Raw genomic sequence first — 57,671 nt, 5'->3', positions numbered from 1 at the left:
TTTGCCGCCCAATCCAATGCGGTGCCTGCGGAAGCGTGGTTACTCTTTCTCGCCAATGTTTTTTGGACAGTGGCCTATGACACTCAGTATGCGATGGTTGATCGTGATGACGATATCAAGATAGGCGTCAAGTCTACCGCATTGTTATTTGGTCGTTGGGATAAACGGATTATCGCTGGGTTGCAGTTGGTGACGTTGGGCATTTTAGTTTGGCTTGGTGAGCAACTTGCGCTGGGGCAGAGCTATTATTGGGGGCTGTTGGCGGCGGCGGCGCTGTTTGTGTATCAGCAACACTTGATCCGGCATCGAGAGCGAGAACGTTGTTTTCAAGCTTTTTTGAACAACAACTACGTTGGTATGCTTATCTGTCTTGGCTTGGTGATAAGTTTGCTGTAAACCGAGTTGGATGAAAAAACAGGGGGAGCAATTTGTGCTCCCCCTGTTTTTTGTGCAGCCTTAAAATAGACGATTGAGACCGTTTAGCGCCGCAACGCGATAGGCTTCAGCCATGGTGGGGTAGTTGAACGTTGTGTTGACAAAATAATCGATGTTATTGCCTTCGCCCTTTTGTTCCATGATGGCTTGACCGATGTGGATAATTTCTGCAGCGCGTTCGCCAAAGCAGTGGATCCCCAAGATCTGTTTGGTGTCACGATGAAAGAGGATCTTTAAACTGCCGACATCCATGCCTGCTATTTGAGCGCGGGCCAGATGTTTAAACTGCGCGCGACCCACTTCGTATGGCACCTTCTCAGCGGTGAGCTCTTGCTCTGTTTTGCCGACTGAACTGATTTCCGGAATGGTATAAATGCCTGTCGGGATATGGTCGATTAACTGGCGGCTTTCACCTTGGCTAATTGCTTGTGCCACATGGCGTCCTTGGTCATAGGCGGCACTTGCCAAACTCGGGTAGCCAATAACGTCACCCACCGCATAAATGTGGTCAACTTCCGTTTGGTAGAGGCCATTTTTTGCCAATTGACCGCGAGAGTCTGGGGTAAGGCCAACGGCTTCGAGGTTGAGGGTATCGGTATTGCCTGTGCGGCCGTTGGCATACAAAATACAATCGGCGCGCATCTTCTTCCCGGATTGTAAGTGAACAATCACTCCATCCTCAGTGCCTTCTATTCGTTCGTAAGCTTCATCATTACGGATCATGACACCGCTGTTCCACAGGTGGTATGACAGTGAGTCGCTGATTTCGTTATCTAAGAATGAGAGCAAGCGATCGCGTGTATTGATGAGATCGACTTTGACACCGAGACCCCGGAAGATGGAGGCATATTCGCTACCAATGACCCCCGCGCCGTAAATGATGATATGGCGAGGGTCATGCTTGAGACGCAAAATGGTGTCTGAGTCATAAATGCGTGAATGAGAGAAATCGACATCTTTCGGGTGATAAGGTCGAGAGCCTGTCGCGATGACAAATTTATCAGCCGTATAGGTTTCTGTAGAGCCGTCAGGTTTGACTACTGCGACGGTATGGCTGTCGGTAAAATGCGCTTCTCCAAAAATGAGTTGGCATTGGTTACGGTCGTAAAACCCTTGGCGCATTTTGGTTTGCTTATCGACGACACCACGGGCGTGATCAAGTATCTGACTGAAGGTACTGTGCAGGCTAGGCTGGTTTTTAGAGAAAAGCGGGTTTTGATTGTATTCAATGATTCGGCTGACGGCGTGGCGAAGCGCTTTAGAAGGTATCGTCCCCCAATGAGTACAGCCGCCACCAACACTTTTTTCTCTTTCAATCACTGCGACACGGTACCCTGCTTTGGTGAGCCCCATGGCTGCCCCCTCACCGCCGGGTCCACTACCGATGACTATCGCATCAAAATGATTGCCTTGCTGTTTATCCATGTCCAGCCCTTTTATCATTATTGCAACATTGCTGATACGATATTGTAAACCTTTCTATGGTCAGGTAAATTCGCTTGCGTGAATTGCTCGCGGGTGATCACGGAGTTTTTCTTTTTCTGGACCAGATTGCCATTGATAGCCCTTTGAACCTGTCGCATCAGCCAAAAAGGGGTATAGTGTGGGCAGTAGTGATTCAGCATGATATGAACCAAAATGGGAATTCGAGCACAGCAAAAAGAAAAAACACGCCGTAGTTTGATAGATGCCGCGTTTAATCAACTGAGTGCAGAACGGAGCTTTTCTAATCTCAGTCTCCGTGAAGTCGCCCGTGAAGCGGGTATTGCCCCCACTTCCTTCTATCGCCACTTTAAAGATATGGACGAACTGGGCCTAACAATGGTCGATGAAGGCGGGTTGTTATTGCGTCAATTGATGCGGCAAGCGCGTCAACGGATCGCGACAGAGGGCAGTGTGATCCGTACCTCGGTAGAGACTTTTATGGAGTTTCTTGAAAACAGTCCGAATGTTTTTCGACTATTGTTACGTGAGCGTTCTGGCACGTCGCCGGCCTTTCGGGCCGCAGTGACGCGAGAAATTCACCACTTTGTCGCTGAGCTAACAGAATATTTAGAGGCGAAAACGGCAATAAGCCGTGAAGAGGCTTACGCGCAAGCAGAAGCTTCGGTCACTCTTGTGTTTAGCTCAGGTGCTGAAGCGTTAGATTTGAATTCAGAGCAACGTACCGCTTTGGCTGAACGCCTAGTGATGCAGTTGCGGATGTTGGCTACCGGTGCGCATTTTTACCGGAAAGAAAAAGAACGGGCATTTTTGAAAAGGAGCCCGGTTAACTGATAACGACAGATGAGGTTAGACATGGAAAAGGCGTCAGTAAAACGTTCTATTTTGCTCTTTGCATTTATTGGTGGTGTAGCTGGCAATGCCAGTGTGGCGGCACTAACAAACAGTTTGGTTCCCTTCTCTATTTTCCCTCTGCTAACCTTTGGGTTTGCGATGTATTCGATTTACCAAACGTATGTTGCCGCACCTTATGCTGAAGGAACCCTCACCCTATCGACAGGGACATTTTTAGTGGGTGCGTTTGGGTATTCTGCATTTTTGCGTGCTTTAAACCCGGAACTGGGCTCCAACTTCTTCTCTTTGATCCTGATGCTGGGTATTCTTTTCTGGATTGCGATTAAAGTCGGAGTGATGTCGCCATCGTCGTCAAAATCGAACAGTACAGCGTAAATAGCGGTAGATGTTGAGATCAAAAAAGGACCGTAGCGGTCCTTTTTTAGTTGTCAGACAACGATAACGTTATTTTCGCTCGAGAAAGACACCCGCCTCCATGTGGTGGGTGTAAGGGAATTGGTCGAAGAGTGCAAAGCGCGTAATGCGATGGGTTTCACTCAGAATGGCCAAGTTCTCTTTGAGTGTCTCTGGGTTGCAAGAGATATACATGATGCGTTCATAGCCTTGCACCATGCGACACGTGCCTTCATCCATCCCTGCTCGAGGTGGGTCAACGAAAATGGTGTTGCAGTTGTAGCTCTGGAGATCGATGTTGTTATCTTTGAGGCGACGGAATTCACGTTTGCCTGCCATTGCATCTGTAAAGTCTTCTGCAGACATTCGGACGATCTGCACATTATCGATGTCGTTTGCGGCAATATTGAATTGCGCTGAATCGACAGATGGCTTCGCCAGTTCTGTGGCGAGGACACGATCAAAGTTTTGTGCCAAAGCAAGCGAGAAGTTACCGTTTCCACAGTAAAGCTCTAACAAGTCGCCCTCACTGTCTCGGGTGCAGTCGATGGCCCACTCCAACATTTTTTGCGCGACTTCACCATTTGGTTGCGTGAAGCTATTTTCAACTTGTTTATACGTCAGAGTCTTGTCGAACGCAGTGAGTTTTTCAATCACGAAGTCTTGATCTAAAACGATTTTCTGTTTGCGCGCGCGGCCGATGAGATTGAGATTGAAGCCTTCATCATTTAAGCGCTGCTTGAGCGCTTTGGCTTCTTTTTCCCACTCACCATCCAACTGACGATGGTAAAGGAGGGAGATCAGCACTTCACCACTTAAAGTCGAGAGAAAATCGACTTGGAAGAGTTTATGGCGCAATGCTGGAATGTGCTTAATTGCATCGATGAGCAATGGCATTAAGTCATTGATCAAACGACTTGCCTGAGGGAACGCATCAACTCGGTACTTTTGCTTCGTTTTTTGGTCAAACATGATGTAGTAAAGGTCGTCACCTTCATGCCATACGCGAAATTCAGCGCGCATACGGTAATGCTGTGATGGTGAAGGGAAGACATCGAGGGTCGGCGTATCAAACTCAGCGAACATCTCGGTTAGCAACTGTGCTTTGTTGTCGAGTTGAGTTTGGTACTGTCGAGTATCGATTGGGGTATTACTCATGCGGTATGACCTATTTCTTCGCAAAAAATGAGGGCAAATTGTAAGAGGCTTACTGGGTTTGTCCAGTCTTTTTGCTGACTTTTTCACCGTTCTGATATTAAGTCTAGGCGCTTTGTGAGTGAGAGGGTAAGGTAGCCTGGCGATTAGGGAAAAAGGAGTGGCGAATGTCGATCCCAAAGAAAAAGAAGATCAAGGAGATATGTTATCCTTTCATCTACGATACCGATCTGAAGTGTGACTTTGAGATTCATGTGGATGAGCTGTGCTGCCAAATAGGCTGGGTACTCGCTTATTTGCCTGATGAGTTCGATGATGTGAAAGCCGATCTTGAGCATTTACACCCGCTGATTTATCACTTGAATGGCTCTGTTCGCGGTAAAAACGGGATTTTTGAGCAAGATATTGAGTGGCTGACGGCGAGGTATGATCACTATAATGCGTTGAGTAAAGGGAGAGTGAATCAGTTTGTTTTACCGCAAGGCCCTATGCCTGTGCCCGCGCTGCATTTGTGCCGTACCCATGCTAAAAAGACGGTGCGTTATCTCGTTCGTTTAAATGAAGCGGGCATCGCCTTTGAAGAGACCCTACCGCGATTCGCCAATTTACTGGCAAATTTCCTCTTTGTGTTAACTGTCTACATCAAGATGAAGCTGAATGTAGAAGAAAAAGAATATATTAGTATTAATTATTAACTTGATTAGATTGTAAATGTGACGAGGTTTTACCTATAATCTCGACGCTTTTTATAATCAGCTGGGAATCTGGTGAGAATCCAGAACTGACGCGCAGCGGTAATAGGAAACGAAGATAGCTAGGTAGTCGCACTACCAGACACTGCACTTTTGTGGGAAGTCGCTATTGTAGGAGGTCCTTAAGTCCGAATATCAGTTGATCCACAATATGGTATCAGGATGTCCTGACATCATTTGATTCACGCGCTTTTGGATCTGATATGTCTAAAAAACTTTGGGTAGCCGGAATGCTGCCAATGGCTGCGTTTGCGCAGCAAACCTCTCCAGTGGTTTCTGAAAATGAAACTGTCGTTGTTACTGCTTCTCGATTTGAGCAATCGGTTGATAATGTTATTGCTCCTGTCAGTGTTGTTACTCGCGAAGAGATAGAACAGTCTCAAGCTAAGACATTGACAGAAATCTTGCGTCGATTACCTGGTGTTGAAACCACAGTAAACGGTGGTATCGGCCAAAACGCTTCTCTTTTCTTACGCGGCACTAATTCGAGTCATACGTTAGTTTTAATTGATGGTGTTCGTATGAACAACACGATTACAGCTGGCACGAACATCAACCGTATACCAGTCAACCAAGTTGAACGAGTTGAGCTCATTCGTGGTGCAGGTGCTGCCGTTTATGGCTCTGATGCTATTGGTGGTGTTTTGAATATTATCACTCGCTCTAAGCGCGGTACTGAACGCCAAAGCATAGCTGTTGGGACTGGTAGTAAAGCATACCGCGAGGGTAATTTTGCCTCTACGGGTGACATCTCTGAAAACAGTCATTTAAAAATAGCCGCGGGTTTCCAGCAGACGGATGGCTTTAATGTTAATCCTCTTCCTGGTTTAAATGATGGGGATACTCACGGCTTTGATGGTAATCAGGCGATGATAAACTATGAGCACATTATCGATGACAATTGGTCGTTGTTTGGCTCACTGCGTTGGTTTGATAATGTCGCAGAGTACAATCGCTGTGATTATGACTATGTAAGCCAATCTTGTTCTTATATGGTTGCGAAAGCATACAATCAATCAACAAGCTATACGGGACGTGCAGAGTATAATGATAGTCAGTATCAGTCGTTTTTCACCGTCAACTACCAAGAAGACCGTAATTATGATGATATTGGTGCGGCACTACCTATATCTCGATTGAATATCGACCAAACAAACCTGCAGTGGGCAAATCAGTATATTTTAAGCGAAGCTTTGTTACTCTCTGGTGGTATTGACTGGCGTCGAGAAAATCTAAAGGATGATGCGCTGAGTTATGGATTTAAGCATAAAGCTGCAGGTGAAAAGCGAGATACGAGAGGTATCTATGCGGGGGCGATATTTGCTCATGATGCGTTAACGCTTCAGGCCTCTGTGCGGACAGATAAGCACGACGAGTACGACGACTATACCACTTGGTCGTTAGGAGCTAGTTATGAGCTCAATCTATCTCATCGGCTGTATGGTTCTATAGGGACGGCGTTCAAAGCACCTTCATTCGCTGATTTAGGAGGCAATCCTAAATTGAAGCCAGAAGAGTCAGAGAATCTTGAGCTAGGCGTTGAGGGTTTTTACTCGTTTGCCGATTGGTCTCTATCTGTTTACCGCAATGAAGTTGACAACCTACAGATTTACTATACCGATATTTATATGGCAAAAAACATTGATGCAGATATCCGTGGCCTGGAACTTGAGGTGAACTTTGACACTGGTATGGTTTCTCATGCAGTAGTGGCTGAATATAAAGATCATGAAGATACGAAAGGTGCGCAATTGGCACGTAGAGCTAAACAGAACTATAAGTGGGTTGGTGAGCTTACTTTAGACGAAGTTGTTGTTTCTTTATCTTATATTTATACGGGTAAACGCTCAGATCTGCCGGCAGTGGATGCAAGTCAAATTAAGAATTTGGAAGCTTATAGCTTGCTCGATCTAGGAGTGAGTTACTTTGCAACTCCAAACCTTGTTTTCCGAGGACGGATTGATAACTTACTTGATGAAGAATACGAAACGACAGGGGGTTACCCTGCACCTGAAAGAGCATACTACTTGTCGCTTGATTATAAGTTCTAAATGAAACCGCCTTCGGGCGGTTTTTTCTTCTCTTCCTTCTTTGTCGTTCAACGTCTATTATTGCGAGCGCATTAATTAGTTGAGTACAGAGCGCGTGAATATCCTAATCTTTGATTCTGGCATGGGTGGATTATCCGTATATCAAGAGATCAAACGGCGTCTACCCCAAGCAACCTATACCTATGTATTCGACAATGGTGCTTTTCCCTATGGGGAGTTGCCGCCGTCGACGCTGGTGGATAGAGTGGTTGCGATTATTAAAGATCGAGTAGCGGCGCGTGATATCGATTTAGTGGTTATTGCATGTAATACGGCAAGTACCGTCGTACTTCCGCCTTTGAGGGAGCAACTCAGTATCCCTGTAGTGGGGGTCGTACCAGCGATAAAACCAGCCGCTTCTGCAAGTAAGGTTGGCGTGATAGGGTTACTTGCGACACCTGCTACCGTGTCTCGCCCGTATACGGATGAGCTCATTTCTCGGTTCGCTGAGCACTGTAAAGTCCTGCGGGTTGGATCAACACGTTTAGTCGAGATAGCCGAAGACAAGTTGCGTGGTATACCTGCACCGCTAGGAGAGTTAGCGCAAATACTCTCGCCCTTTAAAGGAGCAGTTGATCAACTGATACTAGGATGCACACACTTTCCTCTACTACGAGAAGAAATCTGTGCAGTGTTAGAGGAAGCTGTCAGTGTGATTGATTCAGGTGCTGCAATCGCGAATCGAGTGGTATCGCTCTTAGAAGGCAGTACACTTAAGGAGCAAGGAGCTCATCAAGTGTACTGTACGTTGGCAGATAAGAACTGTTTAGCGTTACATTCCTACCTTGAACAGCAAGCGCTTTCTGCACCGCAAGTTATATCACTTACGCTTCCTGATGCTTAGGCTCGTTGGCCTCTCTCACTTTTAGCTTTCGACTTTGGTAGTCAGATTCATTCAGTGCCTCAATGGCGGAATTGGCATCTTGGCTGCGCATGACGACAAAACCAAAGCCGCGTCGCTTACCTGTACGTTTATCTTTCATAAGACGAACAGCAAACACTTCGCCATGAGATTCAAAAAGCGTTTTCACATCGCTCTCATTAGCGCGGTAGGGCAGATTACCGACATAGAGAGTACGACTGCCTGGAGGCTCGCTGCTTGAAGAGGATAGGACTGTAGGGGAGTCAGTGGGGCTGGCAGAAGGTGAACGTAAAGTGATAAAGAAGCCAGTAATAATTGCGCCTAGCGCGAAAGCTAAATTGGCAGGTAAAGAAAAGCTTGTAAAGGTAAGTAGCGAGAACCCAACCACAGCAACAATAAGAGTGGTAATTAATAATGATGATTTCATATTGCTCGATACGTCAGTTAATGAATAGAGAAAGTCTGACCTTAACAAGGTCGTTACATTTATCTTACGTATATTATTGATTAATTTCCAATCGGTGGTGAAATTGTTGCTCGTAAATGCGTTGGAGCGCATTGTTTGGGCTGTGTGGTGTTAAATTGAGCGGTCGTGATCTTTTTCGCAAAAAAGGGGTTGTCAGCCTGAAATTGATCTCTATAATGCCGCCTCACTGACACGGAGCACCGCGCTGAAAAGCAATGTCGCCCACCGAGTTAGCCTCGAAAGAGGGATGTCAAAAAGTGGTTTTGAAAATAACTAAAATTACTTGTTGACATCAAATCAGGAAAGCGTAGTATACGCAGCCCTGACGCGGTAACAGTGTTACCAGTCAACGTTCTTTAACAATATGACCATGCAATCTGTGTGGGCACTCGTTGAATAGATAGTCTAAAGATTTATCAATGATACTAGTGACCAAATTAAGACTTCGGTCTTAGCACAGTCAATTCATTACTTAGCAATAAGTAATATCAGTATTCATTGAGCCGGTCGCAAGACCAACAAAACTTTAATTGAAGAGTTTGATCATGGCTCAGATTGAACGCTGGCGGCAGGCCTAACACATGCAAGTCGAGCGGAAACGACTTAACTAAGCCTTCGGGTGACGTTAAGGGCGTCGAGCGGCGGACGGGTGAGTAATGGCTGGGAACCTGCCCTAACGAGGGGGATAACCATTGGAAACGATGGCTAATACCGCATAATCTCTACGGAGCAAAGAGGAGGACCTTCGGGCTTCTCGCGTTAGGATGGGCCCAGTTGGGATTAGCTAGTAGGTGAGGTAACGGCTCACCTAGGCGACGATCCCTAGCTGGTTTGAGAGGATGATCAGCCACACTGGAACTGAGACACGGTCCAGACTCCTACGGGAGGCAGCAGTGGGGAATATTGCACAATGGGGGAAACCCTGATGCAGCCATGCCGCGTGTATGAAGAAGGCCTTCGGGTTGTAAAGTACTTTCAGCAGTGAGGAAGGTTTAGTAGTTAATACCTGCTAGATTTGACGTTAGCTGCAGAAGAAGCACCGGCTAACTCCGTGCCAGCAGCCGCGGTAATACGGAGGGTGCGAGCGTTAATCGGAATTACTGGGCGTAAAGCGCATGCAGGCGGTCTGTTAAGTCAGATGTGAAAGCCCGGGGCTTAACCTCGGAACCGCATTTGAAACTGGCAGGCTAGAGTCTTGTAGAGGGGGGTAGAATTTCAGGTGTAGCGGTGAAATGCGTAGAGATCTGAAGGAATACCGGTGGCGAAGGCGGCCCCCTGGACAAAGACTGACGCTCAGATGCGAAAGCGTGGGGAGCAAACAGGATTAGATACCCTGGTAGTCCACGCCGTAAACGATGTCTACTTGGAGGTTGGAATCTTGAATTCTGGCTTTCGGAGCTAACGCGTTAAGTAGACCGCCTGGGGAGTACGGTCGCAAGATTAAAACTCAAATGAATTGACGGGGGCCCGCACAAGCGGTGGAGCATGTGGTTTAATTCGATGCAACGCGAAGAACCTTACCTACTCTTGACATCTACAGAAGCTTGAAGAGATTCGAGTGTGCCTTCGGGAACTGTAAGACAGGTGCTGCATGGCTGTCGTCAGCTCGTGTTGTGAAATGTTGGGTTAAGTCCCGCAACGAGCGCAACCCTTATCCTTGTTTGCCAGCACTTCGGGTGGGAACTCCAGGGAGACTGCCGGTGATAAACCGGAGGAAGGTGGGGACGACGTCAAGTCATCATGGCCCTTACGAGTAGGGCTACACACGTGCTACAATGGCGCATACAGAGGGCGGCCAACTTGCGAAAGTGAGCGAATCCCAAAAAGTGCGTCGTAGTCCGGATTGGAGTCTGCAACTCGACTCCATGAAGTCGGAATCGCTAGTAATCGTGGATCAGAATGCCACGGTGAATACGTTCCCGGGCCTTGTACACACCGCCCGTCACACCATGGGAGTGGGCTGCACCAGAAGTAGATAGCTTAACCTTCGGGAGGGCGTTTACCACGGTGTGGTTCATGACTGGGGTGAAGTCGTAACAAGGTAGCCCTAGGGGAACCTGGGGCTGGATCACCTCCTTAACGATAAGACTGCTGTTAGATGCAGTGTCCACACAGATTGCTTGGTCGTAATGTGAAGAGTGTCGGGTAGTGTTTTGCACTATCCCTATTAGTGTGCCCAACACACTAATAAAAAGTGAGATGATGTCGTTCCTCACAGGTTCGTCACTCGCTAACACAAAGTTTGCAAAACATGTTTTGCAGACAAACTCAGTGTCCCATTCGTCTAGAGGCCTAGGACACCGCCCTTTCACGGCGGTAACAGGGGTTCGACTCCCCTATGGGACGCCACTTCTCTTTTGAAGTGACAAGATGGGTCGTTAGCTCAGTTGGTAGAGCAGTTGACTTTTAATCAATTGGTCGCAGGTTCGAATCCTGCACGACCCACCATCTTTTGCCACGAAGATGTAAAACTACTGTGGGCGATTAGCTCAGTTGGGAGAGCACCTCCCTTACAAGGAGGGGGTCACTGGTTCGAGCCCGGTATCGCCCACCACTCTCTAAAGGTTTTTCCTTAAGAATCTTTAGAAAGTGCAAGCTAACAAGCTTCACATGCTCTTTAACAAACTGGAAAGCTGACTAGTAAATTCAATCGAATAGATTGAATCGTTCATTGAAAAATGAACAAGTTCTCAAATGTGTTTACGCAAGTAAATACAACAAACACATTCAAGTGTCTTGTATTGAGTCCGGCGAAAACATGTAAACCTTGGTTGCTGTCATACGCCTATGTGTCTTCACTTTGATAAAGTGAAATAAAGACGCCTTGGGGTTGTATGGTTAAGTGACTAAGCGTACACGGTGGATGCCTTGGCAGTCAGAGGCGATGAAGGACGTGCTAACCTGCGATAAGCCATGAGAAGACGGTAAGAGTCACTATACTCATGGATTTCCGAATGGGGAAACCCGGCCGCATAAGCGGTCATCATAACGTGAATACATAGCGTTATGAGGCGAACTCGGGGAACTGAAACATCTAAGTACCCGAAGGAAAAGACATCAACAGAGATTCCGAAAGTAGCGGCGAGCGAAATCGGAGTAGCCCTTAAGCTGGTTTGGGATTAGGTGAAGGCTCTGGAAAGTGCCGCGATACAGGGTGATAGCCCCGTAACCGACAATCCCTTATCAGTGAAATCGAGTAGGACGGCGCACGTGAAACGTTGTCTGAATAGGGGGGGACCATCCTCCAAGGCTAAATACTCCTGACTGACCGATAGTGAACCAGTACCGTGAGGGAAAGGCGAAAAGAACCCCTGTGAGGGGAGTGAAATAGAACCTGAAACCGTGTACGTACAAGCAGTGGGAGCCCTTCGGGGTGACTGCGTACCTTTTGTATAATGGGTCAGCGACTTACATTCTGTAGCAAGGTTAACCGAATAGGGGAGCCGTAGGGAAACCGAGTCTTAACTGGGCGTACAGTTGCAGGGTGTAGACCCGAAACCAGGTGATCTCAGCCATGGGCAGGTTGAAGGTGAGGTAACACTTACTGGAGGACCGAACCGACTAATGTTGAAAAATTAGCGGATGACTTGTGGCTGGGGTGAAAGGCCAATCAAACCTGGAGATAGCTGGTTCTCCCCGAAAGCTATTTAGGTAGCGCCTCGGACGAATACTACTGGGGTAGAGCACTGTTAAGGCTAGGGGGTCATCCCGACTTACCAACCCTTTGCAAACTCCGAATACCAGTAAGTACTATCCGGGAGACACACGGCGGGTGCTAACGTCCGTCGTGGAGAGGGAAACAACCCAGACCGCCAGCTAAGGTCCCAAATTACTACTAAGTGGGAAACGATGTGGGAAGGCTCAGACAGCCAGGATGTTGGCTTAGAAGCAGCCATCATTTAAAGAAAGCGTAATAGCTCACTGGTCGAGTCGGCCTGCGCGGAAGATGTAACGGGGCTAAGTAGTAAACCGAAGCTGCGGCAATGCGCTTATGCGTATTGGGTAGGGGAGCGTTCTGTAAGCTGTTGAAGGTGTGCTGTAAGGCATGCTGGAGGTATCAGAAGTGCGAATGCTGACATGAGTAACGATAAAGGGGGTGAAAAACCCCCTCGCCGGAAGACCAAGGGTTCCTGTCCAACGTTAATCGGGGCAGGGTAAGTCGACCCCTAAGGCGAGGCTGAAGAGCGTAGTCGATGGGAAACGGGTTAATATTCCCGTACTTCTTACAATTGCGATGGAGGGACGGAGAAGGCTAGGTGGGCCTGGCGACGGTTGTCCAGGTTCAAGCATGTAGGTTGGGTGTTTAGGCAAATCCGGACACCTAAGACTGAGATACGACGTCGAGCTGCTACGGCAGTGAAGTCATTGATGCCATGCTTCCGGGAAAAGCTTCTAAGCTTCAGATTGTAAGGAATCGTACCCCAAACCGACACAGGTGGTCGGGTAGAGAATACCAAGGCGCTTGAGAGAACTCGGGTGAAGGAACTAGGCAAAATGGTACCGTAACTTCGGGAGAAGGTACGCTCCTGTCGGTGAAGTCCCTCGCGGATGGAGCTAACGGGAGTCGCAGATACCAGGTGGCTGCAACTGTTTATTAAAAACACAGCACTGTGCAAAATCGAAAGATGACGTATACGGTGTGACGCCTGCCCGGTGCCGGAAGGTTAATTGATGGGGTTAGACTTCGGTCGAAGCTCTTGATCGAAGCCCCGGTAAACGGCGGCCGTAACTATAACGGTCCTAAGGTAGCGAAATTCCTTGTCGGGTAAGTTCCGACCTGCACGAATGGCGTAATGATGGCCACGCTGTCTCCACCCGAGACTCAGTGAAATTGAAATCGCAGTGAAGATGCTGTGTACCCGCGGCTAGACGGAAAGACCCCGTGAACCTTTACTACAGCTTGGCACTGAACATTGAGCCTACATGTGTAGGATAGGTGGGAGACTTTGAAGCGTTGTCGCCAGATAGCGTGGAGTCATCCTTGAAATACCACCCTTGTATGTTTGATGTTCTAACTTGGCCCCATTATCTGGGGTGAGGACAGTGCCTGGTGGGTAGTTTGACTGGGGCGGTCTCCTCCCAAAGCGTAACGGAGGAGCACGAAGGTGGGCTAATCACGGTCGGACATCGTGAGGTTAGTGCAATGGCATAAGCCCGCTTGACTGCGAGACTGACAAGTCGAGCAGGTGCGAAAGCAGGTCATAGTGATCCGGTGGTTCTGGAATGGAAGGGCCATCGCTCAACGGATAAAAGGTACTCCGGGGATAACAGGCTGATACCGCCCAAGAGTTCATATCGACGGCGGTGTTTGGCACCTCGATGTCGGCTCATCACATCCTGGGGCTGAAGTCGGTCCCAAGGGTATGGCTGTTCGCCATTTAAAGTGGTACGCGAGCTGGGTTTAGAACGTCGTGAGACAGTTCGGTCCCTATCTGCCGTGGGCGTTGGAGAATTGAAAGGGGCTGCTCCTAGTACGAGAGGACCGGAGTGGACGAACCTCTGGTGTTCGGGTTGTGTCGCCAGACGCATTGCCCGGTAGCTAAGTTCGGAATCGATAACCGCTGAAAGCATCTAAGCGGGAAGCGAGCCTTGAGATGAGTTCTCCCTGGCAGTTTAACTGTCCTAAAGGGTTGTCGTAGACTACGACGTTGATAGGCAGGGTGTGTAAGCGTTGTGAGGCGTTGAGCTAACCTGTACTAATTGCCCGTGAGGCTTAACCATACAACACCCAAGGTGTTTTATCGGGCTTAATCGCGCTTGAATGTGAAGAAGAACACTAGCCAGTTTTCATAGTTTGAACAAAATTTTGCTTGGCGACCATAGCATTGTGGACCCACCTGACTCCATGCCGAACTCAGAAGTGAAACGCAATAGCGCCGATGGTAGTGTGGGGTCTCCCCATGTGAGAGTAGGACATCGCCAGGCTTTGAATTTTCTTTCTTTTTGTCTAAGAAGAAAGTGATTTCGCTTGCGAGCGGAGTCAACATAAGATTTTCAAAAAATCGAGAATCTTATCTTGACTTAAAATCAGAGCAGCGTATTATACGCCTCCTGACTTGCTGAAGCCAACAAGGCTAACGCATTGAAAGTCAACGTTCTTTAACAATATGACCATGCAATCTGTGTGGGCACTCGTTGAATAGATAGTCTAAAGATTTATCAATGATACTAGTGACCAAATTAAGACTTCGGTCTTAGCACAGTCAATTCATTACTTAGCAATAAGTAATATCAGTATTCATTGAGCCGGTCGAAAGACCAAAAAAACTTTAATTGAAGAGTTTGATCATGGCTCAGATTGAACGCTGGCGGCAGGCCTAACACATGCAAGTCGAGCGGAAACGACTTAACTGAGCCTTCGGGTGACGTTAAGGGCGTCGAGCGGCGGACGGGTGAGTAATGGCTGGGAACCTGCCCTAACGAGGGGGATAACCATTGGAAACGATGGCTAATACCGCATAATCTCTACGGAGCAAAGAGGAGGACCTTCGGGCTTCTCGCGTTAGGATGGGCCCAGTTGGGATTAGCTAGTAGGTGAGGTAACGGCTCACCTAGGCGACGATCCCTAGCTGGTTTGAGAGGATGATCAGCCACACTGGAACTGAGACACGGTCCAGACTCCTACGGGAGGCAGCAGTGGGGAATATTGCACAATGGGGGGAACCCTGATGCAGCCATGCCGCGTGTATGAAGAAGGCCTTCGGGTTGTAAAGTACTTTCAGCAGTGAGGAAGGTTTAGTAGTTAATACCTGCTAGATTTGACGTTAGCTGCAGAAGAAGCACCGGCTAACTCCGTGCCAGCAGCCGCGGTAATACGGAGGGTGCGAGCGTTAATCGGAATTACTGGGCGTAAAGCGCATGCAGGCGGTCTGTTAAGTCAGATGTGAAAGCCCGGGGCTTAACCTCGGAACCGCATTTGAAACTGGCAGGCTAGAGTCTTGTAGAGGGGGGGTAGAATTTCAGGTGTAGCGGTGAAATGCGTAGAGATCTGAAGGAATACCGGTGGCGAAGGCGGCCCCCTGGACAAAGACTGACGCTCAGATGCGAAAGCGTGGGGAGCAAACAGGATTAGATACCCTGGTAGTCCACGCCGTAAACGATGTCTACTTGGAGGTTGGTGTCTTGAACACTGGCTTTCGGAGCTAACGCGTTAAGTAGACCGCCTGGGGAGTACGGTCGCAAGATTAAAACTCAAATGAATTGACGGGGGGCCCGCACAAGCGGTGGAGCATGTGGTTTAATTCGATGCAACGCGAAGAACCTTACCTACTCTTGACATCTACAGAAGCTTGAAGAGATTCGAGTGTGCCTTCGGGAACTGTAAGACAGGTGCTGCATGGCTGTCGTCAGCTCGTGTTGTGAAATGTTGGGTTAAGTCCCGCAACGAGCGCAACCCTTATCCTTGTTTGCCAGCACTTCGGGTGGGAACTCCAGGGAGACTGCCGGTGATAAACCGGAGGAAGGTGGGGACGACGTCAAGTCATCATGGCCCTTACGAGTAGGGCTACACACGTGCTACAATGGCGCATACAGAGGGCGGCCAACTTGCGAAAGTGAGCGAATCCCAAAAAGTGCGTCGTAGTCCGGATTGGAGTCTGCAACTCGACTCCATGAAGTCGGAATCGCTAGTAATCGTGGATCAGAATGCCACGGTGAATACGTTCCCGGGCCTTGTACACACCGCCCGTCACACCATGGGAGTGGGCTGCACCAGAAGTAGATAGCTTAACCTTCGGGAGGGCGTTTACCACGGTGTGGTTCATGACTGGGGTGAAGTCGTAACAAGGTAGCCCTAGGGGAACCTGGGGCTGGATCACCTCCTTAACGATAAGACTGCTGTTAGATGCAGTGTCCACACAGATTGCTTGGTCGTAATGTGAAGAGTGTCGGGTAGTGTTTTGCACTATCCCTATTAGTGTGCCCAACACACTAGTAAAACCTAAGTCCCATTCGTCTAGAGGCCTAGGACACCGCCCTTTCACGGCGGTAACAGGGGTTCGACTCCCCTATGGGACGCCACTTCTCTTTTGAAGTGACAAGATGGGTCGTTAGCTCAGTTGGTAGAGCAGTTGACTTTTAATCAATTGGTCGCAGGTTCGAATCCTGCACGACCCACCATCTTTTGCCACGAAGATGTAAAACTACTGTGGGCGATTAGCTCAGTTGGGAGAGCACCTCCCTTACAAGGAGGGGGTCACTGGTTCGAGCCCGGTATCGCCCACCACTCTCTAAAGGTTTTTCCTTAAGAATCTTTAGAAAGTGCAAGCTAACAAGCTTCACATGCTCTTTAACAAACTGGAAAGCTGACTAGTAAATTCAATCGAATAGATTGAATCGTTCATTGAAAAATGAACAAGTTCTCAAATGTATTTACGCAAGTAAATACAACAAACACATTCAAGTGTCTTGTATTGAGTCCGGCGAAAACATGTAAACCTTGGTTGCTGTCATACGCCTGTGTGTCTTCACTTTTGTAAAGTGAAATAAAGACGCCTTGGGGTTGTATGGTTAAGTGACTAAGCGTACACGGTGGATGCCTTGGCAGTCAGAGGCGATGAAGGACGTGCTAACCTGCGATAAGCCATGAGAAGACGGTAAGAGTCACTATACTCATGGATTTCCGAATGGGGAAACCCGGCCGCATAAGCGGTCATCATAACGTGAATACATAGCGTTATGAGGCGAACTCGGGGAACTGAAACATCTAAGTACCCGAAGGAAAAGACATCAACAGAGATTCCGAAAGTAGCGGCGAGCGAAATCGGAGTAGCCCTTAAGCTGGTTTGGGATTAGGTGAAGGCTCTGGAAAGTGCCGCGATACAGGGTGATAGCCCCGTAACCGACAATCCCTTATCAGTGAAATCGAGTAGGACGGCGCACGTGAAACGTTGTCTGAATAGGGGGGGACCATCCTCCAAGGCTAAATACTCCTGACTGACCGATAGTGAACCAGTACCGTGAGGGAAAGGCGAAAAGAACCCCTGTGAGGGGAGTGAAATAGAACCTGAAACCGTGTACGTACAAGCAGTGGGAGCCCTTCGGGGTGACTGCGTACCTTTTGTATAATGGGTCAGCGACTTACATTCTGTAGCAAGGTTAACCGAATAGGGGAGCCGTAGGGAAACCGAGTCTTAACTGGGCGTACAGTTGCAGGGTGTAGACCCGAAACCAGGTGATCTAGCCATGGGCAGGTTGAAGGTGAGGTAACACTTACTGGAGGACCGAACCGACTAATGTTGAAAAATTAGCGGATGACTTGTGGCTGGGGGTGAAAGGCCAATCAAACCTGGAGATAGCTGGTTCTCCCCGAAAGCTATTTAGGTAGCGCCTCGGACGAATACTACTGGGGGTAGAGCACTGTTAAGGCTAGGGGGTCATCCCGACTTACCAACCCTTTGCAAACTCCGAATACCAGTAAGTACTATCCGGGAGACACACGGCGGGTGCTAACGTCCGTCGTGGAGAGGGAAACAACCCAGACCGCCAGCTAAGGTCCCAAATTACTACTAAGTGGGAAACGATGTGGGAAGGCTCAGACAGCCAGGATGTTGGCTTAGAAGCAGCCATCATTTAAAGAAAGCGTAATAGCTCACTGGTCGAGTCGGCCTGCGCGGAAGATGTAACGGGGCTAAGTAGTAAACCGAAGCTGCGGCAATGCGCTTATGCGTATTGGGTAGGGGAGCGTTCTGTAAGCTGTTGAAGGTGTGCTGTAAAGCATGCTGGAGGTATCAGAAGTGCGAATGCTGACATGAGTAACGATAAAGGGGGTGAAAAACCCCCTCGCCGGAAGACCAAGGGTTCCTGTCCAACGTTAATCGGGGCAGGGTAAGTCGACCCCTAAGGCGAGGCTGAAGAGCGTAGTCGATGGGAAACGGGTTAATATTCCCGTACTTCTTACAATTGCGATGGAGGGACGGAGAAGGCTAGGTGGTCCTGGCGACGGTTGTCCAGGTTCAAGTATGTAGGTTGGGTGTTTAGGCAAATCCGGACACCTAAGACTGAGATACGACGTCGAGCTGCTACGGCAGTGAAGTCATTGATGCCATGCTTCCGGGAAAAGCTTCTAAGCTTCAGATTGTAAGGAATCGTACCCCAAACCGACACAGGTGGTCGGGTAGAGAATACCAAGGCGCTTGAGAGAACTCGGGTGAAGGAACTAGGCAAAATGGTACCGTAACTTCGGGAGAAGGTACGCTCCTGTCGGTGAAGTCCCTCGCGGATGGAGCTAACGGGAGTCGCAGATACCAGGTGGCTGCAACTGTTTATTAAAAACACAGCACTGTGCAAAATCGAAAGATGACGTATACGGTGTGACGCCTGCCCGGTGCCGGAAGGTTAATTGATGGGGTTAGACTTCGGTCGAAGCTCTTGATCGAAGCCCCGGTAAACGGCGGCCGTAACTATAACGGTCCTAAGGTAGCGAAATTCCTTGTCGGGTAAGTTCCGACCTGCACGAATGGCGTAATGATGGCCACGCTGTCTCCACCCGAGACTCAGTGAAATTGAAATCGCAGTGAAGATGCTGTGTACCCGCGGCTAGACGGAAAGACCCCGTGAACCTTTACTACAGCTTGGCACTGAACATTGAGCCTACATGTGTAGGATAGGTGGGAGACTTTGAAGCGTTGTCGCCAGATAGCGTGGAGTCATCCTTGAAATACCACCCTTGTATGTTTGATGTTCTAACTTGGCCCCATTATCTGGGGTGAGGACAGTGCCTGGTGGGTAGTTTGACTGGGGCGGTCTCCTCCCAAAGCGTAACGGAGGAGCACGAAGGTGGGCTAATCACGGTCGGACATCGTGAGGTTAGTGCAATGGCATAAGCCCGCTTGACTGCGAGACTGACAAGTCGAGCAGGTGCGAAAGCAGGTCATAGTGATCCGGTGGTTCTGAATGGAAGGGCCATCGCTCAACGGATAAAAGGTACTCCGGGGATAACAGGCTGATACCGCCCAAGAGTTCATATCGACGGCGGTGTTTGGCACCTCGATGTCGGCTCATCACATCCTGGGGCTGAAGTCGGTCCCAAGGGTATGGCTGTTCGCCATTTAAAGTGGTACGCGAGCTGGGTTTAGAACGTCGTGAGACAGTTCGGTCCCTATCTGCCGTGGGCGTTGGAGAATTGAAAGGGGCTGCTCCTAGTACGAGAGGACCGGAGTGGACGAACCTCTGGTGTTCGGGTTGTGTCGCCAGACGCATTGCCCGGTAGCTAAGTTCGGAATCGATAACCGCTGAAAGCATCTAAGCGGGAAGCGAGCCTTGAGATGAGTTCTCCCTGGCAGTTTAACTGTCCTAAAGGGTTGTCGTAGACTACGACGTTGATAGGCAGGGTGTGTAAGCGTTGTGAGGCGTTGAGCTAACCTGTACTAATTGCCCGTGAGGCTTAACCATACAACACCCAAGGTGTTTTATCGGGCTTAATCGCGCTTGAATGTGAAGAAGAACACTAGCCAGTTTTCATAGTTTGAACAAAATTTTGCTTGGCGACCATAGCATTGTGGACCCACCTGACTCCATGCCGAACTCAGTAGTGAAACGCAATAGCGCCGATGGTAGTGTGGGGTCTCCCCATGTGAGAGTAGGACATCGCCAGGCTTTGAATTAGTGCGGAGTGGTAGTTCAGTTGGTTAGAATACCGGCCTGTCACGCCGGGGGTCGCGGGTTCGAGTCCCGTCCACTCCGCCAATCATTGAATCCCTAGCAGCAATGCTGGGGACTTTTTGTATGTGCAGTATAGAGCGGTAGTTCAGTTGGTTAGCTTTTTACCTTGAAAGAAGCGGTCTGTAACGCTGCCGAAGGCAATCGCGGGTTCGAGTCCCGCTTGTACGCAAGCCCGGCCCTCCGCCACTTATACCAATCTGGAAAATTAACTGGTCAGTTTAATCCAGTCTCTGGTGCACATTTTGGTCACTCTATCTGCACGCTTCAAGAATCGATTCCATGCAGTGCATACTTTCGACACAATATCTTCGTAGTCGGTAAAACTCTGATTGGCAAGATAGTGTTGTCTGAGCCAACTCCACACTTGTTCTATAGGATTTAGCTCTGGTGAATATGGCGGGAGCTTGATGATACTGACATTACTGAACTGTTCTGCAATGTCATTTGTATGCCAGCCAGCGCCATCCATAATGATCACTGCGTGACGACCTTTTTCGGTCACCGCGGAGATCTGCTTAAGGTGCTCAACCATAATGTCCTTGTTAACCCAAGGAACGACCAGCGCCTCGCCAATACCTCTAGCGGGACATACTGAGCCAAACAAATACGCATATTCAAACTGCTGCTGTTTAACTGCTCTTGGTCTTGATCCCCGTTTAGCCCAAAGTCGAGTTGTCGTGTTTTGCTGACCAAATCTTGCTTCATCTTGAAACCAGACATCGACGTTATCAAGCCCCATGTGACCGGGGATCTTAAGGATCGTTTCAATTTTGAATTTTTTTAAAATCGTCTTGGGTTTGCTGGGATTGACGAGGGTGCTTGGAGCGTGATGTTATCCAAGAGAAGCCCATGTGACTAAGCAAATAGTAGATAGAGTCTGGGTGGTAGTGTTTACCAAACTCTTTCACGATATAAGCATGAATATCAGTACCTGTTAACCTCCCCCCAGATGAATCTTCGGCACGTGCCTTTATAAACAGGCTTAGCTGTTCACGTTGCTGAGTATTGAGGAATGCTGGGCGACCCGTTCTTGGTTTCTCTTGCAGCCCTTCAAGCCCTTCTTCAAGGAATGTTTGTACCCACTTATTCACACTCGTTCTGCTTACCTTAAGGAACTTAGCAATTTGGGTTCGAGAGTGACCATCTTTAAAGTGTGCCAATGCGAGCAATCGCATCTTCATCTGAATAGATTTTTGTTGGCTAGCAAGCTTTTTGAAATCAATGGTATCGAGGCTGTCCATAGCGTCTTTTTTCATGAAGAAGTAACAGCCTCAATTAGATCATATTTTTACTTAGAATGGTATAATAAGCCTGTGGTTTAGTACCAGTTAAATCCCCTGATCAACTTTACTCAACCTTTAGCCGATACTTTAGTAACGCCGTTTGAGCCAGCCAAACCTCGATTCTATACAGCGCATACTTGTAAGCGCAGCATCACCCTCTAAACGAGGAGGTTTTGCATTCGGGTATTTTCATAGAATATGAGCTGAAGTAGCTATCTAAGGATTGAATGGTGAGCCACAACAAAAAACGGCCTGAGTAGATTCAGGCCGTTGTTATTAAAGTATCTGATTAAGAATGTGATCTGCTCTAAAACGTCTTAAACGCTTCAAAAGCTTCTTAACTGGCAGTGGGTAGCTACTAATGTCTTCAATATCGAGATAGCTACCAACGAGGCGTGTGTGCGTTAAAATAGTATCGATCTCTTGCTGCTTTTGTTCAGCGATCAACTGATGCTTATCGTTCACTAAAATAGCGTTCTCTAAATCAAGTTTCCAAGCACGTGGGTTTAGATTATTACCCGTGATCATCATGAACTGCTTGTCTACCCATAGCCCTTTGAGATGAAAACTGTTGGTTTCATGCTTCCAAAGGTGAATGGCGAGTTGGCGACGAGCCAAAGCGGCTTCGTTCTGGCGCGCGAAATTACGAAGGTTTATTTCGTAGAGGTAGGGTAAACCAGAGATCGTTTTAAAAGGCTCCGAAGGTGGGCTATAGAAATCATTCGCTGTTTTATCACCGACGACAATCGTCACTTTCACACCACGCTTTAGCGCTTTCTTCACTTCTACTGCGATACTACGAGGAAAATTGAAGTAGGGAGTGCAAATGATAAGTTCATTTTGGGCACTCGCGATTAAACGCTTAATGTAGTTATTCAGTTTGTTCTTGCGCTTACCTAGGCCAATAAGAGGAATCAATCCTACTTGGTTTTGAGCAACTTCTTCAGCTTTGTATTGATAGCTGGATCGCGAAAGGTTACTCCGCAGGGCTTTAATTGCGCCTTTAAGCACTTTTGTTTGCGGGCGATTCTTTTGGTTTAGGCAAGTCACCGCATCACTCGCAACAAGTGTTTCGGTGATTAAATTAGCCATTGAGTTCGCTAAAGAGTGATTGTGCACTATGTGATAGCGGTCGTATCGATAACGATCATGTTGGGCAAGGTAGATATCGTTAAGGCTTGCGCCACTGTAGATTACAGTATCATCAACGATAAAACCTTTAAGGTGTAGTACCCCAAAGACTTCGCGATTACGTACTGGCACGCCAAGCACTTCTACTTGGTGTTCATACTTATTCGCGAACTCCTGATAAAGGGCTGCATTACCTTCTGATTGTGCTGCACCGATCAACCCTCGTTGGGCACGATGCCAATCAACAAGTACTTTTATATCTAATGTGGGATTTTGCTGTTTGGCCTTATAGAGAGCCTCTAGAATGCCTCTACCGGCATCATCATCTTGCAGATATAAGGCAACTAAGTAAATCCGTCGCTGAGCTCGTTCTATGGCCCTATGAAGCTGTTCTCTAAAATCTTTGGCATCTAGCAGAGTAGTCAGTTGCTCTGGGTTATGCGCTATCTGTGGCAACTGTTCAATGAATTGCCTTTGTAATGTCGCTGAGTCCATTATCTTCTCTAAAAAACGCTAAATGGCGTAGATATGATGTTCTTTTGGCGAGTATAACAAATTTTGGGATCCAACTCTTTGTTATACAGAGTTACTCACACTCTGCAACACTATATTGCATTGGAAGAAGCTTTTTTCCACCTTGCTCGGTGTAGCGCACAAATCTTGTTGCTAGATCATTTGGAAGCAGGCTTTTATCAATGACCTTAAAGCCATTCTTTACATACAAGCGTTCTAAATGTTCGTAGGCGAAGCAGTAGACATCGAGGTTGCAGCTCGAAATGCTGGCTTTAATGAGTTCTGAAGCAATACCTTCGCCACGCCTTTCAGGCACAACAAGCATCGCAGACATAAACGTAAATCGCTCATAATCGCGGTATTTAATCAGTCCAAGCCAAGTGGAGTTCTCTTTTACGGCCCAAAGCCTATCCGCTTTATTGGCTTTACCCGCGGGATAATGGTCTTTATAGAGCTTATTGGCTAAAGGAACGTGTAGCTTATCAATCGGTGTGTATAACGGGTTTGACATGGAAAAAACTGCGATAGGGAAGTGAATACGCTACTATAGCGCATCTATTTTTTGGGACGGTGTCTAATTTATGTTTGTTTTGCCGGAAACCAGTTTGGCTGCGCACCATACGCTAGGGATTGATGTAAGCGCGAAAAGGATCGTTGTTGCCGAGTCAGTAGAAGACGTTCAAATGTTATGGCAGACACCGCCAGACAGCCAATCGCCTAAGCTCGTTTTGGGCAAGGGTAGTAATGTACTGTTCACTAATGACAGTGATGTCACTATTGTGCTTAATCGTATTCCTGGGATTGAGCACCGTGAAACCGAAACTGCGCACTACTTGCACGTCGGTGCAGGCGAAGACTGGCCAAATTTTGTTGCGTGGGCGGTGGATAAGGGTATTGGTGGACTTGAGAACTTGGCACTGATTCCTGGGTGCGTTGGTTCTTCGCCAATTCAGAATATTGGTGCCTATGGGGTCGAGTTGAAAGACGTGGTCGACTATGTAGATGCCCTAAATTTGGATGAGGGTACGGTAGAACGACTGAATACAGATGACTGTCAGTTTGGCTATCGTGACTCTATTTTTAAACACCGTTTCCGTCATAGCCATATCATCGTCGCAGTAGGGTTTAGATTGAGCAAAGTCTGGACGCCGGTCCTCAATTATGGACCACTACAAACACTAGAGCCGGCAACAGTAACCCCTCGAGAAATCTTTGATCTTGTCTGCAAAGTACGTCAAGAAAAGCTGCCAGATCCCGCAGTGATCGGCAATGCAGGCAGCTTTTTCAAAAATCCGGTTTTGCCAAGTCGCGATGTTGAAGCGCTCTTAGTTACCCATCCAGAGGCTCCGCATTATGTTGTCTCCGAGCGGGAAACGAAGCTGGCTGCGGGATGGTTGATTGATCAGTGTGGGCTAAAAGGCTTCCGTATCGGAGGAGCGCAAGTGCATCCTAAGCAAGCACTCGTCCTCACCAATGTGGGCGGAGCAACCGCTGCGGATATCGTGGCGTTAGCGCGACATGTGGTCAACAGTGTCAAAGCAAAATTTGGTGTAGTGCTTGAACATGAAGTGCGATTTTATCAAGGTACAGAAGAAGTGACGCTTAGTGAGGTAGATAATGACTGAGCACTTGTCGCGATTACAGATCATAGAGTTGCTCTCTGATGGACAATTTCACTCCGGGCAAAAAATAGGCGATTCGTTGGGCATAAGCCGAGCGGCTGTGAATAAACATATCCAAGTACTTAAAGAGTGGGGGATAGACATCTTCCGTATTCAGGGAAAAGGATATCAACTCGCAATTCCATTTGAGTTGCTTGACCGTGCCCGTTTGCAACAAGACGTTGGCGAAGCACAGTTTGAACTTATCCCTGTTATCGACTCTACGAATCAGTACTTGCTTGACAAAGGAGCATCATTACAGAGTGGTCACTGTTGTGTCGCGGAATTGCAGACCGCGGGGCGTGGTCGACGTGGTCGCGCTTGGTACTCACCATTTGGTAGTAATATTTACCTTTCTATGTATTGGCGCTTAGATGCGGGAATGGCAGCTGCAATGGGACTGAGTCTGGTTGTTGGGGTGATTGCCGCTGAAACTTTGCGTGAGGTGACAGGTGCTGATGTAAAGGTAAAGTGGCCTAATGACCTTTATGTGGATGATAAAAAACTTGCGGGTATTTTAGTTGAGCTTACTGGACAAGCCGGTGATGCAGCCCATGTTGTCATGGGGATGGGGATCAATTTCTCAATGGAGAATGAGACCTCAGTAATTGATCAGCCGTGGACATCGCTTGTTCAAGCATGTCAACATATGCCGTCTCGCAATACGCTTGTTGCTACGCTCATAAATCGTCTGCGGACGGGGCTTGCAGAGTACGAGTTGCAAGGGTTAAATGCGTTTTTGTCGCGATGGAATACGTTAGATAATTATCTAGGCCGAGCTGTGAAAATCATCATGGGTGAACGCGTGGTTGAAGGCGTGGCTAGAGGCATTACACCTCAAGGAGGGTTAATGCTTGAAATGCCCAATGGAGAACAGCAAACATTTGTCGGCGGGGAAGTGAGTCTCAGAGGAAACGATGCAATTACTGATTGAAGCTGGCAATACTTATGTAAAGTTGGCAGGTATAGAGCAGGATCAGAGCGTAACTCAACTTGGTAAGTATCCAAGTGCACAGCTGGATCTTGTGCTAGAACCATTAGTTGATGGTGGTATTGAGCGTATTGTTTTTGCCAGTGTTGGTCCAGGTGTTATTGATAACACCATTCAACGCATCGCTCAGGAAAATCGTATTCCTTGTATGCACGTCAGAACACAGCGAAAAGATTTTGGGGTTAAGAATGCCTATAGCCAATATCAATATCTGGGAGTAGATCGTTGGCTTACACTGATCTCGGTTTATCAGCAGAGTAAGCAGGCGGCCGTGATTATAGATATTGGTACTGCACTGACGTTTGATGTGTTAGCAGAGGACGGTAAACATCTAGGTGGTTGGATTGCACCGGGCTATCAATTGATGATGGAGTCGGTGCTGGCCAATACCAGTAAAGTTTTCTCTGAAGGTGACCACAAAGAAGAGATCCATTTTGCGGATAACACCGCCGATGGTTTGAAAAATGGTTGCCGAGCAGCCTTAATGGGAATGATTCAATTTGGTATTGCGGAAGCAAAAGAGAAATTGGGTTGTGAACCTGAAGTGATTTTATGTGGTGGAGGGGTGCGACATATCCCAACACAACTTCGAAAACAGTATACGCATCGGTCAGATCTTGTACTGCAAGGGCTCGCTTTATACGCAATGAAGCGTTAATGGTGAAAAAGTGCGCGATTAGGTGATGATTTTAATAAAAAAACGTAGATTAGGGCTTGCAAGGGCAAATAAGTTTCCATAGAATGCGCATCACCAAGCCGACTTAGCTCAGTAGGTAGAGCAACTGACTTGTAATCAGTAGGTCACCAGTTCGATTCCGGTAGTCGGCACCAGTTTTTAAAAATTTTGTGGAGGGGTTCCCGAGTGGCCAAAGGGAGCAGACTGTAAATCTGCCGGCTCCGCCTTCGATGGTTCGAATCCGTCCCCCTCCACCATTTTTCAAGTAGTTTGAATAGCTCAAAGAGTTACGAGAGTTTGCGGGCATCGTATAATGGCTATTACCTCAGCCTTCCAAGCTGATGATGCGGGTTCGATTCCCGCTGCCCGCTCCATTTCTCAAAGTGTGCTGATATAGCTCAGTTGGTAGAGCGCACCCTTGGTAAGGGTGAGGTCGGCAGTTCGAATCTGCCTATTAGCACCACCTCTTCGTGTCATTCAGACCATTTGTTATATACTCTACAAACCCATGATTGGTTGTGTGGTCGTAACGCCACCTAATACCGTGCTTAGAGGGACTATCCATGTCTAAAGAAAAATTTGAACGTACAAAACCGCACGTTAACGTTGGTACTATCGGCCACGTTGACCACGGTAAAACTACTCTGACTGCTGCTATCTGTACTACTTTGTCAAAAGTATACGGTGGTGAAGCGAAAGACTTCGCATCTATCGATAACGCTCCAGAAGAGCGTGAGCGTGGTATCACCATCTCTACTTCACACGTAGAGTACGATACTCCAACTCGTCACTACGCACACGTTGACTGCCCAGGACACGCTGACTACGTTAAGAACATGATCACCGGTGCTGCACAGATGGACGGTGGTATCCTTGTAGTAGCTGCGACTGATGGCCCAATGCCTCAGACTCGTGAGCACATCCTACTAGGTCGTCAGGTTGGTATCCCTTACATCATCGTATTCATGAACAAGTGTGACATGGTTGATGATGAAGAGCTACTAGAGCTAGTTGAGATGGAAGTACGTGAACTTCTATCTGAGTACGACTTCCCAGGTGATGATTGCCCAGTAATCATGGGTTCAGCTCTAGGTGCACTTAACGGTGAGAAAGAGTGGGAAGACAAAGTTGTTGAGCTAGCAGAAGCGCTAGACAGCTACATCCCAGAGCCAGAGCGTGCAATCGACAAGCCGTTCATCCTACCAATCGAAGATGTATTCTCAATCCAAGGCCGTGGTACAGTTGTAACTGGTCGTGTTGAGCAAGGTATCATCAACGTAGGTGACGAAGTAGAAATCATCGGTATCAAAGAGACAACCACTACAACTTGTACTGGTGTTGAAATGTTCCGTAAGCTTCTAGACGAAGGCCGTGCTGGTGAGAACGTTGGTGTTCTACTACGTGGTACTAAGCGTGACGAAGTTGAGCGTGGTCAAGTACTAGCGAAGCCTGGTTCAATCACTCCTCACACTAAGTTCGAGTCAGAAGTATACGTACTTTCAAAAGATGAAGGCGGCCGTCATACTCCGTTCTTCAAAGGCTACCGCCCACAGTTCTACTTCCGTACAACTGACGTGACTGGTACTATCGAGCTGCCAGAAGGCGTTGAGATGGTAATGCCAGGCGACAACATCAAGATGGTTGTAGAGCTAATCGCTCCAATCGCAATGGATGAAGGTCTACGCTTCGCAATCCGTGAAGGTGGCCGTACCGTTGGTGCTGGTGTTGTTGCGAAAATCTTTGATTAAGATTTGACGAACAGCTAATAAAAAGGGCATCATTTGATGCCCTTTTTAAGCATTGTACTTAAGTGTTGGTCATTTATTGATCGAGTACGTGCATCTAAAAGCAGTTTAGAGTTAAAGGCAACAATCTTGTCGCCTTTATCGGTTGACCTCGCACGTGCGGGGTGATTTTCGTCTATGATGTAGACAAGTTACAGGTTGATAGTATGAAAACAAATGCCGAAGCGCAGAATGAAAGTGGCTCAATGGACCTCCTTAAATGGTTAGGTGTATTCGCGTTGCTTGCTGCGGCTGTTGTAGGAAATTACCTGTACAGTGACATTTCTGTTGTGATCCGCGCTGCTGCCGTAGTTGCTTTGGTTGCTGCTGCTGCCGGTCTCGCATCATTAACCCTGAAAGGAAAGAATGCTATTGCATTCGCACGTGAGTCGCGAATGGAAGTTCGCAAGGTTGTTTGGCCTACTCGTCAAGAAGCAACGCAAACAACACTTATCGTTCTTGCAGTCACTGTCGTTATGGCGCTAGTACTTTGGGGTATCGACGGCGTGATGGTTCGTTTGGTACGTCTAGTAACTGGCGTATAGAGGTAAAAATTTATGAGTGAAGCTCCTAAAAAACGCTGGTATGTCGTACAAGCTTTTTCTGGCTTTGAAGGTCGTGTCGCGCAGTCTTTGCGTGAGCACATCAAAATGCACGGTATGGAAGAATACTTTGAAGAAGTACTCGTACCGACTGAAGAAGTGGTCGAGATGCGTGCAGGTCAGCGCCGTAAGAGTGAACGTAAGTTCTTCCCTGGCTATGTGCTGGTCCAAATGGTAATGAACGATGAAACTTGGCACTTGGTACGTAGTATTCCACGTGTAATGGGCTTCATTGGTGGCACTTCTGACCGCCCTGCTCCGATTTCTGATAAAGAAGCGGCGGCTATTCTTAACCGTCTTGAGAAAGCAAGTGAGTCTCCTGTCCATAAGACAGTGTTTGAACCAGGGGAAGTGGTACGCGTTACCGATGGTCCATTTGCTGACTTCAACGGTGTCGTTGAAGAAGTTGACTACGACAAGAGCCGTTTGAAAGTTTCTGTATCGATTTTCGGACGAGCAACCCCAGTAGAATTGGAGTTTGGTCAGGTAGAGAAAAGCTGATCAAATATTCACCAAGAGTATTGGCAAGGGCGCGAAATTGAACTATAATTTCGCGCCCTTTCGTTAGACGGGGAGTCTGTTCTAGAAAACAGACGTTAGAACCCAAATTTAAGGTAATTTACAATGGCTAAGAAAGTAGAAGCTTACATCAAGCTGCAAGTTGCAGCTGGTATGGCTAACCCTTCACCACCAGTTGGTCCAGCTCTGGGTCAGCACGGTGTGAACATCATGGAATTCTGTAAAGCGTTTAACGCTAAGACTGACTCTGTAGAGAAAGGTCTTCCAATTCCTGTTGTTATCACTGTATACAACGATCGTTCTTTCACGTTCGTAACTAAGACTCCACCTGCTGCAGTTCTTCTGAAGAAAGCGGCTGGCGTTAAGTCTGGTTCAGGTCGTCCTAACACTGAGAAAGTTGGTACTGTTACTGACGCTCAGCTACAGGAAATCGCTGAAACTAAAGCTGCAGACATGACTGGCGCGGACATCGAAGCGATGAAGCGTTCTATCGCTGGTACTGCTCGTTCAATGGGCCTAGTGGTAGAGGGTTAATACAATGGCAAAACTGACTAAGCGTATGCGCGTTATTCGCGAAAAAGTTGACGTAACTAAAGAGTACGAAATCAACGAAGCTGTCGCTCTTCTAAAAGAACTAGCAACAGCTAAGTTCGTAGAAAGTGTTGACGTTGCTGTTAACCTAGGTATCGACGCTCGTAAATCTGATCAGAACGTACGTGGTGCGACTGTTCTTCCTCACGGTACTGGCCGTGATATCCGCGTTGCAGTGTTCACTCAGGGTGCAAACGCTGAAGCAGCTAAAGAAGCTGGCGCTGACATCGTAGGTATGGAAGATCTAGCTGATCAGGTTAAGAAAGGCGAGATGAACTTCGACGTTGTTATCGCATCTCCAGATGCAATGCGCGTTGTTGGTCAACTAGGTACTATCCTAGGTCCACGCGGCCTGATGCCAAACCCGAAAGTGGGTACTGTAACACCTAACGTTGCTGACGCTGTTAAGAACGCGAAAGCAGGTCAGGTTCGTTACCGTAACGACAAGAACGGCATCATCCACACTACCATCGGTAAAGTGGATTTCGACGCTGACAAGCTAAAAGAAAACCTAGAAGCTCTATTGGTAGCACTGAAGAAAGCGAAGCCTTCTTCTGCAAAAGGTACTTTCATCCAGAAAGTTAGCCTGTCTACCACTATGGGCGCAGGTGTTGCACTAGACCAGAACACTCTGGACACTAACGCAGCAAACTAATTGTCAGGATTGGTGGATTAATGTATAATCCGCCAACTCTGAAATGGCTAAAGCTCACAACTCTTCAGTTTTGAATTGACGTGAGCTTTCGTCCAAGACCGTAGGTGTTTCATTAGAAACTTAATCTAGCCTGCGTAGACGGTGCCAAGAACTCGATTGTTAATATTTTTCGTATATTAGGTCTATTGGGAACTGCACCGTTTTTCACGCTCACTTTTATAGTGGGTTGTATAAACAACCAGGAGCAAATCCAATGGCACTAAATCTTCAAGACAAAAAAGCAATTGTTGCTGCAGTCAATGAAGCAGCCGGTGGTGCACTTTCTGCAGTTGTTGCTGACTCTCGTGGCGTTGAAGTTGGTGCGATGACTTCTCTACGTAAACAAGCGCGTGAAGCGGGTGTTTACATGAAAGTTGTTCGTAACACACTAGCACGTCGTGCAGTTGAAGGTACTGATTTTGAATGTCTTTCTGAGACTTTCACTGGTCCTACTCTGCTTGCTTTCTCTAACGAGCACCCAGGTGCGGCAGCGCGTCTTTTTAAAGACTTCGCTAAAGAGAACGCAAACTTCGAAGTTAAAGCAGCTGCTTTCGAAGGCAACATCACTGATGTAGAAGTACTAGCGAAACTACCAACTTACGACGAAGCAATTGCACGCCTAATGATGTGCATGAAAGAAGCTTCAGCTGGCAAGCTGGTTCGCACTATCGCGGCTATCCGCGATGCAAAAGAAGCTGCATAATCCTTGCACTTCTTTGGTTGTATTTTAAACTAATTATTGACTTTAAAGAGAATTGTTATGTCTATTACTAACGAGCAAATCCTAGACGCAGTTGCAGAAATGTCTGTGATGCAAGTTGTTGAGCTTATCGAAGCTATGGAAGAAAAATTCGGCGTATCTGCTGCAGCTGCAGTAGTTGCTGGTGGTGCTGGCGAAGGCGCTGCTGCTGAAGAGCAAACCGAGTTTGACGTAATCCTAACTGCTGCTGGCGGTAACAAAGTACAAGTTATCAAAGCAGTACGTGGCGCAACTGGCCTAGGTCTTAAAGAAGCTAAAGCTCTAGTAGACGGCGCTCCTTCACCTCTTAAAGAAGGTGTAGAGAAGGACGAAGCTGAAGCGCTTAAAGCTCAGCTAGAAGAAGTTGGTGCATCTGTTGAAATTAAGTAATTATTACTTAGTTTCATAGCCTGTAAAGGCTAATGGCTGGTGGCTAAATAGCCACCGGCCTTTTTGCGCTGTAGGGGGGTGGTGAATTTTACCCTGTTTTGTCACCGCGTCTCTTGCAAAAAAATAACCTATTTTTCAACAGGTTATTCCTACACTAAACAGTGCTAAGTCACTACCTCGTAATTTTGAGGTGGTTTGGATCACTTATCAGCGATCTGAGGAACCTATGGTTTACTCTTATACCGAGAAAAAGCGTATCCGTAAGGATTTTGGTAAGCGTCCTCAAGTTTTGGACATACCATATTTGCTATCGATCCAGCTCGATTCGTTCGAGAAGTTCATTGAACAGGATCCGGAAGGGCAATACGGTTTAGAAGCTGCCTTCCGCTCTGTATTCCCAATCCAGAGCTACAATGGCAATTCCGAGTTGCAATACGTTAGCTATCGTCTCGGTGAGCCGGTCTTTGATGTGAAAGAATGTCAGATTCGTGGCGTGACATACTCAGCTCCACTTCGTGTGAAGTTGCGTCTTGTTATGTACGATAAAGATGCGCCGGCTGGTACCGTAAAAGACATTAAAGAGCAAGAAGTCTATATGGGCGAAATTCCGCTCATGACGGATAACGGTACTTTTGTTATCAATGGTACCGAGAGGGTTATCGTATCCCAGCTGCACCGTAGCCCGGGTGTCTTCTTTGACAGCGATAAGGGTAAGACCCATTCCTCAGGAAAAGTGCTCTATAACGCACGCGTTATCCCTTACCGTGGCTCTTGGTTAGACTTCGAATTCGACCCGAAAGACAACGTTTATGTTCGTATAGACCGTCGTCGTAAGCTACCTGCATCTATCATTCTACGTGCTCTGGATTACACAACTGAGCAGATTCTTGACATGTTCTTCGATAAGGTAAACTTCGAAGTTCAAGGCAAGAACCTAGTGATGGAACTTGTACCTGATCGTCTGCGTGGTGAAACTGCAACGTTTGATATCGTTGCAAATGGCAAGACCTATGTAGAACAAGGTCGCCGTATTACTGCGCGTCATATCCGTCAGTTGCAAAAAGATGATGTTGACCACATCGAAGTACCTGTTGAGTACATCGTAGGCAAAGTAGCATCTCGCGACTACGTGAACGAAGCGACAGGTGAAGTTATCGCTGCGGCGAACCAAGAACTGAGCCTAGAGTCATTGGCGTTGTTGTCACAAGCTGGCTTCAAGTCAATTGAAACGCTTTACACTAACGACCTAGATAACGGTTCGTTTATGTCAGATACCTTGCGTATCGACAGCACGACCGATCGTCTAAGTGCGCTAGTAGAAATTTACCGCATGATGCGTCCTGGTGAGCCACCAACGCGTGAAGCGGCAGAACAATTGTTCGAAAGCCTATTCTTCTCCGAAGAGCGTTACGACCTATCAGCGGTTGGTCGTATGAAGTTTAACAGCTCGCTTGTTCGTGAAGAGACCACAGGCGCAGGTACCCTAAGTCACGAAGATATTATCGATGTCATGCGTAAGCTCATCGATATTCGTAACGGTAAAGGTGAAGTTGATGATATCGACCACCTAGGTAACCGCCGCATTCGTTCTGTGGGCGAGATGGCTGAGAACCAGTTCCGTGTTGGTCTAGTACGTGTTGAGCGTGCTGTTAAAGAGCGTCTAAGTCTTGGTGATTTAGATAGCGTTATGCCACAGGATCTGATCAACGCTAAGCCGATTTCTGCGGCAGTAAAAGAGTTCTTTGGCTCTTCGCAACTGTCTCAGTTTATGGATCAAAACAACCCGTTGTCAGAAGTGACGCACAAGCGTCGTATTTCTGCTCTCGGTCCAGGTGGTCTGACGCGTGAGCGTGCAGGCTTTGAAGTTCGAGATGTACACGCTACCCACTACGGTCGCCTATGTCCTATCGAAACACCTGAAGGTCCAAACATCGGTCTGATCAACTCATTGTCAGCGTTTGCTCGTTGTAACCCATATGGTTTCCTTGAAACGCCATACCGTCGTGTTGTTGACGGTAAAGTAACCGATGAGGTTGATTACCTTTCAGCTATCGAAGAAGGCCACTACGTTATCGCACAGGCTAACGCCGTGTTGAACGAAGATGGTTCTTTTGCTGATGAACTGATTACTGCTCGTGAAAAAGGTGAATCAGGCCTACATCCACGTGACCATGTTCAATACATGGACGTTGCAACCAACCAGGTTGTTTCTGTGGCGGCTTCTTTGATTCCATTCCTAGAGCACGATGATGCGAACCGTGCCCTTATGGGTGCGAACATGCAACGTCAGGCAGTACCAACACTACGCGCGGATAAGCCGTTAGTTGGTACGGGTATTGAACGTAATGTTGCCGTTGACTCTGGTGTAACGTCTGTTGCTAAACGCGGTGGTGTTGTCCAATCTGTCGACGCGTCTCGTATCGTTGTTAAGGTTAATGAAGAAGAGCTGGTTCCTGGTGAAGCAGGTATCGACATCTACAACCTAACGAAGTACACCCGTTCTAACCAGAACACCTGTATCAACCAGCGTCCAACTGTGATGCCTGGTGAGCCTGTAGGTCGTGGAGACGTATTGGCTGATGGTCCTTCAACAGACCTAGGTGAACTTGCTCTTGGCCAGAACATGCGTATCGCGTTCATGCCTTGGAACGGTTATAACTTCGAGGACTCCATCCTAGTTTCTGAGCGTGTTGTACAGGAAGATCGCCTGACAACTATCCACATTCAAGAGCTTTCTTGTGTGGCGCGTGATACTAAGCTGGGTAGTGAAGAAATTACTGCCGACATCCCTAACGTGGGTGAAGCAGCACTCTCTAAGCTTGATGAGTCAGGTATCGTTTATATCGGTGCTGAAGTGAAAGGTGGTGACATCTTAGTGGGTAAAGTGACCCCTAAAGGTGAAACCCAATTGACACCAGAAGAAAAACTTCTGCGCGCAATCTTTGGTGAGAAAGCGTCAGATGTTAAAGACTCTTCTCTGCGTGTACCTAACTCAGTATCTGGTACGGTTATCGACGTACAGGTCTTTACTCGCGATGGCGTTGAGAAAGACAAGCGTGCGCTTGAAATCGAAGAGATGCAACTGAAAGAAGCGAAGAAGGACATTACCGAGGAGTTCCAAATCCTTGAGGGTGGTCTTTTGATGCGTGTTCGTAATTTGTTGGCTCAAGCTGGTTACAGCGAAGGCAAACTAGCGGGCATGGATCGTCAAGCGCTCTTCTCGCAAACTCTTGATGATGAAGCGCAGCAAACTCAGCTAGAGCAACTAGCAGAGCAGTACGACGAGCTGAAAGCAGAGTTCGACAAGAAGTTCGAAACTAAGCGTCGTAAGATCACTCAGGGTGATGATCTTGCACCGGGTGTACTGAAGATTGTGAAAGTTTACCTCGCGGTTAAACGTCGCATTCAGCCTGGTGATAAGATGGCGGGTCGTCACGGTAACAAAGGTGTTATCTCGAAGATCTGTCCAGTTGAAGACATGCCTTACGATGAGAAAGGCCAGACTGTCGACATCGTATTGAACCCATTGGGTGTACCATCTCGTATGAACATCGGTCAGATCCTTGAGACTCACATGGGTCTTGCAGCGAAGGGTATCGGTGACAAGATTAACGAGATGCTGAAGCAGCAACGTGAACTTCATGAGTTCCGTAACTTCCTACAGAAGGTGTATGACCTCGGTGATACTCGCCAGAAAGTAGATGTTGCTTCTCTATCTGATGACGAAGTGCGCACTCTGATTAAGAACCTGCGTGGCGGTTTACCGATCGCGACACCTGTCTTCGACGGTGCACCTGAGCCAGCGATTAAAGAGCTACTGAAGTTAGGCGATTTGCCTGAGTCTGGTCAGCTAACGCTGTTTGATGGTCGTACTGGTGAACAGTTTGAGCGTCCTGTAACGGTTGGTTACATGTACATGCTGAAACTAAACCACTTGGTTGATGACAAGATGCACGCCCGTTCAACTGGTTCTTACAGCCTTGTTACTCAGCAGCCGTTGGGTGGTAAAGCACAGTTCGGTGGCCAGCGTTTCGGTGAAATGGAAGTATGGGCACTGGAAGCATACGGTGCGGCGTATACCCTGCAAGAAATGCTGACTGTTAAGTCGGATGACGTGAATGGCCGTACGAAGATGTATAAGAACATCGTCGATGGCGATCACCGCATGGAACCAGGTATGCCGGAATCATTCAACGTATTGTTGAAAGAGATCCGCTCGTTGGGCATCAACATCGAGTTGGAAGACGAATAAGCGACGTGTTCTAACTCGTCACTTACCGTTATTCCGGTAGAAATATGAAGGCGTCAGTGCGCTGGCGCCTTTATGGGTCAACTCCTCACAGGAGCCAAATGTGAAAGACTTACTTAAGTTTCTGAAAGCACAACATAAGACTGAAGAATTTGACGCGATCAAAATCGGTCTTGCTTCACCTGACATGATCCGTTCATGGTCTTTTGGTGAAGTTAAAAAACCAGAAACCATCAACTATCGAACTTTTAAGCCTGAGCGTGACGGTTTGTTCTGTGCACGTATCTTTGGCCCGGTTAAAGACTACGAGTGTTTGTGTGGTAAGTACAAGCGCCTGAAGCACCGTGGTGTAATTTGTGAAAAATGTGGCGTTGAAGTAACTCAGACCAAAGTACGTCGTGAGCGTATGGGTCACATTGAGCTTGCTTCTCCCGTTGCCCACATCTGGTTCCTGAAGTCGCTGCCTTCTCGTATCGGTTTGTTAATGGACATGCCGCTACGTGACATTGAGCGCGTACTGTACTTCGAATCATACATCGTTATCGAACCAGGTATGACCAACCTCGAGCGCGGCCAAATGCTGACTGAAGAGCAGTACTTGGACTCTCTTGAAGAGTGGGGCGATGAATTCGACGCACGTATGGGTGCAGAAGCGGTTAAAGCACTTTTGGTCAACATGGACCTTAATGCTGAAATCGAACTCATGCGTGAAGAGTTGGAAGAAACTAACTCTGAAACTAAGCGTAAGAAGCTAACTAAGCGTCTTAAGCTAGTTGAAGCTTTTGTCCAGTCTGGTAACAACCCAGAATGGATGGTACTGGAAGTACTGCCGGTTCTACCGCCAGATCTACGTCCACTCGTACCACTGGATGGCGGTCGTTTCGCAACGTCAGATCTCAACGATCTGTATCGTCGTGTTATCAACCGTAACAACCGTTTGAAGCGTCTTCTCGATCTTGCCGCACCAGACATTATCGTACGTAACGAAAAGCGTATGCTACAAGAGTCTGTTGATGCATTGCTTGATAACGGCCGTCGTGGCCGCGCGATCACGGGTTCTAACAAGCGTCCTCTTAAGTCGCTTGCAGACATGATCAAAGGTAAGCAAGGTCGTTTCCGTCAGAACCTGCTTGGTAAGCGTGTAGACTACTCTGGCCGTTCGGTAATCACCGTAGGTCCATACCTTCGTCTGCACCAGTGTGGTCTTCCTAAGAAGATGGCACTTGAGCTGTTTAAGCCATTCATCTACAGCAAGCTTGAAACGCGTGGTCTAGCGACAACGATTAAAGCCGCGAAGAAGATGGTAGAACGTGAAGAAGCGGTTGTTTGGGACATCCTAGACGAAGTTATTCGCGAACACCCAGTAATGCTTAACCGTGCACCAACACTGCACCGTTTGGGTATTCAGGCGTTCGAACCTGTGCTCATCGAAGGTAAAGCGATTCAGCTTCACCCGCTTGTGTGTGCGGCTTATAACGCCGACTTCGATGGGGACCAGATGGCGGTTCACTTGCCACTGACACTAGAAGCACAGCTTGAAGCACGTGCATTGATGATGTCGACAAATAACATTCTGTCGCCAGCATCAGGTGATCCTATCATCGTTCCTTCTCAGGACGTTGTCTTGGGTCTTTACTACATGACACGTGACAAGATTAACGCGAAGGGCGAAGGTATGTACCTTGCTAGCCCTGCAGAAGCAGAAAAAGCGTACCGTACAGGTAATGCTGCGCTGCACTCTCGCGTAAAAGTGCGTATCACAGAACACAGCAAAGATGAGCAGGGTAACGAAGTTAGTGAAACCAAATTGGTCGACACTACCGTTGGTCGTGCCATGCTGTGGGCAATCGTACCGAAAGGCCTGCCATTCGAACTTGTTAACCAAGCGCTGGGTAAGAAGCAGATCTCAAACCTGCTGAACACCTGTTACCGTGTACTTGGTCTGAAAGACACTGTTGTTTTTGCTGACCAAATTATGTACACCGGTTTCGCCTACGCAGCAATGTCTGGTGTGTCTGTTGGTATCGACGATATGGTTGTACCAGAGGCGAAATACACCAAGATTGCAGAAGCAGAAGCGGAAGTTGCTGAAATTCAAGAGCAGTTCCAATCTGGTCTGGTTACCGCAGGTGAGCGTTACAACAAAGTTATCGATATCTGGGCAACCGCGAACGAGCAAGTTGCTAAAGCGATGATGGATAACCTGTCTTCTGAAACCGTGATCAACCGTGATGGCGAAGAAGAAGAGCAGAAGTCATTCAACAGCGTATACATGATGGCCGATTCAGGTGCGCGTGGTTCTGCGGCACAGATTCGTCAGCTAGCGGGTATGCGTGGTCTGATGGCGAAGCCGGATGGCTCTATCATCGAAACACCGATCACAGCGAACTTCCGTGAAGGTCTGAACGTACTCCAGTACTTCATCTCTACTCACGGTGCTCGTAAAGGTCTAGCGGATACCGCACTGAAAACAGCGAACTCGGGTTACCTAACGCGTCGTCTTGTAGACGTAGCTCAAGACGTAGTTATCACATCGGATGATTGTGGTACGCATGCAGGTATTACCATGACTGCGCTTGTTGAGGGTGGTGATGTTAAAGAGCCGCTAGGTACTCGCGTACTAGGTCGTGTGGTTGCAGAAGATGTCATCAAACCAGGTACAGAGAACGAAGTGCTTGCACCTCGCAACACCCTTCTTGATGAGAAGTGGTGTGACATCCTGGAAGAGAACTCTGTTGACCAAGTTAAAGTCCGTTCGGTCGTAACGTGTGACAATGACTTCGGTTGTTGTAAGTTCTGTTATGGTCGTGACCTAGCGCGTGGCCACATGGTGAACACAGGTGAAGCCGTTGGTGTTATCGCAGCACAGTCAATCGGTGAGCCGGGTACACAGCTAACCATGCGTACGTTCCACATTGGTGGTGCGGCATCGCGTGCAGCAGCAGAGAGCAGCATTCAGGTTAAGAACAATGGTTCTATGAAGCTGCACAATGCGAAGTTCGTTACCAACAACGAAGGTAAGCTAGTGATCACCTCGCGTGCATCTGAGCTAACTATCGTTGATGAGTTCGGTCGTACGAAGGAGAGCTATAAGCTTCCTTACGGTACTATCTTGAACAAGGTAAATGACGAAGCTGTTAAGTCTGGTGAAACGATCGCTAACTGGGATCCGCACACCATGCCAATCATCACTGAGGTAGAAGGTCGTCTACAGTTCGTTGATATGATCGACGGCGTGACGGTTTCTCGCCAAACGGATGAGCTAACAGGTCTATCTTCAGTGGTAGTACTTGATGCAGCTGAGCGTGCAAGTGCTGGTAAAGACATGCGTCCTACCATTAAGTTGGTTGATGAGAATGGTCACGATGTGATGATTCCGGGTACCGACATGCCTGCGCAGTACTTCCTACCTGGTAAAGCGATTGTCCAGTTGGATGATGGTGCTAACGTAGGTATTGGTGACACCCTATCTCGTATTCCTCAGGAATCTGGCGGTACGAAGGATATCACCGGTGGTCTACCTCGCGTTGCTGACTTGTTCGAAGCACGTAAGCCAAAAGAGCCTGCAATCCTTGCGGAAATCACGGGTGCAGTATCGTTCGGTAAAGAGACTAAAGGTAAGCGTCGTTTAATCATCACACCAATGGACGGTTCGCCGTACGAAGAGATGATTCCAAAGCATCGTCAGCTTAACGTTTTCGAAGGTGAAAAAGTTGAGAAGGGTGATGTGATTGCCGATGGTCCAGAAGCACCTCATGACATTCTCCGTCTACGTGGTGTTCACGCGGTAGCTGAGTACATCGTTAACGAAGTACAGGAAGTTTACCGTCTGCAAGGCGTTAAGATTAACGACAAGCACATCGAGACGATCATTCGTCAGATGCTACGTAAGGTAACTATCTCTGCTTCTGGTGACTCTGAGTTCCTAGAAGGTGAGCAGCTAGAGTACTCTCGCGTGAAGATTGCTAACCGTCAGCTAGAAGCTGAAGGCAAGCAGCCTGCACTGTTTGAGCGTGACCTACTAGGTATTACTAAAGCGTCACTTGCGACCGAGTCGTTCATCTCAGCGGCATCGTTCCAGGAAACAACGCGCGTACTAACCGAAGCGGCAGTATCTGGTAAGCGTGATGAGCTACGTGGTCTGAAAGAGAACGTTATCGTGGGTCGTCTGATCCCAGCGGGTACCGGTTTCGCTTACCACCAAGATCGTCAACGCAAACGTGACGCAGAACTGGAGCCAGAAGTACCACAAGTTGATGCAGAGCAAGCCTCTCAAGACTTGGCAGCACTTCTGAATGCAGGTCTAGGTGGCGATAACTAAGCCACTGCAAAAAGCGTTTAAAAAGGCATCCTACGGGATGCCTTTTTTATGCCCGCTGCATTTCGATAGTCGCCAGCATGTGAACGAGTCAAACGCTTAAAGCGCTCGCTGAAGATGTATTTTAAGGTTTGAGTCTACAGCGGTGAAAAAGTAAGGCATCGAACCGATACCTTACTGAGGCTGTTATTGTGAAGACTAAGCGCCCGGTGGCTTCATGAGGCTTTCAGTGATGAGTTGAATCAGTTGGTCTTCGAAATCAAACCGCTTTTCCATCATTTCACCCATTGCTGAAATATCAGGGTCGAAGTCCTCAAGAGGATCATCTTCGCTCACTTCCGCATACTTATCATTGAAATTGAGCAAAGGATCCGTTGTTGCCATGATCTGCTCATAGGTATATGTCATCTCCGGTGTCGCCTTAAACCCAGTTTGGTTCCAACGATCCATGACCATGTTGTAGATTTTGAAATGACCAGCAGAGATATAATCGACGAGCTGGCCGCAAAAGAGCTCGAGTTGAGAAGACGAAGGCAACTGACGGGCAGCTTGCTCATAAGGTGGCAGACCGACAAGCTTACAATAATCGGTAAGCAGTTGTTGTCTGTTGAGCAGCCATTGATCGATCACGTCACTGTTACCGCCCCATTGTTGTTGTACTTGTTCAAACTTGCTTAGCATGACGACATCCTCGTGGATCTACCTGCAAATATGCTGCGTATGGTATGCTCAAAAAGCTTTACTAATAGATACTTATTCTTAGATTAACATTTCGTTATCATTTATAGCTTGCCAGCATTCTAACCACCCTGCAAGGATCCTTATGTCACAGTTTGAACAAAAGCAGACAAATGCGTATTGGTGCATTGTACACGATAGAAATATCGCGCTTATTGATAATCAACTTCCTTATGCATCTGCAAAAAGCCTAGGTTTTGCAGAGGAAAATGCTGTTTCTGTTGGTGTTTTTGAGGGCGACCCCGTGTATTGGATCGAGTCAGATCGTCTGCCAGAGCATGCACACTTTCAACCGCTGCGTGGATTATTAGCAGAGGATGCCGCTTTGTTTCAGCTTGCAGGACGGGCAATGCAGTTGAGTCATATGAAATCAACGCAGAAGTTCTGTGGACTCTGTGGTGGAAGGACAAGGTTCCGGCAAGATTTGGTTGCAATGGCGTGTGATAGCTGTGGTCAGTGGCACTATCCGCGGGTATCCCCTTGTATCATTGTCGCCGTTCGGCGGGGTGGGGAAATACTTTTAGCGCAACATCCTCGTCATCGCAATGGCATGTACACTATCTTGGCAGGCTTTGTTGAGGCTGGGGAAACGCTAGAGCAATGTGTCGCTAGGGAAGTGAAAGAAGAGACAGGGATAGAAGTAAAGAACATACGTTATGTGGCTAGCCAGCCTTGGGCGTTTCCATCCAATCTCATGATGGGATTTATTGCAGACTATGCTGGTGGCGACCTTGCGCCAGACTATAGTGAGTTATCAGATGCGCGTTGGTGTCAGGAAGATGATCTTCCACCACTGGCGCCTGTCGGTACCATCGCGCGTCGTTTGATCGAAGATACATTGGCGGCGATCCGCCAAGATCGCATTTGATAAATAGCAGGTAAAAAAAACCCTCCAACAGGAGGGGCAAGATGCAGTTATGGGTCCTTTCAAAGGACTGATTCTGATTATTATTGCTAGCGCACTGCTCTTTTTACATGAGCTGTGCCATGGTCGCAAACAACCGACACAAAATGATGCTTTATTTATGATCTGCTTAACATTTGGTGGCGATCGCGGCTCATTAAGGGTGTTACAATGTGCGCCAAAGTCAGCCATGGAGAGACCGATGACAGAACTAAAAAACGACCGTTATTTACGTGCTTTGCTCAAGCAACCTGTTGACCACACGCCAGTATGGATGATGCGTCAGGCTGGTCGTTATCTGCCAGAATATAAAGCAACCCGTGCTCAAGCTGGTGACTTTATGTCGCTGTGTAAAAATGCAGAGCTAGCGTGTGAAGTCACATTACAGCCCCTGCGTCGTTTTCCCCTTGATGCGGCCATTCTGTTTTCTGATATTTTAACCATTCCTGATGCGATGGGGCTTGGCCTCTACTTTGAAACAGGCGAGGGGCCGAAATTTGAACGTCCAATCACCTGTAAAGCGGATGTCGATAAAATTGGTAATCCCGATCCAGAGGGTGAACTGCAGTATGTCATGAATGCTGTGCGCACGATTCGTAAAGGTTTGAATGGTGATGTGCCACTGATTGGTTTCTCAGGTAGCCCTTGGACACTCGCCACGTACATGGTGGAGGGGGGAAGTTCAAAAGCCTTTACCAAGATTAAGAAGATGATGTACGCCGAGCCACAAACGCTCCACCTACTACTCGATAAACTTGCGGATAGTGTTATTGATTACCTGAATGCGCAGATCAAAGCCGGTGCGCAATCTGTCATGGTATTTGATACTTGGGGTGGTGTGCTAACGCCGCGTGACTACAATGAGTTTTCATTGCGTTACATGCATAAAATCGTTGATGGTTTGGTACGTGAGAATGAAGGGCGTCGTGTACCTGTGACCTTGTTTACCAAAAATGGTGGAATGTGGTTAGAGCAAATTGCAGCGACTGGGTGTGACGGTGTTGGTCTTGATTGGACGATTAATATTGCCGATGCCAAAGCACGTATTGGAGATAAAGTTGCCCTGCAAGGTAACATGGACCCATCAATGCTTTACGCGCAACCCGATCGTATTCGTCAGGAGGTTGCCACTATCTTGGCTGGTTTTGGTGAAGGTAGCGGCCATGTCTTTAATCTCGGGCATGGGATTCATTTGGATGTGCCGCCCGAGAATGCAGGGGTCTTTGTCGAAGCCGTCCATGAGCTCTCAAAGCCCTATCATCAATGATTTAAAAAAAGCCGCAAATGCGGCTTTTTTTGTCTCTGATAAGGTTCACGAGGAAAAAAGCAATTAAAGCTGTACGTCTTGCTATTTGATTTTAAAATCAGTTGGTTACGAATTTATCTCTGGGTGTGCGGTAACTTTTGGTATTGAATTGCTGCGTGAACATAAAATCGCATATTTTTCCATTGTTTGCTGTACAAGGCTGAAGCATGAAATTGCTGTACATTGCATTAAGTCTTTTTAAAACAGTATCTTAAATTGTTGCTCTTCTGTGTGCCTACTGATCTTGACCTTTTAGCTGCCCGGGCGGCAAAAAGCTGTACCGACTTAATTTTTCTTTTGTGCTTGCTTTTAAGTTGTTGAATAAGTTGGATTTTGTTTGTCGTGCAGCTTTTTAGGCTTTTTTTCCTGTGAACACTTTCTTGCTTTCGAGCGCTGCCTGTACGGCTAAGCGCAGGGGTGGGATTACATCCTGTTCAAACCACGGATTTTTCGTTAACCACAGCCTATTTCTGGGGGAGGGATGCGGAAGCGCAAAAGTCTCTGGTGCGTAACGTTGCCACTGCTTAACCGTGTCAGTCAACGTCTTAGGTTTGTCCTCTAGGTAGTAGTGTTGGGCGTATTGTCCGATGAGCAAGGTTAAGCGATGCTGCTTTAGCAAGGGCAAGAGCTGCGGGTGCCAATGTGGCGCGCACACTTTTCGTGGTGGTAGATCGCCACTTTTACCTTTCCCGGGATAACACAGTCCCATAGGTACAATGGCAAACTTACTTTCGTCGTAAAAGGTTTCTTTATCGACGTTAAGCCAGTCTCGTAGGCGTTCGCCGCTGGGATCATTCCATGGTATGCCTGTCTCATGGACACGTTTTCCGGGGGCTTGGCCAATAATGAGAATCGGCGCGTCTTGACTGCCGACGACGACCGGACGTGGGGAGATATCTTCGGCACAAAGACGACAAAGGCGTGCCTGCTGGCACGCCTGTTGGAAGAGATCGCACGGTGAAACGCGGGGATTAATAGCCTTTGTCAAAATCGACCACACAATCAAGGGGCTCTCTCGCATGCCACTGCAAGTAGTTGTGCGAGAAGATATTGAAGACTTGGTCAGGAAAACTCTCGGCTGCAATATGTGGCGTCAGCGTGACCGCAGGATGCTGCCATAGAGGGTGATCCGTCGGCAGTGGCTCTTGTTTAAAGACGTCCAGCCATGCATGGCGCACGGTGCCGGCCTCTAGAGCATCAAGCAACCCTGATTCAGATAAAACATCGCCGCGCCCCACACTAAAGAGTAATGCGCCCTTACAATCCAGTAGGTTGGTTTGATTGAGCAAATTATGTGTGTCAGACGTCGCCGGCAAGGTCGATACGATGACATCTGATTGCGGTAGCACTTCGTGAAGTTGTTCGAAATTGAAGATCTTATCGAAATCACGACTACGAACAATACCAGAGCGGTTCAGGCCCAACACCTTCATACCCATCACTTTTGCAACACGTGCTAAGTGGCCACCAATAGACCCTGTGCCTAGAATGAGAATGCGTTTGCCTTGCAGCGAGCTATAGTGATGGGGTTGCCAAACATTGTCTCTTTGTTGATCCGCGTAGCGCGTAAAGTCGCGGTAGTGTTGAATGAGATAACCCATCACATACTCAGCAATCAAAGGGCCGAAAATGCCACGCACATTGGTTAAGGTGTAGTCTTGACGTAACGTCGTTGTGGTAAGGGCATCAATGCCAGCAAAGGTGGATTGCAGCCATTGCAGTCGTGGCAAATTATCGAGTTGTCCAGCCACCAGAGGTGGATCTGCTAAGACAATATTGGCTTGCTGGTGGTCATCGGTGATGCTCAGGTGTGGCAGTTGCGCATCGCTTAACAGTTGCAAATACTTTTCTTTTTGTCGGGAGAGTATCAGTAATTTGTTCACGGCTTTTCCTTTTGCACGGTGCGCGAATCGAGTACACTTGCGCTCAAACGATAACCGCAGAATATCCTATGTTACAGAACCCAGTACAGCTTCGTCTTGAAAAATTAGAACCTTGGCAACACATCACCTTTATGACGGCGTTATGTGAGCGTATGTATCCCAACTATGTTTTGTTCTGTGAGCAAACTGAATTCGCTGATCCAATGCAAATGCACCTGATATTAGACAGCCTTTGGGAATCACTGACAGTCAAAAATGCTAAAGTGAATTTTGAGCGTCAGTTGGAGCGTTTGGAAGAGCTTGTGCCTGCCGAAGATGAACACGATATCTATCTCGTTTACCCTGCGCTTGATGCGTGTGTCGCGCTGTCTCACTTGTTACATGGTTTGTTAGATCGCGATATTTTGATGGAATCGTTGGTCAAAATTTCTACCTTATCAGCGCAAACAGTGGCTGATTTAGAAGAAGCGCAGACGGGAAGTGCAGTCACTAACGACAATCAAAAAGAGAATGAAGCGGTTTGTGGCGAATGGGATGTACAGTGGGAACTCTTCCGTGTTCTACGCAGCGCAGAGAAGCGTGATATTGAAATGATTAAAGGGCTTCGCGCCGATTTACGTGAAGAGCCTATCAGTAATATAGGCGTGGCGCTTTAATGGCTTAACCCATGACTAGCGTAGACAATGCCGCACTTTGAGAGTGCGGCATTGTTGTTTTTAGGCGTTGTTGTTTTTGAGCATGACTATTTTCACTGTCCCTAAAGCGTCGTTTAACTGATTTGTTGCATCGCCTGCAGTTGCTTAATCGTGTTATCCAGATCGATAGGGATACCAAAACGTTGTTTGAGATTTAAGAGAAAGAAAACGTCCTCACACATCGCTTTTTCGGGTTCGTCACTGATTTTCGCGACGGGGGAATCATTACAAGCGACCATTTTGATGACCATAGATAACGGACGATACACTGCGCCTTCACTGCTTTCCCAGCCGCCCATATCATTGGCCAGAAAAGTGCCGATACCAAAACTAATATCGATTCTATCTTTGAAGTACTCACAAATGTCGAGTGCTTGGTTGAAATCGAGACCATCGGTAAAGACCAGCGTTTTACTCAAAGGATCGATACCCAGTTCTTGATAGTGAGCAATCATGCGGTCCCCCCAGCGGAATGGACAGCCTGAATCGTGACGTACCCCCGAGAAAGCCTTTGCTAAGCGAATATCAAAGTCATTTAAGAACGCATCAAGGCCAATGGTGTCACTCAGTGCCACGCCAAGCTTACCCGCAAACACTTCATTCCAACGATTCAATGCCACACGTTGTGAGTCACGTACATTAACCATTGCTTGGTGCGCCATAAACCATTCGTGTGCAACGGTGCCTATGGGCGTTAAATTCATTTCGCGAGCGAGATGGTAGTTACTGGTACCAACAAGTAAATTTGGAATTTCGTGTTGGAGATAATCCAAGACATCACGCTGCACACTGGCACTGAAGCGACGACGGGTACCCATTTCTGCAAACTTGAAGTTAGTGATGCCGCGCTCTGCGATTGCATGCTTAATCATCTTTACTTTTTCGACCAGCACTTTTCGAAATTGCTCGACGGGTATTTGCCCCCAACGGCGGCGATTTCGCACTTCGGAGACAATGCTCATTATCAAGGTTTCATAGAGGATAGTGTCTTTCCAGCTTCCTTGAATGGTGATGGTGAGTTGCGGCTGCTTGCTGTGTTGCTGACCGATACCCAGCTCGATTTGCCGTTGTGGGAAAAATCGAAAGTAACGCAGAGACTCTAGAAACGACTTACTCAAGTAAGGTGATTTTGCCTCGAGATACTGAATTTGATCATCCGTGAAGTGGTAGCGATCTAGCAGCATGATCTCTTGACGGATCTCAGGGAGTAACTCAGTAAGATCTTCGTCTGAACGGACGATCAACTCATAGCGCACTTGTGTATCTGGGTAGAGGCAGTGTGCGGCATTCATCATATTGATTTTATAGACATCCAAATCAAGGATGCTTTGGATGATGGTATCTTGAAAGAGTTGTGTGTTCATGGCTGTTGTCCTCACCATTTAGGTATGTAACATCATGTGTGTTACTGGTTAACTTAAGCGCGTAGCTGAAGTAAGTCAAGTTTTGTTACTAACCCTTTCGGCATTTCACCATAGGTTGCGACTTCGAATGCGATCCATTTCACTCTTTTAAAGCAATTGCGGCAAATTGTTTGCGATTCCGGTGCGGATGGGATTAACTAACTATGTTAATAACGAAAAGATACATACTGGATGAATGATGATTGTCACTATCGATTTGATCTGCTTTAAGCTCAATGAAGATGGGTTAGATGTGTTGTTGATAAAACGCCATAACCCAGCGCGCCCGGATGTCGGTAAATGGGCCATTCCCGGCGGTTTTGTTTATGAACAAGACCTGACCAATGAAGGCGGAGAGCCAGCGGATGAAGATTTTGATAGTGCACGTCGGCGCATCTGTCGTCAGAAAGTGCATACCTATCCGAATTTCATCAGTGAGCCCATGGTAGATGGCAATCCAAAGCGAGATGAAGCGGGCTGGAGTGTCTCAATTGCGCATTATGCTTTGCTGAACACACGTAATGTCGAGCAGATTTCGAACGCAGGCATGAACGATAGCCAAATGCGTTGGGTTTCCCTTAAGGATGTGTTGGAGGGAAGCTATCAGCTCGCGTTTGATCATCAAACGATGATAGCCCAAGCTTGGAAAAAGCTGCGCGCGGCTGTTGAATACACCTCTGTTGCCTTGTTCCTTCTTGATGAAGAGTTCTTAGTGGCAGACATCATTGCAGCCTATCGAGTGTTGGGGGTAGACGTGAATCGGATGACTGTGAAGCGGCGCTTGATTGATTCTGGTGTCATTGTGAGTGCCAATAAAATTGCATCAACCAATCGCGGTAAAGGGGGCAAACCTGCTCAAGTGTATCGCTTGGCTGAAAGCTGCGTGACTTACTTTCAAACTTGCTTGCGCAGCTAAAAGAGAGGAGAGAGTCAATGGCAACGAATAAGGTCGATATTGTAAGGGAACGCACTGCCACATTAGATGTGGATCCTCAGAAAGGTTTCAGTGAACTGTGTCCAAAGGAACTACCTGTGACGGGCGCGTTGGAGATAGTGCCGCAGTTACTGGCTAACCATACTTTTGCTGCAATCAAGTTAGTCTCTCGCGATATGCACCCCACAGGTGCGGCATGGGAAGCGTCGACACCTGCAGAGATGCTGTCGCCGGTTGACCTGCCTGAAGTCGATGTGAAGTGGAATCCACATTGTGTCATGGGCACCGAAGGGGTTGAACTACTGCCTGGATTGCCGCCTGTGCGAGAGTACGACTTTCAAATCAATAAAGGTCTCGATCCTGACGCACACCCTTACGGGGCATTTTATCACGATCAAGCGGATACCCTGAGCACGGGAGGACTGGAGTTTCTGCAAGTGAAAGGAATTGATACTGTGCTGGTGGGAGGATTAGCGCTCGATTTTTGCGTCAAGAAATCGGTTGAGCAACTGCTGGCCGCGGGGCTGCGTGTTGTGTTGAACCTTGCGGCAACACGCGCTGTCTTTCCTGAGCAGTTCGAGCAAGTGGCCAATGACCTACAAGCTCAAGGGGTCGAGCTCATCGATGATACGAGAGCATTGTCCTTAGTCGACCACGTATAAACAGCAATAAAAAACCGGGTGTCATCACCCGGTTTCGTTTATGCCTCCGATTGCGGTGGCTTATCATTTTGTGGCTTTTCTTTTGAGGTTGGCTCGTCATCGCTGTTTTCGACGATCTTATGTGTCACCTTCCACTTCTCCCAACGCTGATATGCCAGCTGCTGCATGTCTGAGGTGGTATCGGCTTCATCGACAATCTCTTCGCCCATCAAGTTTTCGATAATGTCTTCAATGGTCACAAGACCTTGAACGGTACCGTATTCATCGACGACAAGTGCCAGCTGCGAGCGTTGTTGCATTAGCAACTCAAAGGCATAAGGGACACTGACGTGGTTATGCACCACAGGTAGCGCCCGCATCACATCGCCCAAGCGATAGTTTTGCTTGCCTTGATGGTAGGCCGAGTACATCTCTAAGCGATGCACAAAGCCCACGATATTGTCCTTTTGCTCTGCGTAGATAAGCGGACGCGAGAACGGCGTTTTTGCGTGCTCATCAATGAAGTCATTGATCGTCATCTCAGCATCAACACGGAACAGGACAGGGCGTGGTGTCATTATCTGCGTCACCTTCATCTCGCGGAAAGTCAGCAGGTTATGCAAGATTTTCGACTCATCGTCGGCAAGCTCACCACTTTCATGGGCGAGCAGCGCCATAGCAGAAATCTCATCTCGCAGCTTAGGCGCTTCATGGCCACGCGCTAAACGTCGAGTCAGTTGTTCAGAAGCCCATACAAAGGGTGTCAGTAGCCATACCATCCAACGTAAGAGGTTTGCAGAGACAGGCGCTAATTGACGCCAGTAAGTGGCCCCGAGCGTTTTCGGGATGATTTCTGAAAAGAGTAAGATCGCCAGCGTGAGCACGGCGGAAAAGACGCCGAGCCATTTGCTGCCGAATACCACCGATGCTTGTGCACCTGCGCTAGCGGCGCCAATGGTGTGAGCAATGGTGTTGAGAGTAAGAATAGAAGCAAGCGGGCGATCGATATCTTCTTTCAGTTTGGCTAATCGATCAGCCATAGGGTGCTGCTCCTTACGGAGTGTCGCGATGTAGCTGGGCGAGATGCTCAATAGTACTGCTTCCAGTATTGAGCAAAGGAATGACACGCCGATCGCAATCAGCACGTAAATTGCCAGCAAAAGCATAGTGGTATACGTCCTTACAATATCATTTAGGGTTATTCGGCCCCCAGTATCCATTACTTGGGGTGAGTTGATGGGGGGAAATTATCATATTTTGTGAACTTGCGCTCAGTTTATGGTTAAAGACCCGCCATATGAGCTGGAAACCCCCGACAAACCTTTGCCAGTGGGGCTTCTTTTGAATTAGAGTTGTTACGTCTTATGAAATAATTGAAGGGATAACCTAATGAACAAGACCCAACTGATCGACCTGATTGCTGAAAAAGCTGACCTTTCTAAAGCGCAAGCTAAAGCGGCTCTTGAAGCAACTTTAGAAGGCGTAACTGATGCACTTAAGGACGGTGACCAGGTTCAACTGATTGGTTTCGGTACTTTCAAAGTAAATCACCGTGCTGCTCGTACCGGCCGTAACCCACAAACTGGTAAAGAAATCCAGATTGCGGCTGCTAACGTTCCTGCATTCGTTGCCGGTAAAGCGCTAAAAGACGCAGTAAAATAATCTGATGATCGCTGTGTAGCTTCATAGTTACACAGCGATTTTTTATGTTTAGAGTATTTGTTTGTAGTCTCATCCTTTTCACTCTTCTGGGATGCGCCCGTTCCGGTGGCAGTGCTTCCTCCTCTCGCATCGCACCTCTTCAGCAACACAGTGGGGCTATCGTCGTTGACGATGTCAGCTATCTTCTCTGGTTAGAACAACGGACTTTGCGTCCCGTATCCATGCAAGTTCAAGTGCTTGATGATGATGGTCAGCGTTTTGAAGGCGCTTATATTTGGCGTGATGGCTTACTGCGCGAGTTAAAACAGCGTGGACGTCGAGAGTTTAACGACGAAATGCGCCCGTTCAGCTTACATGTTCGATACGATACAGAAGGTGCGCCTGTGTTCCAACGGTTTCGCATTGGTGGGCAAATTTTACCGATGAAAGAGCTTGAACTGCTGCGCCTCTATCAAGAGGTGGAAGATGGCGTCGCGGTTGTGAAACGTCAAGCCGTTGATGGCTTTCGGCTTTATCAAGGCGTCTGGAAGCAAGGTGTGTTGGTCAGTTGCTCTGGAAATCCGTTTGAGGTTGAGTTTCAACCGGGAGAGCAGATGATCCCCAAAGAGGGAGAAGGCATCGCGCTATTGGCCAAACAGCGCCGTCTGTCGGGGACCAATGTATTGAGGAATACCCAAGTCATTGCGTTGCTGAGCGATGATGTGAACTGCTTTAAGCCGACGATAACGTTAGAGTAGTGGCATGTTTATTGTCATCTGAGGATAAAAAAACGCGCCATCAGGCGCGTTTTTGTTAGCGAAATAGAGCGAATACTTATTTCGACTCTTCACGTGCGATAGCACGGTAGCCAATGTCATCACGGTGGAACATGCCGTTCCAGCTAACTTGTTTCGCAAGTGCGTAGGCGCGGGCTTGCGCCGCTTTAACGCTATCGCCCATTGCTGTCGCACACAATACACGACCGCCATTGGTCACGATGTTGCCCTCTTTCTCTGCGGTACCCGCATGGAAGACTTTCTCACCTTCAACTTCAGTTTCAGGTAGGCCAGAAATCACATCCCCTTTCGGGTAAGACGCTGGGTAGCCTTGTGCAGCAAGAACGATACCCATAGAAGCACGTGGATCCCACTTCGATTCCGCTTTATCTAGCTCACCGGCAATGGCCGCTTCACACAGCTCGACAAGGTCAGATTGCATGCGCAGCATGATAGGTTGTGTTTCAGGATCACCGAAGCGACAGTTGTACTCGATCACCTTAGGTGTGCCATCAGCCATGATCATTAGACCCGCGTATAGGAAACCGGTGTAAGGGTTACCTTCAGCAGCCATACCACGTACAGTGGGGTAAATCACTTCTTCCATCACACGGTCGTGGATCGCTTGAGTCACCACAGGTGCCGGTGAGTAAGCACCCATACCGCCCGTGTTGGGGCCCGTATCGCCATTACCAACGCGCTTGTGATCTTGGCTAGTAGCCATAGGCAGGACGTTCTCGCCGTCAACCATGACAATGAAGCTCGCTTCTTCGCCATCAAGGAACTCCTCGATAACCACGCGGTGACCAGCTTCGCCAAAGGCATTGCCAGCAAGCATGTCACGAACGGCGGCTTCTGCTTCTTCCAGCGTCATCGCGACGATAACGCCTTTACCTGCCGCTAAGCCATCGGCTTTAACGACGATCGGTGCACCCTTCTCGCGCAGATACGCTAAGGCAGGCTCAATCTCGGTGAAGTTTTGGTATTCAGCGGTAGGGATAGCATGGCGAGCAAGAAAATCTTTCGTGAAGGCTTTTGAGCCCTCTAACTGTGCCGCGGCTTCAGTTGGGCCGAAGATTGCCAAACCTGCTGCACGGAATGCATCAACAACACCAATGACAAGAGGCGCTTCTGGGCCAACAATGGTGAGCTCGATGTTGTTTTCTTTGGCAAAAGCAACCAGCGCGTCGATATCTTCAACACCGATAGCCACGTTTTCAAGCTTTGGCTCAAGGGCGCAACCAGGGTTACCTGGCGCAACGAAGACAGTCTCAACTTTAGCAGATTGCGCTGCTTTCCATGCTAGGGCGTGCTCGCGACCGCCACCACCAATTACTAATACTTTCATTGTTTTCCCTCAATCGTTATAAGGAGAAAAGCCCCCGCGTGGCGGAGGCTCAATTATGCGTTGTTGTCTGTTAGTGACGGAAGTGACGCATGCCAGTAAAGATCATCGCCATACCGTGTTCGTCGGCGGCTTCGATAACTTCGTTATCGCGCATTGAACCACCTGGTTGAATGACACACTTGATGCCAGCTTCTGCTGCGGCATCGATGCCATCACGGAATGGGAAGAAGGCGTCAGAGGCCATTACGCTTCCTGCCACTTCTAAGTTTTCATCAGCCGCTTTAATGCCGGCGATCTTCGCTGAGTATACACGGCTCATTTGGCCAGCACCTACACCGATGGTCATATTGCCTTTAGAGTAGACAATCGCGTTAGATTTAACGTATTTAGCGACTTTCCAGCAGAAGAGTGCATCACGCAGCTCATCTTCCGTTGGTTGACGCTTAGAAACGACTTTCAGGTCGTCTGCGCTCACCATACCTTGGTCGCGGTCTTGAACCAATAGGCCGCCATTAACGCGTTTAACGTCAACACCTGTCGTTTTGCTTGCCCACTCGCCACACTCTAGAAGACGAACGTTCTTCTTCGCTGCAACGACGTCGATCGCCTCAGCGGAAACGGCAGGGGCAATGATGACTTCAACAAACTGACGGTCAACAATCGCTTGTGCTGTTTTGGCATCAAGTGTCTTGTTGAAGGCGATGATGCCACCAAAAGCTGATGTTGGGTCTGTTTTGTAAGCACGATCATACGCTTCTAGGATGTCAGTACCCAGCGCGACACCACATGGGTTGGCATGCTTAACGATCACACAAGCGGGCTCATCAAACTCTTTCACACACTCAAGCGCAGCATCGGTATCAGCGATGTTGTTGTAAGAAAGGGCTTTACCTTGGATTTGACGTGCCGTCGCAACAGAGGCTTCTTCCGGATTTTTCTCGACGTAGAAAGCTGCATTCTGGTGGCTATTCTCACCGTAACGCATATCTTGCTTCTTCTCGAATTGGAAGTTGATCGTGCGCGGGAATTTAGACTCAGTATCGCCTTCTTTATTTTCGCCATAGCTTGGTACCATAGTACCGAAGTAGTTAGCGATCATGCCGTCGTATGACGCGGTGTGCTCGAAAGCCGAGATAGCAAGATCAAATCGGGTTTCGTGTGTTAGCGAGTTTTCGTTACTATCCATTTCCGCAATAACACGGTCATAATCGTGTGCGTTTACAATGATAGAGACGTCTTTGTGGTTTTTCGCTGCACTACGCACCATGGTTGGCCCGCCGATATCGATGTTTTCCACAGCGTCTTCTAATAGGCAGTCTGGGTTCGCAACGGTTTGCGCGAATGGGTATAGGTTTACTACCACCATATCGATCGGATCGATACCGTGTTCAGCCATGACTTCATCATCTTGACCACGGCGACCTAGTACGCCACCGTGCACTTTCGGGTGCAGAGTTTTTACTCGGCCAGCCATCATTTCAGGGAAGCCGGTGTAATCAGACACCTCAGTCACATCAAGGCCTTTTTCTGTCAGTAGGCGAGCAGTACCGCCTGTAGACAGAATCGCCACGCCACGTTGGGCGAGGGCTTGAGCAAACTCAACAATACCAGTTTTGTCCGAAACGCTAATTAGCGCACGGCGGATAGGACGCGCGTTTTCCATTGCAATTATCTCTCGAAGATAAGGGGATAGGATATTCACCAAAGCCATCGCTGAGGTTTTGGTCAACACCCGGTGATAATGGCGCGTATTCTACAGCAAAATCTCGACGCAATCGATTGCTATCTCAATTTTTGCGCAATTTTGAAGAGTGAAGGGAAGGAAAAGCAGATGTACTTGATAGGACAATTAGCCAAATCATGCGGTATCAGCAGCGACGCGTTACGCTTTTATGAAAAACAGCAACTGTTAGTTCCCGCGGGACGCAGTGCCAGTGGCTATCGTTTATATGATGATCAAGCCGTTGCCACCATCGCATTTATTCTGCGTGGTAAACGCGTTGGCCTAAACTTAGAAGAGATAAAAGAGTTATTGGCAATCCGTCTCGAAGCAACGGCACACAGCTGCGCAGAAGTAAAGCAAATCACACAGCATAAGCTCGATGATATTGAGAGCAAAATAGCAGAGTTAAATGCGATTCGGGATGCGCTTAAAACAATGAACGATGCATGTTGTGGCAAGGTAGATGATGATGCGAGTCACTGTTCTATTTTAGCCGCGTTGGCGGCACAGAAGTAAGTTCACAACTCCTACTTCTATTATTCGCGCATCCTAGAAAGATGTGCTAGCGTGCCTTTTTGATTAGCGAAAGGAAGAAGTATGATCAATGCGAATGAATACTTTGATGGTGCAGTGGCATCGTTAGGGTTCGATCATCAGGGAGAGAAAACCAGTGTTGGCGTGATGCAACCTGGCGAGTTTCATTTTGGTACTGCGGCACCAGAGCGTATGACCGTGATTAAAGGTGCCTTGACCGTTAAGTTGCCAGGCCATGTTGATTGGCAGACTTTCACCAGTGGCGAGAGCTTCGAAGTGCCGGGTGACTCTGGCTTCGATGTTAAAATTGAACATACGTCGGCGTATTTGTGTGAATACTTGTAAAGACACTCTTTTTTTAGACTAACACCCAGTGTATCGCTGGGTGTTTTTCTATCTGGGCATCCAAAACTATGCTGATTCACGTTCAACCAGTTGCGATGGCATGATGATCGTTTCTGCCTGCATGCTGGATTGTTTCATTCTCGCCAGTAACTGCTCCCCAGCCCTGATACCAATTTGGCGTTCATCATTTTTGACCACACTTAAACTCGGGTAGGTGAGTTCAGCTTCAGGGCTATCATCGAAGCTGATAACGGCCACTTGTTGCCCAATGTAGTTATCTTTACCCACATTTCGACCGACTTGCTTAATACCATACAGCGCGCCTGTGGCAACCGCCGGACGATGGCAAACCACTGCGGTGATTTTCGGGTGCTGGTGGAGTAAGTCGGCACAGGCATCCTTTGCTGTTTTGGGGTGATTATCGCACTCAATGATCCACTCATTTTTGAACGGCAAGCCATATTGCATCAGTGTGGCACAGTAGCCACCGATGCGTTCTGCGCGAGTCAGCGAGTCACTAGTACCACCCAGGTAAGCAATATGACGGTGCCCTTTATCGACTAAGTATCGTGTTGCCAAGCGGGCTGCTTGGTTATTGTCTGGGCCGATGTAGTCAAGGGTTTGTTCTGGCAGTGCTCTACCTATGGTTGCTGCGGGCACATTGGCATCACGCAGTGTGCGAATCACCGACTCACTTTGGCCGCGTATTGGGGTGAAAATGATCCCCGCCACATCATGCTGCAGCATGGATTGGACGCACTGCTCTAGTTTTCCGCCGTCTTGACCACATTGAGCAAGGAACAGCATATAGCCCTGCTTTTCGATGGCTTCTGCAATGCCAGCGGTGACTTCACTGTAGTAGGGATCGCTGATATCGCGCAGGATCAAGCCGATCAAATTGGATTGATTTGATCTTAGGTTGGCGGCGGCCGTGTTGCGGCGGTATCCCAGTTCTTCCACCGCCTGATTCACTTTAGCGATGGTGGCATCAGAGATCCTGCCCTTGTTGCCCAGTACCATGGAGACGGTCGTTACAGAGACGCCAGCATGGGCGGCGACATCGGTTATCTTTACGCGTTTGGAGCTCATTCTTGCTGCTTTAATTGGTGTAAGTTATCAAACTGTTGAGTTTGTTGTTATTTTTTATAGGCAGAACCAGAGTAAAACGTTAAACCGCTTTAGTCACAAGATTACTCGGATCACAGTTTAGAGTTTGCCGGATTATAGGCTTATTTTTCGTGATGAAGTCGACATTTTTGCTTGATAAAACGTTTTATCCTTTTTAGCAGTTTCATGGGAAAAGGCGTCAGGGACACAATTCTGGCGTTTTTTTTCACCAAAATGATAAAACGATTTACCAAAACTTTTACCCAACTCTTTTCTTGTAAGGGTGTGCTATGAGTACAACGAAAAAAACCACACTTTGGGAGTTTTTCCAGAGCCTCGGAAAAACCTTTATGTTGCCAGTCGCGTTGCTCGCGTTCTCTGGTATTTTACTTGGCGTTGGTAGTTCGCTATCAAGCGGTGCTGTCAAGGAGTCCCTTCCATTTCTAGACTTACTGCCACTACAGCTGTTGTTCCAATGGATGACTAAAATTGGTTTGGTCGCCTTTATTTATCTGCCTGTGATGTTTGCGATTGCGATACCTCTAGGCCTTGCACGTGAAGAGAAAGGGGTTGCGGCATTTGCTGGTTTCGTTGGTTATGCAGCGTTAAACCTGTCGATTAACTTTTACCTGAGTGTGGCGGGTGTTTTAGGTAATGCGGATCTCGAGCAAGCGTATGGTGTGAAGAGCATCATCGGGATTGACTCGATTGATACGGGGATCCTTGGTGCTGTCATCGTCGGTATTATCGTCGCTAAACTGCACGCGAAGTACTACACCTTTAAAATGCCTGATGCGCTGGCGTTCTTTGGCGGTGCGCGTTTTGTGCCGATTATTACAGCGGCTGCGCTAGGCGTTGTGGGTTTGGTCGTACCGTTAGTCTGGCCGTACTTTGCAGCAGGTATCAATGGTATTGGTTACGCGATTTCTGAGGCGGGTCCATTTGGTCCATTCTTGTTTGGTGCCGGTGAGCGCTTCTTATTGCCATTCGGTTTGCACCATATTTTGGTTGCACTGATTCGCTTTACTGAAGCGGGCGGAACGCTAGAAGTGTGTGGCGAAGTGACAAGCGGTGCGTTGAACATCTTCTATGCTGAGCTTGCCTGTACAACGGACACGGGTTTCAGCTCTTCGGCGACGTCTTTCTTGTCTCAAGGTAAGATGCCTGCATTTTTGGGTGGCTTGCCGGGTGCAGCGCTTGCTATGTACCACTGTGCGCGCCCTGAGAATCGAGGCAAAGTGAAGGCATTGCTACTTTCAGGTGTTGTCGCCTGTATGGTGGGCGGCATTACCGAGCCACTTGAGTTTCTGTTCCTCTTTGTTGCACCTGCACTTTACTTTGTTCACGCCATCCTAACTGGCCTTGGCTTCATGGTGATGGGTTTATTGGATGTGACGATTGGTAATACTGACGGCAACGTTATCGATTTCCTCATCTTTG

General features: G+C 47.9%; 42 protein-coding genes, 11 tRNA genes, 6 rRNA genes and 1 riboswitch (2 of these 60 running past the window's edge). Of the genes, 45 read left to right on the top strand and 14 right to left on the bottom strand.

Going from position 1 to position 57,671, the window contains the following annotated elements; translation table 11 throughout:
• Positions 1 to 396 carry the end of a 4-hydroxybenzoate octaprenyltransferase gene (ubiA, locus tag TSUB_RS15475; protein WP_414718344.1) on the top strand. Its footprint begins 453 nt before the window's first position, so the window shows 396 of its 849 coding nt (coding positions 454–849); its start codon lies off the left edge, out of view; it ends in the stop codon at positions 394 to 396.
• A 60-nt stretch (positions 397 to 456) separates the two neighbouring features.
• Here ubiA and sthA read toward each other — a convergent pair whose 3' ends face one another.
• Positions 457 to 1,860 carry a Si-specific NAD(P)(+) transhydrogenase gene (gene sthA / locus TSUB_RS15470; protein ID WP_087020493.1) on the bottom strand — a complete coding sequence of 468 codons (1,404 nt, stop codon included), beginning with the start codon at positions 1,858 to 1,860 and terminating at the stop codon, positions 457 to 459.
• Between the two features lie 213 nt (positions 1,861 to 2,073).
• Between sthA and fabR the strand changes: the two genes are divergently transcribed.
• Together fabR and TSUB_RS15460 are read left to right on the top strand one after the other, a co-directional pair.
• A complete protein-coding gene (gene fabR / locus TSUB_RS15465) occupies positions 2,074 to 2,712 on the top strand; it encodes an HTH-type transcriptional repressor FabR (protein WP_087020490.1) in 639 nt (212 codons plus the stop codon).
• A 21-nt stretch (positions 2,713 to 2,733) separates the two neighbouring features.
• The gene (locus tag TSUB_RS15460; RefSeq protein ID WP_087020487.1) at positions 2,734 to 3,108 is read left to right on the top strand and encodes a DUF1422 family protein; all 375 of its coding nucleotides are present in this window, start codon (positions 2,734 to 2,736) and stop codon (positions 3,106 to 3,108) included.
• Positions 3,109 to 3,177: 69 nt separating this feature from the next.
• Here TSUB_RS15460 and trmA read toward each other — a convergent pair whose 3' ends face one another.
• Positions 3,178 to 4,284, bottom strand: a complete 1,107-nt coding sequence (gene trmA / locus TSUB_RS15455) for a tRNA (uridine(54)-C5)-methyltransferase TrmA (RefSeq protein ID WP_087020484.1) — start codon at positions 4,282 to 4,284, stop codon at positions 3,178 to 3,180.
• 164 nt (positions 4,285 to 4,448) lie between these two features.
• On the opposite strand from trmA, the gene TSUB_RS15450 reads away from it, so the two are divergent.
• From TSUB_RS15450 to murI, 3 genes are all read left to right on the top strand, one after another.
• Complete coding sequence (locus TSUB_RS15450; RefSeq protein ID WP_087020481.1) at positions 4,449 to 4,976, top strand: ATP--cob(I)alamin adenosyltransferase; 528 nt, start codon at positions 4,449 to 4,451, stop codon at positions 4,974 to 4,976.
• A 12-nt stretch (positions 4,977 to 4,988) separates the two neighbouring features.
• Positions 4,989 to 5,191, top strand: a riboswitch (cobalamin riboswitch).
• 45 nt (positions 5,192 to 5,236) lie between these two features.
• Positions 5,237 to 7,084 carry a TonB-dependent receptor domain-containing protein gene (locus TSUB_RS15445; RefSeq protein ID WP_087020477.1) on the top strand — a complete coding sequence of 616 codons (1,848 nt, stop codon included), beginning with the start codon at positions 5,237 to 5,239 and terminating at the stop codon, positions 7,082 to 7,084.
• Between the two features lie 94 nt (positions 7,085 to 7,178).
• Positions 7,179 to 7,967, top strand: coding sequence for a glutamate racemase (gene murI, locus TSUB_RS15440; protein WP_281422914.1), 789 nt, complete (start codon positions 7,179 to 7,181; stop codon positions 7,965 to 7,967).
• On the opposite strand, the gene TSUB_RS15435 is transcribed toward murI, so the two are convergent.
• Positions 7,948 to 8,412 (bottom strand): RNA recognition motif domain-containing protein, encoded by a 465-nt coding sequence (locus TSUB_RS15435; RefSeq protein ID WP_087020470.1) that lies wholly within the window; start codon positions 8,410 to 8,412, stop codon positions 7,948 to 7,950. The two genes, murI and TSUB_RS15435, sit on opposite strands and share 20 nt — an antisense overlap.
• Positions 8,413 to 8,978: 566 nt before the next feature.
• On the opposite strand from TSUB_RS15435, the gene TSUB_RS15430 reads away from it, so the two are divergent.
• From TSUB_RS15430 to TSUB_RS15370, 13 genes are all read left to right on the top strand, one after another.
• Positions 8,979 to 10,530 (top strand): 16S ribosomal RNA (locus TSUB_RS15430).
• A 194-nt stretch (positions 10,531 to 10,724) separates the two neighbouring features.
• A tRNA-Glu gene (locus TSUB_RS15425) sits at positions 10,725 to 10,800 on the top strand.
• Between the two features lie 23 nt (positions 10,801 to 10,823).
• Positions 10,824 to 10,899, top strand: a tRNA-Lys gene (locus tag TSUB_RS15420).
• 30 nt (positions 10,900 to 10,929) lie between these two features.
• Positions 10,930 to 11,005: transfer RNA gene (locus tag TSUB_RS15415), tRNA-Val, on the top strand.
• Positions 11,006 to 11,287: 282 nt separating this feature from the next.
• A 23S ribosomal RNA gene (locus TSUB_RS15410) occupies positions 11,288 to 14,172 on the top strand.
• Between the two features lie 88 nt (positions 14,173 to 14,260).
• A 5S ribosomal RNA gene (gene rrf, locus TSUB_RS15405) occupies positions 14,261 to 14,376 on the top strand.
• 345 nt (positions 14,377 to 14,721) lie between these two features.
• Positions 14,722 to 16,275, top strand: a 16S ribosomal RNA gene (locus TSUB_RS15400).
• A 119-nt stretch (positions 16,276 to 16,394) separates the two neighbouring features.
• Positions 16,395 to 16,470: transfer RNA gene (locus tag TSUB_RS15395), tRNA-Glu, on the top strand.
• 23 nt (positions 16,471 to 16,493) lie between these two features.
• Positions 16,494 to 16,569 (top strand) — tRNA-Lys (locus TSUB_RS15390).
• A gap of 30 nt (positions 16,570 to 16,599) precedes the next feature.
• A tRNA-Val gene (locus TSUB_RS15385) sits at positions 16,600 to 16,675 on the top strand.
• 282 nt (positions 16,676 to 16,957) lie between these two features.
• Positions 16,958 to 19,842, top strand: a 23S ribosomal RNA gene (locus TSUB_RS15380).
• An 88-nt stretch (positions 19,843 to 19,930) separates the two neighbouring features.
• Positions 19,931 to 20,046, top strand: a 5S ribosomal RNA gene (rrf, locus tag TSUB_RS15375).
• The 16S, 23S and 5S rRNA genes sit together here with 7 tRNA genes alongside, the layout of an rRNA operon.
• A gap of 13 nt (positions 20,047 to 20,059) precedes the next feature.
• Positions 20,060 to 20,136: transfer RNA gene (locus TSUB_RS15370), tRNA-Asp, on the top strand.
• A gap of 181 nt (positions 20,137 to 20,317) precedes the next feature.
• On the opposite strand, the gene TSUB_RS15365 is transcribed toward TSUB_RS15370, so the two are convergent.
• From TSUB_RS15365 to TSUB_RS15355, 3 genes are all read right to left on the bottom strand, one after another.
• Positions 20,318 to 21,353 (bottom strand): IS630 family transposase gene (locus TSUB_RS15365; RefSeq protein ID WP_414718386.1). Its coding sequence is split into 2 segments (ribosomal slippage): positions 20,318 to 20,893 and positions 20,895 to 21,353, totalling 1,035 coding nucleotides; the frame shifts between segments, so codons are not numbered across the junction.
• Between the two features lie 318 nt (positions 21,354 to 21,671).
• The gene (pssA, locus tag TSUB_RS15360) at positions 21,672 to 23,021 is read right to left on the bottom strand and encodes a CDP-diacylglycerol--serine O-phosphatidyltransferase (RefSeq protein WP_087017480.1); all 1,350 of its coding nucleotides are present in this window, start codon (positions 23,019 to 23,021) and stop codon (positions 21,672 to 21,674) included.
• A gap of 91 nt (positions 23,022 to 23,112) precedes the next feature.
• Positions 23,113 to 23,550 carry a GNAT family N-acetyltransferase gene (locus TSUB_RS15355; protein ID WP_087017478.1) on the bottom strand — a complete coding sequence of 146 codons (438 nt, stop codon included), beginning with the start codon at positions 23,548 to 23,550 and terminating at the stop codon, positions 23,113 to 23,115.
• Positions 23,551 to 23,620: 70 nt separating this feature from the next.
• Between TSUB_RS15355 and murB the strand changes: the two genes are divergently transcribed.
• The 16 genes from murB (at position 23,621) to rpoC (ending at position 40,256) form a co-directional block, all read left to right on the top strand.
• A complete protein-coding gene (murB, locus tag TSUB_RS15350) occupies positions 23,621 to 24,664 on the top strand; it encodes a UDP-N-acetylmuramate dehydrogenase (RefSeq protein ID WP_087017476.1) in 1,044 nt (347 codons plus the stop codon).
• Positions 24,657 to 25,634 (top strand): bifunctional biotin--[acetyl-CoA-carboxylase] ligase/biotin operon repressor BirA, encoded by a 978-nt coding sequence (birA, locus tag TSUB_RS15345; protein WP_087017474.1) that lies wholly within the window; start codon positions 24,657 to 24,659, stop codon positions 25,632 to 25,634. Before murB ends, birA begins: the two co-directional genes overlap by 8 nt.
• Positions 25,618 to 26,349, top strand: coding sequence for a type III pantothenate kinase (locus tag TSUB_RS15340; RefSeq protein WP_087017472.1), 732 nt, complete (start codon positions 25,618 to 25,620; stop codon positions 26,347 to 26,349). The genes birA and TSUB_RS15340 overlap by 17 nt, the downstream gene beginning before the upstream one ends.
• A 97-nt stretch (positions 26,350 to 26,446) precedes the next feature.
• A tRNA-Thr gene (locus TSUB_RS15335) sits at positions 26,447 to 26,522 on the top strand.
• Between the two features lie 17 nt (positions 26,523 to 26,539).
• A tRNA-Tyr gene (locus tag TSUB_RS15330) sits at positions 26,540 to 26,624 on the top strand.
• Between the two features lie 42 nt (positions 26,625 to 26,666).
• A tRNA-Gly gene (locus TSUB_RS15325) sits at positions 26,667 to 26,741 on the top strand.
• A 13-nt stretch (positions 26,742 to 26,754) separates the two neighbouring features.
• A tRNA-Thr gene (locus tag TSUB_RS15320) sits at positions 26,755 to 26,830 on the top strand.
• Positions 26,831 to 26,930: 100 nt separating this feature from the next.
• Complete coding sequence (gene tuf, locus TSUB_RS15315) at positions 26,931 to 28,115, top strand: elongation factor Tu (protein WP_087017546.1); 1,185 nt, start codon at positions 26,931 to 26,933, stop codon at positions 28,113 to 28,115.
• Between the two features lie 203 nt (positions 28,116 to 28,318).
• The gene (gene secE / locus TSUB_RS15310) at positions 28,319 to 28,696 is read left to right on the top strand and encodes a preprotein translocase subunit SecE (RefSeq protein ID WP_087020297.1); all 378 of its coding nucleotides are present in this window, start codon (positions 28,319 to 28,321) and stop codon (positions 28,694 to 28,696) included.
• Between the two features lie 12 nt (positions 28,697 to 28,708).
• Positions 28,709 to 29,254 (top strand): transcription termination/antitermination protein NusG, encoded by a 546-nt coding sequence (gene nusG, locus TSUB_RS15305; RefSeq protein ID WP_087020294.1) that lies wholly within the window; start codon positions 28,709 to 28,711, stop codon positions 29,252 to 29,254.
• A 123-nt stretch (positions 29,255 to 29,377) separates the two neighbouring features.
• Positions 29,378 to 29,806 carry a 50S ribosomal protein L11 gene (gene rplK, locus TSUB_RS15300; RefSeq protein ID WP_087020291.1) on the top strand — a complete coding sequence of 143 codons (429 nt, stop codon included), beginning with the start codon at positions 29,378 to 29,380 and terminating at the stop codon, positions 29,804 to 29,806.
• Positions 29,807 to 29,810: 4 nt separating this feature from the next.
• Positions 29,811 to 30,518 (top strand): 50S ribosomal protein L1, encoded by a 708-nt coding sequence (gene rplA / locus TSUB_RS15295; protein ID WP_087020288.1) that lies wholly within the window; start codon positions 29,811 to 29,813, stop codon positions 30,516 to 30,518.
• Between the two features lie 253 nt (positions 30,519 to 30,771).
• Entirely contained in the window at positions 30,772 to 31,260 is a 489-nt protein-coding gene (gene rplJ / locus TSUB_RS15290; RefSeq protein ID WP_087020284.1) for a 50S ribosomal protein L10, read from the top strand.
• Between the two features lie 57 nt (positions 31,261 to 31,317).
• Positions 31,318 to 31,686 (top strand): 50S ribosomal protein L7/L12, encoded by a 369-nt coding sequence (gene rplL / locus TSUB_RS15285; RefSeq protein WP_221274548.1) that lies wholly within the window; start codon positions 31,318 to 31,320, stop codon positions 31,684 to 31,686.
• 226 nt (positions 31,687 to 31,912) lie between these two features.
• Positions 31,913 to 35,938: a DNA-directed RNA polymerase subunit beta gene (gene rpoB / locus TSUB_RS15280; RefSeq protein WP_087026696.1), complete on the top strand. Its 4,026-nt coding sequence runs from the start codon at positions 31,913 to 31,915 to the stop codon at positions 35,936 to 35,938.
• Between the two features lie 100 nt (positions 35,939 to 36,038).
• Positions 36,039 to 40,256 carry a DNA-directed RNA polymerase subunit beta' gene (gene rpoC / locus TSUB_RS15275; RefSeq protein ID WP_087026700.1) on the top strand — a complete coding sequence of 1,406 codons (4,218 nt, stop codon included), beginning with the start codon at positions 36,039 to 36,041 and terminating at the stop codon, positions 40,254 to 40,256.
• Between the two features lie 195 nt (positions 40,257 to 40,451).
• Here the strand turns inward: rpoC and rsd are convergent, their stop codons facing one another.
• Entirely contained in the window at positions 40,452 to 40,934 is a 483-nt protein-coding gene (gene rsd, locus TSUB_RS15270) for a sigma D regulator (RefSeq protein ID WP_087026703.1), read from the bottom strand.
• Positions 40,935 to 41,076: 142 nt separating this feature from the next.
• Between rsd and nudC the strand changes: the two genes are divergently transcribed.
• Together nudC and hemE are read left to right on the top strand one after the other, a co-directional pair.
• On the top strand, positions 41,077 to 41,859 hold the full coding sequence (gene nudC / locus TSUB_RS15265) for an NAD(+) diphosphatase (RefSeq protein ID WP_087026706.1): 783 nt from the start codon (positions 41,077 to 41,079) through the stop codon (positions 41,857 to 41,859).
• Between the two features lie 238 nt (positions 41,860 to 42,097).
• On the top strand, positions 42,098 to 43,162 hold the full coding sequence (gene hemE, locus TSUB_RS15260) for a uroporphyrinogen decarboxylase (protein WP_087026848.1): 1,065 nt from the start codon (positions 42,098 to 42,100) through the stop codon (positions 43,160 to 43,162).
• A gap of 391 nt (positions 43,163 to 43,553) precedes the next feature.
• Here the strand turns inward: hemE and TSUB_RS15255 are convergent, their stop codons facing one another.
• Together TSUB_RS15255 and TSUB_RS15250 are read right to left on the bottom strand one after the other, a co-directional pair.
• Positions 43,554 to 44,189 carry a uracil-DNA glycosylase family protein gene (locus TSUB_RS15255; protein WP_246616379.1) on the bottom strand — a complete coding sequence of 212 codons (636 nt, stop codon included), beginning with the start codon at positions 44,187 to 44,189 and terminating at the stop codon, positions 43,554 to 43,556.
• The gene (locus TSUB_RS15250; RefSeq protein WP_087026713.1) at positions 44,173 to 45,084 is read right to left on the bottom strand and encodes a D-2-hydroxyacid dehydrogenase; all 912 of its coding nucleotides are present in this window, start codon (positions 45,082 to 45,084) and stop codon (positions 44,173 to 44,175) included. The genes TSUB_RS15255 and TSUB_RS15250 overlap by 17 nt, the downstream gene beginning before the upstream one ends.
• A gap of 68 nt (positions 45,085 to 45,152) precedes the next feature.
• On the opposite strand from TSUB_RS15250, the gene TSUB_RS15245 reads away from it, so the two are divergent.
• Positions 45,153 to 45,740 (top strand): YjaG family protein, encoded by a 588-nt coding sequence (locus TSUB_RS15245; RefSeq protein ID WP_087026716.1) that lies wholly within the window; start codon positions 45,153 to 45,155, stop codon positions 45,738 to 45,740.
• Between the two features lie 113 nt (positions 45,741 to 45,853).
• Here the strand turns inward: TSUB_RS15245 and pncB are convergent, their stop codons facing one another.
• The gene (gene pncB / locus TSUB_RS15240; RefSeq protein ID WP_087026719.1) at positions 45,854 to 47,143 is read right to left on the bottom strand and encodes a nicotinate phosphoribosyltransferase; all 1,290 of its coding nucleotides are present in this window, start codon (positions 47,141 to 47,143) and stop codon (positions 45,854 to 45,856) included.
• 238 nt (positions 47,144 to 47,381) lie between these two features.
• On the opposite strand from pncB, the gene TSUB_RS15235 reads away from it, so the two are divergent.
• Together TSUB_RS15235 and TSUB_RS15230 are read left to right on the top strand one after the other, a co-directional pair.
• Positions 47,382 to 48,098 (top strand): NUDIX domain-containing protein, encoded by a 717-nt coding sequence (locus TSUB_RS15235; protein ID WP_087026722.1) that lies wholly within the window; start codon positions 47,382 to 47,384, stop codon positions 48,096 to 48,098.
• Between the two features lie 17 nt (positions 48,099 to 48,115).
• Complete coding sequence (locus TSUB_RS15230) at positions 48,116 to 48,778, top strand: isochorismatase family protein (RefSeq protein ID WP_087026724.1); 663 nt, start codon at positions 48,116 to 48,118, stop codon at positions 48,776 to 48,778.
• A 38-nt stretch (positions 48,779 to 48,816) separates the two neighbouring features.
• Here TSUB_RS15230 and TSUB_RS15225 read toward each other — a convergent pair whose 3' ends face one another.
• Positions 48,817 to 49,923 (bottom strand): CNNM domain-containing protein, encoded by a 1,107-nt coding sequence (locus TSUB_RS15225; RefSeq protein ID WP_087026727.1) that lies wholly within the window; start codon positions 49,921 to 49,923, stop codon positions 48,817 to 48,819.
• A 223-nt stretch (positions 49,924 to 50,146) separates the two neighbouring features.
• Here TSUB_RS15225 and hupA point away from each other — a divergent pair, with 223 nt between their 5' ends.
• Positions 50,147 to 50,419, top strand: a complete 273-nt coding sequence (gene hupA, locus TSUB_RS15220; protein ID WP_087026730.1) for a nucleoid-associated protein HU-alpha — start codon at positions 50,147 to 50,149, stop codon at positions 50,417 to 50,419.
• Positions 50,420 to 50,463: 44 nt separating this feature from the next.
• Complete coding sequence (locus tag TSUB_RS15215) at positions 50,464 to 51,156, top strand: DUF1481 domain-containing protein (RefSeq protein WP_087026733.1); 693 nt, start codon at positions 50,464 to 50,466, stop codon at positions 51,154 to 51,156.
• A gap of 76 nt (positions 51,157 to 51,232) precedes the next feature.
• Here TSUB_RS15215 and purD read toward each other — a convergent pair whose 3' ends face one another.
• A complete protein-coding gene (purD, locus tag TSUB_RS15210) occupies positions 51,233 to 52,522 on the bottom strand; it encodes a phosphoribosylamine--glycine ligase (protein WP_087026736.1) in 1,290 nt (429 codons plus the stop codon).
• Positions 52,523 to 52,592: 70 nt separating this feature from the next.
• Entirely contained in the window at positions 52,593 to 54,185 is a 1,593-nt protein-coding gene (purH, locus tag TSUB_RS15205; RefSeq protein WP_087026740.1) for a bifunctional phosphoribosylaminoimidazolecarboxamide formyltransferase/IMP cyclohydrolase, read from the bottom strand.
• A 168-nt stretch (positions 54,186 to 54,353) separates the two neighbouring features.
• Between purH and zntR the strand changes: the two genes are divergently transcribed.
• Entirely contained in the window at positions 54,354 to 54,761 is a 408-nt protein-coding gene (zntR, locus tag TSUB_RS15200; protein ID WP_087026743.1) for a Zn(2+)-responsive transcriptional regulator, read from the top strand.
• An 81-nt stretch (positions 54,762 to 54,842) separates the two neighbouring features.
• A complete protein-coding gene (gene ppnP, locus TSUB_RS15195; RefSeq protein ID WP_087026746.1) occupies positions 54,843 to 55,124 on the top strand; it encodes a pyrimidine/purine nucleoside phosphorylase in 282 nt (93 codons plus the stop codon).
• A gap of 66 nt (positions 55,125 to 55,190) precedes the next feature.
• On the opposite strand, the gene malI is transcribed toward ppnP, so the two are convergent.
• Positions 55,191 to 56,213, bottom strand: coding sequence for a Mal regulon transcriptional regulator MalI (gene malI / locus TSUB_RS15190; protein ID WP_087026749.1), 1,023 nt, complete (start codon positions 56,211 to 56,213; stop codon positions 55,191 to 55,193).
• A 308-nt stretch (positions 56,214 to 56,521) separates the two neighbouring features.
• On the opposite strand from malI, the gene malX reads away from it, so the two are divergent.
• Positions 56,522 to 57,671, top strand: the 5' portion of a protein-coding gene (malX, locus tag TSUB_RS15185) for a maltose/glucose-specific PTS transporter subunit IIBC (protein WP_087026752.1). 428 nt of this gene lie beyond the right edge of the window; 1,150 of the gene's 1,578 nt are visible here — the first part of the coding sequence; the start codon lies at positions 56,522 to 56,524; its stop codon lies off the right edge, out of view.

It is taken from the genome of Thaumasiovibrio subtropicus, from assembly GCF_019703835.1.
GTDB lineage: Bacteria > Pseudomonadota > Gammaproteobacteria > Enterobacterales > Vibrionaceae > Thaumasiovibrio > Thaumasiovibrio subtropicus.
Note: the sequence above shows the minus strand (reverse complement) of the source record. Positions and strands in the feature narration are given on the sequence as shown.

Bases quoted from the DNA above. Each gene is read 5' to 3' on its own strand.
- TSUB_RS15460 (WP_087020487.1), top strand. From the start codon at position 2,734: ATGGAAAAGGCGTCAGTAAAACGTTCTATTTTGCTCTTTGCATTTATT.
- TSUB_RS15435 (WP_087020470.1), bottom strand. From the start codon at position 8,412: ATGAAATCATCATTATTAATTACCACTCTTATTGTTGCTGTGGTTGGG.
- rplL (WP_221274548.1), top strand. From the start codon at position 31,318: ATGTCTATTACTAACGAGCAAATCCTAGACGCAGTTGCAGAAATGTCT.
- sthA (WP_087020493.1), bottom strand. From the start codon at position 1,860: ATGGATAAACAGCAAGGCAATCATTTTGATGCGATAGTCATCGGTAGT.
- rplK (WP_087020291.1), top strand. From the start codon at position 29,378: ATGGCTAAGAAAGTAGAAGCTTACATCAAGCTGCAAGTTGCAGCTGGT.
- pncB (WP_087026719.1), bottom strand. From the start codon at position 47,143: ATGAACACACAACTCTTTCAAGATACCATCATCCAAAGCATCCTTGAT.
- TSUB_RS15230 (WP_087026724.1), top strand. From the start codon at position 48,116: ATGGCAACGAATAAGGTCGATATTGTAAGGGAACGCACTGCCACATTA.
- birA (WP_087017474.1), top strand. From the start codon at position 24,657: ATGACTGAGCACTTGTCGCGATTACAGATCATAGAGTTGCTCTCTGAT.
- rplJ (WP_087020284.1), top strand. From the start codon at position 30,772: ATGGCACTAAATCTTCAAGACAAAAAAGCAATTGTTGCTGCAGTCAAT.
- rpoB (WP_087026696.1), top strand. From the start codon at position 31,913: ATGGTTTACTCTTATACCGAGAAAAAGCGTATCCGTAAGGATTTTGGT.
- TSUB_RS15225 (WP_087026727.1), bottom strand. From the start codon at position 49,923: ATGCTTTTGCTGGCAATTTACGTGCTGATTGCGATCGGCGTGTCATTC.
- rsd (WP_087026703.1), bottom strand. From the start codon at position 40,934: ATGCTAAGCAAGTTTGAACAAGTACAACAACAATGGGGCGGTAACAGT.
- nusG (WP_087020294.1), top strand. From the start codon at position 28,709: ATGAGTGAAGCTCCTAAAAAACGCTGGTATGTCGTACAAGCTTTTTCT.
- hupA (WP_087026730.1), top strand. From the start codon at position 50,147: ATGAACAAGACCCAACTGATCGACCTGATTGCTGAAAAAGCTGACCTT.
- TSUB_RS15215 (WP_087026733.1), top strand. From the start codon at position 50,464: ATGTTTAGAGTATTTGTTTGTAGTCTCATCCTTTTCACTCTTCTGGGA.
- purH (WP_087026740.1), bottom strand. From the start codon at position 54,185: ATGGAAAACGCGCGTCCTATCCGCCGTGCGCTAATTAGCGTTTCGGAC.
- TSUB_RS15450 (WP_087020481.1), top strand. From the start codon at position 4,449: ATGTCGATCCCAAAGAAAAAGAAGATCAAGGAGATATGTTATCCTTTC.
- purD (WP_087026736.1), bottom strand. From the start codon at position 52,522: ATGAAAGTATTAGTAATTGGTGGTGGCGGTCGCGAGCACGCCCTAGCA.
- ppnP (WP_087026746.1), top strand. From the start codon at position 54,843: ATGATCAATGCGAATGAATACTTTGATGGTGCAGTGGCATCGTTAGGG.
- TSUB_RS15340 (WP_087017472.1), top strand. From the start codon at position 25,618: ATGCAATTACTGATTGAAGCTGGCAATACTTATGTAAAGTTGGCAGGT.
- murB (WP_087017476.1), top strand. From the start codon at position 23,621: ATGTTTGTTTTGCCGGAAACCAGTTTGGCTGCGCACCATACGCTAGGG.
- trmA (WP_087020484.1), bottom strand. From the start codon at position 4,284: ATGAGTAATACCCCAATCGATACTCGACAGTACCAAACTCAACTCGAC.
- secE (WP_087020297.1), top strand. From the start codon at position 28,319: ATGAAAACAAATGCCGAAGCGCAGAATGAAAGTGGCTCAATGGACCTC.
- malI (WP_087026749.1), bottom strand. From the start codon at position 56,213: ATGAGCTCCAAACGCGTAAAGATAACCGATGTCGCCGCCCATGCTGGC.
- fabR (WP_087020490.1), top strand. From the start codon at position 2,074: ATGGGAATTCGAGCACAGCAAAAAGAAAAAACACGCCGTAGTTTGATA.
- TSUB_RS15355 (WP_087017478.1), bottom strand. From the start codon at position 23,550: ATGTCAAACCCGTTATACACACCGATTGATAAGCTACACGTTCCTTTA.
- nudC (WP_087026706.1), top strand. From the start codon at position 41,077: ATGTCACAGTTTGAACAAAAGCAGACAAATGCGTATTGGTGCATTGTA.
- TSUB_RS15245 (WP_087026716.1), top strand. From the start codon at position 45,153: ATGTTACAGAACCCAGTACAGCTTCGTCTTGAAAAATTAGAACCTTGG.
- zntR (WP_087026743.1), top strand. From the start codon at position 54,354: ATGTACTTGATAGGACAATTAGCCAAATCATGCGGTATCAGCAGCGAC.
- tuf (WP_087017546.1), top strand. From the start codon at position 26,931: ATGTCTAAAGAAAAATTTGAACGTACAAAACCGCACGTTAACGTTGGT.
- TSUB_RS15235 (WP_087026722.1), top strand. From the start codon at position 47,382: ATGATTGTCACTATCGATTTGATCTGCTTTAAGCTCAATGAAGATGGG.
- pssA (WP_087017480.1), bottom strand. From the start codon at position 23,021: ATGGACTCAGCGACATTACAAAGGCAATTCATTGAACAGTTGCCACAG.
- rplA (WP_087020288.1), top strand. From the start codon at position 29,811: ATGGCAAAACTGACTAAGCGTATGCGCGTTATTCGCGAAAAAGTTGAC.
- hemE (WP_087026848.1), top strand. From the start codon at position 42,098: ATGACAGAACTAAAAAACGACCGTTATTTACGTGCTTTGCTCAAGCAA.
- TSUB_RS15445 (WP_087020477.1), top strand. From the start codon at position 5,237: ATGTCTAAAAAACTTTGGGTAGCCGGAATGCTGCCAATGGCTGCGTTT.